At 65.7% G+C, this 57235-nt stretch carries 44 protein-coding genes and 4 pseudogenes (1 of these 48 cut by a window edge); 21 read left to right on the top strand and 27 right to left on the bottom strand.

Features of this window, described 5'->3' with window-relative positions:
- Positions 1–992: pseudogene (locus tag EGT50_RS16505) on the top strand (hypothetical protein); the annotation flags it as partial.
- Between the two features lie 122 nt (positions 993–1114).
- Here the strand turns inward: EGT50_RS16505 and EGT50_RS16500 are convergent.
- From EGT50_RS16500 to EGT50_RS16445, 12 genes are all read right to left on the bottom strand, one after another.
- Positions 1115–1903: an ABC transporter permease gene (locus tag EGT50_RS16500; protein WP_127955735.1), complete on the bottom strand. Its 789-nt coding sequence runs from the start codon at positions 1901–1903 to the stop codon at positions 1115–1117.
- Positions 1900–2820 carry an ABC transporter ATP-binding protein gene (locus tag EGT50_RS16495; protein WP_235870790.1) on the bottom strand — a complete coding sequence of 307 codons (921 nt, stop codon included), beginning with the start codon at positions 2818–2820 and terminating at the stop codon, positions 1900–1902. Before EGT50_RS16495 ends, EGT50_RS16500 begins: the two co-directional genes overlap by 4 nt.
- Before the next feature lie 37 nt (positions 2821–2857).
- Positions 2858–3721, bottom strand: coding sequence for a phytanoyl-CoA dioxygenase family protein (locus EGT50_RS16490; protein WP_127955734.1), 864 nt, complete (start codon positions 3719–3721; stop codon positions 2858–2860).
- A gap of 77 nt (positions 3722–3798) precedes the next feature.
- Entirely contained in the window at positions 3799–4191 is a 393-nt protein-coding gene (locus EGT50_RS16485) for an ectoine synthase (protein WP_127955733.1), read from the bottom strand.
- 5 nt (positions 4192–4196) lie between these two features.
- Positions 4197–5477, bottom strand: a complete 1281-nt coding sequence (ectB, locus tag EGT50_RS16480; RefSeq protein WP_127955732.1) for a diaminobutyrate--2-oxoglutarate transaminase — start codon at positions 5475–5477, stop codon at positions 4197–4199.
- Positions 5474–5980, bottom strand: coding sequence for a diaminobutyrate acetyltransferase (gene ectA, locus EGT50_RS16475; protein WP_235870789.1), 507 nt, complete (start codon positions 5978–5980; stop codon positions 5474–5476). The genes ectB and ectA overlap by 4 nt, the downstream gene beginning before the upstream one ends.
- Positions 5981–6182: 202 nt before the next feature.
- A complete protein-coding gene (locus EGT50_RS16470) occupies positions 6183–7601 on the bottom strand; it encodes a sensor histidine kinase (RefSeq protein ID WP_235870788.1) in 1419 nt (472 codons plus the stop codon).
- A gap of 31 nt (positions 7602–7632) precedes the next feature.
- Entirely contained in the window at positions 7633–8343 is a 711-nt protein-coding gene (locus tag EGT50_RS16465; RefSeq protein ID WP_127955729.1) for a response regulator transcription factor, read from the bottom strand.
- 57 nt (positions 8344–8400) lie between these two features.
- On the bottom strand, positions 8401–10158 hold the full coding sequence (locus EGT50_RS16460) for a BCCT family transporter (RefSeq protein ID WP_127955802.1): 1758 nt from the start codon (positions 10156–10158) through the stop codon (positions 8401–8403).
- A gap of 255 nt (positions 10159–10413) precedes the next feature.
- Positions 10414–12327, bottom strand: a complete 1914-nt coding sequence (locus tag EGT50_RS16455; protein ID WP_127955728.1) for an NHL repeat-containing protein — start codon at positions 12325–12327, stop codon at positions 10414–10416.
- 222 nt (positions 12328–12549) lie between these two features.
- Positions 12550–13611 carry an aspartate-semialdehyde dehydrogenase gene (locus tag EGT50_RS16450; protein ID WP_127955801.1) on the bottom strand — a complete coding sequence of 354 codons (1062 nt, stop codon included), beginning with the start codon at positions 13609–13611 and terminating at the stop codon, positions 12550–12552.
- A 38-nt stretch (positions 13612–13649) separates the two neighbouring features.
- Complete coding sequence (locus tag EGT50_RS16445; RefSeq protein ID WP_127955727.1) at positions 13650–14915, bottom strand: aspartate kinase; 1266 nt, start codon at positions 14913–14915, stop codon at positions 13650–13652.
- A 305-nt stretch (positions 14916–15220) separates the two neighbouring features.
- Here EGT50_RS16445 and EGT50_RS16440 point away from each other — a divergent pair, with 305 nt between their 5' ends.
- Together EGT50_RS16440 and EGT50_RS16435 are read left to right on the top strand one after the other, a co-directional pair.
- Positions 15221–17860, top strand: a complete 2640-nt coding sequence (locus EGT50_RS16440) for a LuxR C-terminal-related transcriptional regulator (protein WP_235870786.1) — start codon at positions 15221–15223, stop codon at positions 17858–17860.
- A gap of 157 nt (positions 17861–18017) precedes the next feature.
- Positions 18018–18251, top strand: a complete 234-nt coding sequence (locus EGT50_RS16435) for a hypothetical protein (RefSeq protein ID WP_127955725.1) — start codon at positions 18018–18020, stop codon at positions 18249–18251.
- A gap of 9 nt (positions 18252–18260) precedes the next feature.
- Here EGT50_RS16435 and EGT50_RS16430 read toward each other — a convergent pair whose 3' ends face one another.
- Positions 18261–18617, bottom strand: a complete 357-nt coding sequence (locus EGT50_RS16430) for a hypothetical protein (RefSeq protein WP_127955724.1) — start codon at positions 18615–18617, stop codon at positions 18261–18263.
- Positions 18618–18861: 244 nt separating this feature from the next.
- On the opposite strand from EGT50_RS16430, the gene leuA reads away from it, so the two are divergent.
- Positions 18862–20670, top strand: coding sequence for a 2-isopropylmalate synthase (leuA, locus tag EGT50_RS16425; RefSeq protein WP_127955723.1), 1809 nt, complete (start codon positions 18862–18864; stop codon positions 20668–20670).
- A gap of 96 nt (positions 20671–20766) precedes the next feature.
- Here the strand turns inward: leuA and EGT50_RS16420 are convergent, their stop codons facing one another.
- Both EGT50_RS16420 and EGT50_RS16415 read right to left on the bottom strand, forming a co-directional pair.
- Positions 20767–21201 (bottom strand): hypothetical protein, encoded by a 435-nt coding sequence (locus EGT50_RS16420; protein ID WP_408014652.1) that lies wholly within the window; start codon positions 21199–21201, stop codon positions 20767–20769.
- A 59-nt stretch (positions 21202–21260) separates the two neighbouring features.
- Positions 21261–23153, bottom strand: a complete 1893-nt coding sequence (locus EGT50_RS16415) for an alkyl/aryl-sulfatase (RefSeq protein ID WP_127955722.1) — start codon at positions 23151–23153, stop codon at positions 21261–21263.
- Between the two features lie 172 nt (positions 23154–23325).
- On the opposite strand from EGT50_RS16415, the gene EGT50_RS16410 reads away from it, so the two are divergent.
- The 4 genes and pseudogenes from EGT50_RS16410 to EGT50_RS16395 all read left to right on the top strand — a co-directional run.
- A complete protein-coding gene (locus tag EGT50_RS16410) occupies positions 23326–23709 on the top strand; it encodes an SHOCT domain-containing protein (RefSeq protein WP_127955721.1) in 384 nt (127 codons plus the stop codon).
- Between the two features lie 164 nt (positions 23710–23873).
- Positions 23874–25112: a Mur ligase family protein gene (locus EGT50_RS16405; RefSeq protein ID WP_127955720.1), complete on the top strand. Its 1239-nt coding sequence runs from the start codon at positions 23874–23876 to the stop codon at positions 25110–25112.
- Complete coding sequence (locus EGT50_RS16400) at positions 25105–25818, top strand: type 1 glutamine amidotransferase (protein ID WP_127955719.1); 714 nt, start codon at positions 25105–25107, stop codon at positions 25816–25818. The genes EGT50_RS16405 and EGT50_RS16400 overlap by 8 nt, the downstream gene beginning before the upstream one ends.
- A 299-nt stretch (positions 25819–26117) precedes the next feature.
- A pseudogene (locus EGT50_RS16395) lies at positions 26118–26621 on the top strand (type 1 glutamine amidotransferase); the annotation flags it as partial.
- A 765-nt stretch (positions 26622–27386) separates the two neighbouring features.
- On the opposite strand, the gene fadD5 reads toward EGT50_RS16395, so the two are convergent.
- On the bottom strand, positions 27387–28985 hold the full coding sequence (gene fadD5, locus EGT50_RS16385; RefSeq protein ID WP_127955718.1) for a fatty-acid--CoA ligase FadD5: 1599 nt from the start codon (positions 28983–28985) through the stop codon (positions 27387–27389).
- Between the two features lie 127 nt (positions 28986–29112).
- Positions 29113–30255, bottom strand: a complete 1143-nt coding sequence (locus tag EGT50_RS16380; protein WP_127955717.1) for an acyl-CoA dehydrogenase family protein — start codon at positions 30253–30255, stop codon at positions 29113–29115.
- Between the two features lie 171 nt (positions 30256–30426).
- Here EGT50_RS16380 and EGT50_RS16375 point away from each other — a divergent pair, with 171 nt between their 5' ends.
- On the top strand, positions 30427–31944 hold the full coding sequence (locus EGT50_RS16375) for an aldehyde dehydrogenase family protein (protein ID WP_127955799.1): 1518 nt from the start codon (positions 30427–30429) through the stop codon (positions 31942–31944).
- Positions 31945–31948: 4 nt separating this feature from the next.
- Complete coding sequence (locus tag EGT50_RS16370; protein WP_127955716.1) at positions 31949–32893, top strand: oxygenase MpaB family protein; 945 nt, start codon at positions 31949–31951, stop codon at positions 32891–32893.
- 63 nt (positions 32894–32956) lie between these two features.
- Here EGT50_RS16370 and EGT50_RS16365 read toward each other — a convergent pair whose 3' ends face one another.
- The gene (locus tag EGT50_RS16365) at positions 32957–34288 is read right to left on the bottom strand and encodes an NAD(P)/FAD-dependent oxidoreductase (RefSeq protein ID WP_127955798.1); all 1332 of its coding nucleotides are present in this window, start codon (positions 34286–34288) and stop codon (positions 32957–32959) included.
- Between the two features lie 144 nt (positions 34289–34432).
- Between EGT50_RS16365 and EGT50_RS16360 the strand changes: the two genes are divergently transcribed.
- Entirely contained in the window at positions 34433–35368 is a 936-nt protein-coding gene (locus EGT50_RS16360) for a LysR family transcriptional regulator (protein ID WP_127955715.1), read from the top strand.
- A 6-nt stretch (positions 35369–35374) separates the two neighbouring features.
- Here EGT50_RS16360 and recR read toward each other — a convergent pair whose 3' ends face one another.
- The 3 genes from recR to EGT50_RS16345 all read right to left on the bottom strand — a co-directional run bounded on the left by recR (position 35375) and on the right by EGT50_RS16345 (position 36801).
- On the bottom strand, positions 35375–35983 hold the full coding sequence (gene recR / locus EGT50_RS16355; protein WP_127948266.1) for a recombination mediator RecR: 609 nt from the start codon (positions 35981–35983) through the stop codon (positions 35375–35377).
- 9 nt (positions 35984–35992) lie between these two features.
- Positions 35993–36292, bottom strand: a complete 300-nt coding sequence (locus EGT50_RS16350) for a YbaB/EbfC family nucleoid-associated protein (protein ID WP_235870785.1) — start codon at positions 36290–36292, stop codon at positions 35993–35995.
- A 74-nt stretch (positions 36293–36366) separates the two neighbouring features.
- Positions 36367–36801, bottom strand: coding sequence for an SRPBCC family protein (locus EGT50_RS16345; RefSeq protein ID WP_127955713.1), 435 nt, complete (start codon positions 36799–36801; stop codon positions 36367–36369).
- Between the two features lie 399 nt (positions 36802–37200).
- Here EGT50_RS16345 and EGT50_RS16340 point away from each other — a divergent pair, with 399 nt between their 5' ends.
- The 6 genes from EGT50_RS16340 (at position 37201) to EGT50_RS16315 (ending at position 44367) form a co-directional block, all read left to right on the top strand.
- Entirely contained in the window at positions 37201–37671 is a 471-nt protein-coding gene (locus tag EGT50_RS16340) for a MarR family winged helix-turn-helix transcriptional regulator (protein WP_127955712.1), read from the top strand.
- A 15-nt stretch (positions 37672–37686) separates the two neighbouring features.
- Complete coding sequence (locus EGT50_RS16335; RefSeq protein WP_127955711.1) at positions 37687–39105, top strand: MFS transporter; 1419 nt, start codon at positions 37687–37689, stop codon at positions 39103–39105.
- 308 nt (positions 39106–39413) lie between these two features.
- Positions 39414–39854: a MarR family winged helix-turn-helix transcriptional regulator gene (locus tag EGT50_RS16330; RefSeq protein WP_127955710.1), complete on the top strand. Its 441-nt coding sequence runs from the start codon at positions 39414–39416 to the stop codon at positions 39852–39854.
- A gap of 10 nt (positions 39855–39864) precedes the next feature.
- Positions 39865–41283, top strand: a complete 1419-nt coding sequence (locus EGT50_RS16325; protein ID WP_127955709.1) for an MFS transporter — start codon at positions 39865–39867, stop codon at positions 41281–41283.
- A gap of 229 nt (positions 41284–41512) precedes the next feature.
- Complete coding sequence (locus EGT50_RS16320; protein ID WP_127955708.1) at positions 41513–43069, top strand: FAD-binding oxidoreductase; 1557 nt, start codon at positions 41513–41515, stop codon at positions 43067–43069.
- A complete protein-coding gene (locus tag EGT50_RS16315) occupies positions 43066–44367 on the top strand; it encodes a class I SAM-dependent methyltransferase (protein WP_127955707.1) in 1302 nt (433 codons plus the stop codon). Before EGT50_RS16320 ends, EGT50_RS16315 begins: the two co-directional genes overlap by 4 nt.
- Positions 44368–44444: 77 nt before the next feature.
- On the opposite strand, the gene EGT50_RS16310 is transcribed toward EGT50_RS16315, so the two are convergent.
- Positions 44445–46586 (bottom strand): 3-hydroxyacyl-CoA dehydrogenase NAD-binding domain-containing protein, encoded by a 2142-nt coding sequence (locus tag EGT50_RS16310; protein ID WP_127955706.1) that lies wholly within the window; start codon positions 46584–46586, stop codon positions 44445–44447.
- Between the two features lie 32 nt (positions 46587–46618).
- Positions 46619–47833: an acetyl-CoA C-acetyltransferase gene (locus tag EGT50_RS16305; RefSeq protein WP_127955705.1), complete on the bottom strand. Its 1215-nt coding sequence runs from the start codon at positions 47831–47833 to the stop codon at positions 46619–46621.
- 271 nt (positions 47834–48104) lie between these two features.
- On the opposite strand from EGT50_RS16305, the gene EGT50_RS16300 reads away from it, so the two are divergent.
- Positions 48105–49784, top strand: coding sequence for an amidase (locus EGT50_RS16300; protein ID WP_408014655.1), 1680 nt, complete (start codon positions 48105–48107; stop codon positions 49782–49784).
- 123 nt (positions 49785–49907) lie between these two features.
- A complete protein-coding gene (locus tag EGT50_RS16295) occupies positions 49908–51059 on the top strand; it encodes a site-2 protease family protein (RefSeq protein ID WP_127955703.1) in 1152 nt (383 codons plus the stop codon).
- 45 nt (positions 51060–51104) lie between these two features.
- Here the strand turns inward: EGT50_RS16295 and EGT50_RS16290 are convergent, their stop codons facing one another.
- Together EGT50_RS16290 and EGT50_RS16285 are read right to left on the bottom strand one after the other, a co-directional pair.
- The gene (locus tag EGT50_RS16290) at positions 51105–51380 is read right to left on the bottom strand and encodes a hypothetical protein (RefSeq protein WP_127955702.1); all 276 of its coding nucleotides are present in this window, start codon (positions 51378–51380) and stop codon (positions 51105–51107) included.
- 69 nt (positions 51381–51449) lie between these two features.
- On the bottom strand, positions 51450–53495 hold the full coding sequence (locus EGT50_RS16285) for a DNA polymerase III subunits gamma/tau (RefSeq protein WP_127955701.1): 2046 nt from the start codon (positions 53493–53495) through the stop codon (positions 51450–51452).
- Between the two features lie 185 nt (positions 53496–53680).
- On the opposite strand from EGT50_RS16285, the gene EGT50_RS16280 reads away from it, so the two are divergent.
- Positions 53681–55015, top strand: a complete 1335-nt coding sequence (locus tag EGT50_RS16280; RefSeq protein WP_127955700.1) for an ammonium transporter — start codon at positions 53681–53683, stop codon at positions 55013–55015.
- Positions 55016–55239: 224 nt separating this feature from the next.
- Positions 55240–56377 (top strand): annotated as a pseudogene (locus EGT50_RS16275) (IS3 family transposase).
- 31 nt (positions 56378–56408) lie between these two features.
- On the opposite strand, the gene EGT50_RS16270 reads toward EGT50_RS16275, so the two are convergent.
- Positions 56409–57047: a class I SAM-dependent methyltransferase gene (locus EGT50_RS16270; RefSeq protein ID WP_127955699.1), complete on the bottom strand. Its 639-nt coding sequence runs from the start codon at positions 57045–57047 to the stop codon at positions 56409–56411.
- A 173-nt stretch (positions 57048–57220) separates the two neighbouring features.
- Positions 57221–57235, bottom strand: a pseudogene (locus EGT50_RS16265) (HhH-GPD-type base excision DNA repair protein); its annotated part runs 138 nt beyond the window's last position; the annotation flags it as partial.

The following is a 57235-nucleotide window of genomic DNA, read 5'->3' as shown; positions in this document are numbered from 1 at the left end:
CCGAGCGCGTGGCCGCCGGAGCCGACGGCACCTTCAGCACGGACCTTGCGGTCGGTGAGTACGCAGTTGTCGGCGAATGTGTTTCGGACGGCAACCCGACCCTGTTCGGCACCGAGCAACTGGTCACCAGCTCCCACACCCTCGGAGCCCCGACCGTCACCACCGCCGTCGAGGGGACCGTCCTGACGGCCACCGTCGCGAACACGAACGTCGACCCGACCGCCACCTGCGGCATCATCGTCCTCGAGAGCGCCAAGCTGCCCGACTTCCAGGCCGACCCGACCAAGATCGACGAGGCGGGATTCCTGACCTGGCGCACCGACGACGCCGAGCGCGTGGCCGCCGGAGCCGACGGCACCTTCAGCACGGACCTTGCGGTCGGTGAGTACGCAGTTGTCGGCGAATGTGTTTCGGACGGCAACCCGACCCTGTTCGGCACCGAGCAACTGGTCACGGTGCTCAACGCATTGGCAGGCCCGACCGTCACGACCGGCGTCGACGCCGGCACGTTGACCATCACCATCGTGAACCAGAACGTCGAACCCTCCAGCACTTGCAGCGTATTCGTCGTCGAAAACGCCAAGATGACCGAACTCCGGGACGACCCGACCAAGATCGACGAGCCGGGATTCCTGACCTGGCGGAGCCCCGACCGAGTGGGCCCGGGAGCCGCGAATGCCTACACCGTGGAGCTCGAAGACGGCCCGTACATCGTCATGGGCGAGTGCATTTCGGATGACAACCCGACCCCGGTGTTCGGCGCGCAGCAACTGGTCACGATCGGCGAAAACGTGCTCGGCAGCCTCGGCGACCTCAATCCCGGCGACCTGATTCCCGACAACCCGGATGACAACCCGAATCCCGACAACCCGGATCCCGGCGGCCCTGATCCCGATGCGGTCGCCGGCAGCGTCCAGGCCCTGGTGGACGCGATCGACGTCGACCTGATCGCCGAGTTGCTGGCCGACTTGCTGGGAGGCATGGGGGGCTAGTAACCGCAGGTCACGTAATCTGAGCAGCTAACTTCCGACGCGGCGCCGGCACCCACACGGGTGTCGGCGCCGCCTTTTGTGCCGCCTTCAGAGCGTCTCGATTCGGTTCGGTCTACGACAGGTCAGTCGACGTCGAGGCGACGGAACGCCATCACGGCTCCGCACGACAACGCAACGGCGATGCCGATGAGGACGACGAACGAGGAGAAGGACACACCGTCGACGAGTTGGTTGTTGCCGACCGCGTAGTAGAACGGGGAGACGAGCCGTGCGGGACGGATCCAGCTCACGACGGGAGCCAGCGAGTTGACCAGGTACGCGGCTGCCGCCACCATCGCCGTGATGCCGAGCGCGGTCCCGCGACTGCCGGTGAGGGCGCCGATCAGCAGGGCTAGCGCTCCGAATCCGATGCCCAGCAACAGCACCGCGATCGTCACACCGATAAGCGCACCCGTGTCGACCTGCAGATCGAATCCGCGCCCCGCGAACACGACGAGGGCGGCCACCAACGAGACCGGCACAGCCACGAGGCACATCGCGACGACCTTCTGGAGCGCGATCCGGTTCCGGGTCAGCGGCAGCGTCACGACCAAGCCGAGGGTGCCCTCCTCGTTCTGGCCGGCAATGCAACCGGCCCCGTAGCCGATGGTGATCAACAGGACGATCAACGGCAGGAAGTTCGCGTACAGATTCGCATTCAACCACCCGGACGACGACGACAACGGACCGGTGACGCCGAAAAGTGCTGCGAGAGTGGCGTTTTCCGACGTGAACTGGTCGAGGCCCGTCTCGTTCCGGAATGCCGGATACAACGCGACGATGACGAAGGTGTAGACGCCTATGCCCAGTGAGTAGCCCACGAGGGAGCGGCGGCGCAGCAGGAGGTCGAGCCTGACGAGGCCAGTCGTCATCGGACACCTCCCGGATCGCCGTGTCCGCGGTAGTAGCTGAGGAACAGTTCGTCGAGGTCTGCGCGGCGAGCCGTGATGTCCACCGCTCCTTCGTCGGCCGCCGTCCGTAGCAGTGGGGCAATCGGTCCCGTGACTGACAGGGTGATTTGCTGACCGTCGCGGGATCGCACCAGGACGCCGTCGAGACGGGCGAAAGCTTCCTGGGGAGCCTTGCGATCGAAACGAAGTGTGATCGAACGCGGCGAACTCTTGCGCAGAGAGTCGACGGTTGCGGTGACCACCACGCGCCCCTCTCGCAGGATGCACACCCGCTCAACGAGTCTTTGGACCTCGTCGAGGTCGTGGGACGAGAGCAGGATCGTCCGCCCGTCGGCGACCGTTTCGCGCACCAGGTCTGCGAACTCGTCCTGCATGAGCGGGTCAAGTCCGCCCGTCGGCTCATCCAGCACCAAGAGATCGGGCCTGTGCATGAACGCCATCACGAGACCGATCTTCTGCCGGTTCCCCTTGGAGAGGGTGTGGGCCGGCCTGTCGAGTTCGGCGCCGAAGCGGTCTACGAGTTCGTCCCGGTACCGACGATCGGTCAACCCCCGGATACGGGCGAAGCGGTCGAGGTGCTGCGCACCAGTGAGCCTGGGGTGCAACGCCAATTCACCAGGCAGGTAGCCGACCCGCCGCAGAATCTGCGACGCCTCACGACGCGGGTCGAGTCCGAAGACCCGCACCCGACCGGACGTCGGACGATACAGGCCGAGCAGAATCCGAATTGTCGTGGATTTGCCTGCACCGTTCGGCCCGAGGAAGCCGAACACCTCACCTGCCTCGATGTCGAAGTCGACATCGATGATTCCCCGCCGAGGGCCGAACCGCCGGGTGAGGTTCTCAACGCTGACGAGCGACGCCGCTGCGGAGGTCACTCTCGGATGATAGTTTCCCGCACCCCAACTCGTCCGGTTAACCGCGCCGCGCGAGGTACGGCGGGCGAGTCGCTCCGGCGGCGAACGGCTGTCCGAGACGGTTCTGCACACTGTTGAACACGACGAAGATGTTCGCGCGAGGGATCGGCGTGATGTTCCCACCGGACGCGTGCATGACATTGCTGTCGAACATCGTCATCGAACCTGCGGGCCCGGTCAGCATGTCGACCCCGAAAGAGTTCCACATTTCGGTGACCACGTCCTCGGACGGGACCCCGATCTGCGGTGTGGTCGTCACAAGGGACCGCCGATGGTAATTCGCCGGAGTCTTTCCCACGCACTGCACGAACAAGCGCTGACTACCAGGCATGATCATCAGCGGTCCGTTGTACGCTTCGTTGCGCGTCAACGCGATTGATGCACTCACGGCCCGGGGGGTCGGCATACCGTCCTCGGCGTGCCAAGTCTCGAAGTCGGAGTGCCAGTAGAACGCGCCGCCCTGGAAGCCAGGCTTGTAGTTCAGGCGGCTCTGGTGGATGTAGACCTCCGAACCGAGGATCTGCCGTGCCAGCTCTTCGGCACCAGACTCCGAGATGGCTTCCCGCACAACGGTGCTGAGGACATCGATGTCGAAAATTGATCGAACGGCGGTACCGCGCTCCTCACGGATGATTCGCTCGTCGCCCTTCAGCCGCGGATCCACTTGGATCCGATCGATCTCGGCGAGGCATGCCTCAACCGTCGCCGAAGAGATAACGCCATCGCGCTGCAAGTAGCCCCGCTCGGCAAAACCCTCGAGTTCGGGCGTCGATGGAAGACCCCACACACACGGGTCTGTCCGGTCCCTGATCTCTGGTTGCCCCTCCACGCGGGTCGCATACTGATCGATCCCGGCTCTCATCAACCGCAACTTTAGCACTCCCGAATGTGTCAAAGATACTGTCCGAAGAGTCCCGCCCTACAGGGCGTCGCGACGATTCACGCGGTCAGGAGCGGATACACACCGTTCTCGTCGTGGACCTCCTGTCCGGTCACCGGAGGATTGAAGACGCACAACATTCGCATCTGTGTCCGCGGCTCCAGACGATGGCGTTCGTGCCCATCCAACAGGTACATCGACCCGGGACCGAGCTCGTACACCTGCCCCGTCTCGAGGTCAGTGAGCGTCCCCTCGCCCTCGACGAGCCACACCGCCTCGACATGGTTCGCGTAGTGGAACTCGTTGACGGTTCCAGCGGTAATAGTGGTCTCGTGGAACGAAAATCCGGCACCGTCGGCGGCGAGCACGATTCGCTTGCTTCGCCAGTTTCCGTTCGGGCTGCTTACGTCGCGATCGGTGTCGGTGATCTCGTCGGTCGTTCGGACGATCATGCGGCTCAGGTCTCCTGTCCAGCGCATACGGTAATGGTTGCATCGACCAGGATCCCCAGGCCGTGCTGGAGTTCATCTTGGGCGATTGTCAGGGGCGGAAGCAATTTCACCACTTCATCCTGTGGACCTGCAGTCTCGACGAGCAATCCGTGCTCGAAGGCGTACTGGGCCACCTTGCCGGCCTGCGACGCGTCGTCGAAGACCAGACCGCGCACGAGGCCCCGGCCGCGAGTTGACAGCCCGCGGAAGCCCCTCGACAGCTCATCGAATGCGCGGTGCAGCAACTCACCCTTGGCCAGCACCGCCTTCTCGAGGTGGTCGTCCGACCAGTACTGCTCGAGCGCGGCCTGAGCCGTGACGAAGGCCGGATTGTGACCGCGGAACGTACCGTTGTGCTCACCGGGAGACCAGACATCCAGTTCCGGCTTGAAGAGCGTGAGCGCCAACGGCAGTCCGTACCCGCTGATCGACTTCGACACCGTGACGATGTCGGGTTCGATCCCTGCGATCTCGAAGGAGAAGAACGGTCCGGTGCGGCCGCAACCCATCTGGACGTCGTCGACGATGAGGAGGATATCGCGCTCTTTGCACAGATCCGCAAGGGCACGAAGCCATTCCGGCCGAGCCACGTTCACGCCACCCTCGCCCTGAACCGTCTCGACGATGACCGCGGCGGGTCGGTTCAGTCCGGATCCAGCGTCGTCCAGCAGACGCGAGAACCACCCGAAGTCCTCGGTGCTGCCGTCGAGATAGTTGTCGAACGGCATGGGCGTCGCGTGGACCAGTGGGATGCCGGCGCCGGCGCGCTTCATCGCGTTGCCGGTGACCGACAACGAGCCGAGCGTCATGCCGTGGAAGGCGTTGGTGAAACTGACGATAGACGAGCGGCCGGTCACCTTACGCGCGAGCTTGAGCGCCGCCTCGACCGCGTTGGTTCCGGTCGGTCCCGGAAACTGCACCTTGTACGGGAGCCCGCGCGGACGCAGGATCGTGTCCTCGAACGTCTCGAGCAGGCGCCGTTTGGCGGTGGTGGACATGTCGAGGCTGTGAGTGATGCCGTCGCCTTCGAGATAAGACAACAGAGCACGCTTGAGAACCGGATTGTTGTGTCCGTAGTTGAGCGCACCGGCGCCGGCGAAGAAGTCCAGGTACTCACGACCACTCTCGTCCACTAGCCAGGACCCGCGAGCCTTGTCGAAGACGGCCGGCCAGTTCCTGCAGTAGCTCCGGACCTCCGACTCGAGGCTTTCGAAGATCGAAGTGTCGGGAAGGGTCGTAATAGTCATGAGAGTCCAATCCGGGGAAAGGGTCCTATGGTGTAGAGCTCTTCGGCAGCGTGCCCGTCCGGGAAGTCCTCGGACTCGAACAGGGGACGCCTGCCGATGTCGGCGCCACGGCTACGGGCCAGCGCCGAGAACATCGCGATCGATCCCGCGTTGTCACGCGTGATGGTCGTCTCGAGCATGTTGATCGAGCGCCCACGCAGCCGGTCGACGAGTCCGCCGAGCATGGCAAGGCCGATGCCGCGGCCGCGGTACTCGGCGTCCACCGCGACCTGCCAGACGAACAAGGTCAGCGGCGCGGTCGGCCGAATGTATCCGGTGACGAATCCGACCGTCCGACCGTCGAGCTCTGCGACGATCGAGGTCTCCCAATGATCTCGGCACCACATGAGGTAGGAGTAGCTGGAGTTGAGATCCAGCTCTCCCGACCGCCCCGCGATCTCCCAGATCCGAGCGCCGTCGGAGATCTCGGGAGCACGGAGCCGTGTTGTCGGGGCAGTCGTCACCTGCGGTCCCCTGCGCCGCAGGTGACGACTGCCCAGCCGATCCGAGCGCCTTCCCTACCGGAAACGACGCACGGCAACGGCGATCGACAACTCATACACACGGCTCCATCCACATTCGGCTATGAATTCCAGCCTGCCGAGACAACTTTGAGATGGTTAGGTCGGTTACTTTGCAGTTGTGTTACAGACCCTGGGTGGTTCGTCACGTTCTCAGGCGGCTCGCTCGGCGGGGCGCAACGGCCTCGCGGCGCCGGGTCGGCGGGTTCTCGTCGGCCGGATCGGGACCCAGCTCCGGCAGGGGCAACTCCACAACGAACCTGGCACCGCCTCCCGGACGCGGGATACAACGGACTCGTCCGTCGTGTGCCTTGACGGTCTCCGCGACCAGCGCCAACCCCAGACCCGTACCCGTTCCTGTCGTCCTCTTCCGGCTCGGATTGCCGGTCACAAACCTCTCGAACACCCGTGTGCGCTCGCTGTCCTGGACTCCGGGTCCGGCGTCGTCCACGACCACCACCGCCATTCCCCCGGCCTCCCGGAGCGAGATCTCCACCAGCCCGCCACCGTGTTTGTCCGCATTGTCCATGAGGTTCCGGAACGCGCGTTCGAGCGCGAGCTTGCGGCCGTCCACGACGCAGTCGGTCTCGACCACCAGCAGATCGGTGGGCCGCTTGGACTCCCTGAGGGTGTGCTCGAGCAGTTCGGCGAGGGACAGTGGCTCGAGTTGGTCCTTGTGCAGCCCGGCTTCCGCTCGTGCCAGCGCCAGCAGGTGGTCGAGCAGCCGCCGGAGGTGCTCGAGTTCCGCGTTGATCAGCACAAGTGCCCGACGGGATCGATCAGGCAGGTCCTGCTCATGGCGGCCGAGGACTGAAACGCTCGTGATCAGTGTCATCAGCGGCGTGCGCAGCTCGTGGCTGACGTCACCGAAGAACCTGCGTTCACGGTCGATCCGCAGTTGCAGCGAGTCGACCATGGCGTTGAAGGCTTGCACGATGGTGGTCAAATCGGTGTCACGGGTCTCCGTCAACCGGGTGTCGAGCTCTCCCGCCGCGATCTGCGCCGCGGTGCCGGCGACCTCGTGCAACGGTTTCAGCACCTTGCGGCTCGCCCAAAGGCCGAGCAGCGCACCCGCCAACGTCGTCAGCACCGCGCACGACACCAAGGCAAGTTTCAGAATCCGGAGTGCCGACTCGAGCTCGCTGAGCGGGGACAGTTCGAACAGCACATCGCCGTCGTCGTTCAACGGCACCCCGATCGCCAAGTACGGCTCGCCGAACAGCGAGACATGGCGTCGCACGGTGCCGTCGTCGAGGGCGACGTCCGCACCACCCAGCTTCGCCAGAACAGGTTCGGCCGCGAGCCCGACCTCCGAGGCGAACCACTGCGATTCACGACGTACCAGAACCGCGGATTCCGCAGGCAAGTCGAGATCGCTCACCACTGCCGCCGGCGGCAGGTCCGTGCCATCGAGGACGTTGCGTACGTACTCGGCACGAATCGACGTCTGCCGTTCGGCCGAACCTTCTCGCTGCGCAACCATGTAGCTACGACTGATCGTGAAGACCGATGCCGCAAGCAGGATCGACACCAGGCTGGCGCCGATCGCGAAGGACAGGATCACCCGGCCACGGAGACCAGGCGCACTCCAGCGCCTAACGCTGGACATCGAGCCGGTACCCCAGCCCGCGCACAGTAACCACCAGCTGCGGGTCGGATGGATCGAGCTCGACCTTCGTCCTCAGCCGTCGTACGTGCACGTCGACAATCCGTTCGTCTCCGAAGAAACCACGGTCCCAGACACTTTCGAGTAGTGCACGACGACTGAGGACGAGTCCCGGCGACTCGGCCAGCTCGCAGAGCAGGCGGAACTCGGTCAACGTCAGGTGTAGTTGCTCGTCGCCGCGGCGGACCGTGCCGCTGCCGGGCGACAGGACGAGCGGCGACTGCGGGTCGGCGTCGAGAACGACATCCGAAGGTCCGGGACGCTCGGTGAGCCCACCTGCACGACGCCGGAGTGCCCGCATCCTCGCGGTGATCTCCTTGATCTCGAACGGCTTCGTCACGTAGTCGTCGGCACCGGCCTCGAGAGCCGCGACGACGTCGTGTGTGTCATCGCGAGCGCTGATGACGATGATCGGCACATCGTGCTCGTACCGGATCTGACGTATGCAGGTGAACCCGTCCATATCGCCGAGCATCAGATCGACGATCATCACATCCGGTGCACCGTGTCGTTCGAGGTGCTCCAGGGCGCTCTCCGCATCCTCAGCCTCTTCGACTTGGTATCCCTCGTCCTCGAGAGCCAGCCTCAGCGAGGCCCGTACGCGGTCGTCGTCCTCGACGATCAGAAGGTTAGCGCCCATGACGCCATTTTCCAGGTCCCCTGCCTCGGTCAGCGCTCCGGGAGCTGCCCCCACCAGTCATTCCCGCAGTGGGTCTCGTGCGTGCGACTCCTGAGAGTACTGCATCGCTCCTGTATCAGGATCTACATCAACCGCGTGGGACGGTAGCTCGTTGACCGCCACCACGAAGTGGCCGTTGCTATCGGCAGCCTCGCCGCGTGTCGCCGGCGGTAGGCCGGCGAACGTCGCCGACACGCCCCCATCGAGCAGGTGGTGAGAAGGCTCGCTCACGTCGCCGGCGCCGTCGGAGGCGGCACGTGTCGACACCCGGAGGTAGCGCGGCGTGGTCGCCAAGTCGTAGCGGAAAGCCTTCAACATCGACACACAAGCAAGCACCATGATGATCGAGAACGGCGCGGCCGTGGCGATCGACGCGGTTTGCAGGGCGGTCAATGACCCTGATCCACCGACGAGTAGCAGTACGGCGGCCACGATGCCCAGGAGCACAGCCCAATAGGTACGGGACACCTTGGGCGTTTCGAGGGTGCCGCCCGAGGACAAGTTGTCGATGACGAGTGATCCGGAGTCGCACGAGGTGACGAAAAAGAACACCACGACCGCGATTGCGAACAGACTCGTCAGCGTCGCCACCGGCAACCCGTCGAGAAGCTGGAACAGGGTCGTATTGGTGTCGACGGACCCGCCGGCACCGACCATGTCGCCGTCGTTGCGCTGGCGCAGGATTCCCGAGTCCCCGAAGATCGTGAACCAGAGCGACCCGATGAACGTGGGAGCAAGCAGCACACCCAACACGAACTCGCGGATGGTCCGGCCGCGCGAGATCCGCGCGATGAACATTCCTACGAACGGCGCCCAGCTCATCCACCAAGCCCAGTAGAAGATCGTCCAGGCCCCCGCCCATCCGTCCTCCGCGAACGGCGAGGTGCGCAGCATGAGTTGGGGCATCGCCTGGACATAGCCACCGAGGTTCTGCACCCACGCCTGCATGAGGAAGACCGTGGGGCCCAGGAGCAGGACGAACAGGGCCAGGCCTGCCGCCAGGCCCATATTGATGTTCGACAGCCAGCGCAGTCCCCTCGTCACGCCGCTGATGACGGAGAAGGTGGCCAGTCCCGTCACGACGGCGATGAGTCCGATGACGAACCAGTTGTTCGGCTCCACCCATCCCAGGTACTCGAATCCCGCCGAGATCTGCTGCACCCCGAATCCGAGCGACGTCGCGATGCCGAACACGGTGCCGACGACGGCGACCACGTCGATCGTGTGGCCGATCGGACCCTCGATCCGCTTACGTCCCAGCAGCGGTTCGAGCAGCCACCGGATCGACAGCGGTCGACGCCTGCGGTAGGTCATGTAGGCCAGACCCAGACCGACGACCACGTAGATTGCCCAGGCATGCAGGCCCCAGTGGAACAGCGTCAGTTGCATGGCCTGATTCGCGGCCGCATCGGTTGATCCCGCGACACCACCTGCCTCGGGCGGGTTCACGTAGTGGGTAAGCGGTTCCGCGACACCGTAGAAGACCAGACCGATACCCATACCGGCACTGAAGAGCATTGCGAACCAGGACGGGAGACCGAACTCCGGAGTCTCGTCGTCACCGCCGAGCTTGATGTTGCCGACCCGGGAGAAGGCGCAGTACAGCGCGAATACAACGAAACCGGTCGCCACCAGGACGTACCACCAGCCGACCCCGTCGGTGATGGCTGTGTTCAGGCGCTTGAACGCGTCACTCGCGGTTCCCGAGTAGACGACTGCGAAGGCAATCATCGCGAGAATCACCAGCGAAGCCGGTACGAACACCGGCTTCTGCATTCCTCGCCAGGCCTCTCGCGCAGATCTCAACGCGCTTCCCTCCGTTTCGATGGACACAGGACAGGCGGGCCGCCGTATGCCTGCGTCCGGGTTTCGCGTCAAACCGTTCGGCGGCTCCGGTGTGACGTCCGATTTCCGCACCGTAGAACAGGTCGGACGCCCGACTCGAGCCGAGACTGACGTTACGCCTAGAGCCGCGACCGGCGTACACCGCCGTCCTTACCGGGATCCGGAGCGATCTTGAACAGCGGTCTTCTAGCGAATCGGGGCGTCCGGAACAACGGGCGGAGCGATCCCCACGTAGGCGACGATCTCGTGCCCACCGGGGTTGGTTTGAACCGGCACCTCGAGCCAGTTGTTGGCCAGCCACACGTTGCCGGACGGATCCACGGCCACCCCCGTGTTGCGCTCGAGTCCGTCGAACGCGTACCCGGTGCCGTCGGGTGATATCGCGTCGCCGGTCGACTTTCCCGGCGGGCACGTTGTCGGGTCGGTGCCGCAGAAGTGCGAAAGTCGCTTACCGCCGAAGTTCGCGACCCACACGTTCCCGTCACCGTCCACGGCGATTCCCCAGGGAATGGTCACTCCACCACCACGGAATGCCGGTCCCGCTGGGGTTCCGTCCGGATCGAGCAGCGTGACCGAACCCGAACCGACGCTGAGCGGCGGCAGGTCCGGGCAGGGTAGTTGCACGATCCCCGAGTTCGCCACCCACACATTCCCGTCCGCATCGGCCGCGACACCCATCGGGTTGTCGAAGCCGCCTATGGGAGAGTTCGGTCGGACCGTTCCATCCCGGCCCAACACCGCCACCTGATTGTTCCCCGTACCGGTGGCGAATACATGCCGCCCGTTGTCCACCAGAGCGAACGGTCGGTCGAGTCCAGTGTCGCGCAGCGTTTGTGCGCTGCTCGGATCTCCCGCCGGGTAGCGGGTGAGGGTGTTCGAACCGCAGTTCGCCAGCCAGATGTTGCCGTCTCGGTCGGCAATCGTTCCCTGCGGCCAGTCGATCTCCCCCTCGGTGAATCCGGTTTCGGGCGACAGGGGAACACCGTCGGGGGTGAACTTCGAAACGCTGTTGTGCGGTGGCTGGAGGTCCTCAGGACAACCCGGCGGCTGTGCAGCGAAACCGAAGTTCCCCACCCACACATCACCCTGCGGATCCAGGGCAATCCCAAACCCGGCCCCACTCAAACCACCACCGCGAAACGGGGACCCCGGCGCAGACTGACCGGACGGCAAGAACTTGAAGAGCATGTCGCTGCCGCATACCGGGACATTGGGGTCCGCGTTGTACTCGTAGTTGCTGTTGACCCAGATGTTCCCGTCCGAGTCGATCGCAAAGTTTCCTGGGCCGGACAACGATCGTCCGTCACCATCGAACCGTAGGGCGAGGGTCCACGCCGCCGGAGGCAGATTCCGCGCCGGCGTGTACGGATGCGGTGCAGACGCGGCGACGGCGAAGAGGTCGACCACATGAAGCGACGGGGTTCGGGCGATTGCGGACATCGCCTCGAAGGTGTCCCCCGGGCGTGGCTCGCCCCGGTTCGTGGCGCCGTCGAGCAGCCGCGTGCAGTCGGCGGCCCGAGCGACACACGCGGCGACCATGTTCGACAGCGAGTTGAACGTGGCGACCGTCGAGGTCTCCGATCCGTTGGGCGAGCTCGTTAGAACCTGCGACAGGGATCCCTTCTCGACGTCCACGAAGTTCCGGACCATCTCGGCAGCGTTGCCGATCCCCGGCGCGGAGCCACTCAGCCCGGCATCCGTGGCGAACTGTGCCATCGAGAAGGCCGACGCCACCGTCGTCTGTTCGTTGACGACGACCTCCGTCGGACGTGGGTCCGCGCCGAGCACCGAGGCCAGAACCATGTCCACCCGAGAGCGGTCACGAGCCTCCAGATAGACGACGTCGTCCGCACTGGCTTCCGACAGAACGATCGAGAAATAGCCCTGCTCGTCGGTGCTGGAGTCGCCGAGTCGTCGCGGTCCCGTGGACCCGTCACCCGCCGCCCATGCAGTCACGTCGTATCCGGCGAGCGGGCCATCGGCGCCGCGCACCGATCCGGACAGCATGTCCGACCTCGCAGGCGCCGCCGGGGGCGTGCCCGCAACGCTTCCCGCCACCAGCAAGCCGACCGCGGAGGACAACAGGATGCGTCGAAACATGAGACAGCCTCCGTGTCACCGAACGGAACGCACGGTTCCAAACGATCTTCTTCGAAGGCTAGGAGTCCAGCGGCCGCACTGGGCTGGAGTCGCCCGTACCGTTGCCCTGTCGAAACCCGGTCGACGTCGCCCGTAAACGACGCGTGCGCGCCTGCGGACCCGAGAGTCCAGACCCGAGAGTCCAGACACCGAGTCCTCAGACGCGCACGCGAAGAGAACGAGCTAGAGGAGCAGCTCGGCGATCTGGATGGTGTTGAGTGCGGCCCCCTTGCGAAGGTTGTCACCCGAAAGGAACAACGCCAGACCGCGTCCGCCGGGAACACCCGGGTCCTGTCGAACCCGGCCGACGAGTGACAAGTCGCCACCAGCGGCCGCAAGCGGCGTCGGCACGTCCACCAACTCCACGCCGGGCGCATCGGCCAGCAGTTCCTTGGCGCGCTCCACCGACAGCGGGCGTTCGAACTCGGCATTGATCGCGAGCGAGTGGCCGGTGACGACCGGGACACGCACGCACGTGCCCGACACCAGAAGGTCCGGCAGGCCGAGGATCTTGCGGCTCTCGTTGCGGAGCTTCTGATCCTCGTCGGTCTCACCGCTACCGTCGTCGACGAGCGCGCCCGCGAGCGGGACGACGTTGAACGCGATCGGCGCGACGTACTTGTCGGGGGCCGGGAAATCGGCCGCCGAACCCGAGTGCACGAGCTTGTCGGCGTCGTCGGCAACTGCGCGGACCTGGCCGACGAGCTCCTCGACGCCCGCGACACCGCTGCCGGACACCGCCTGGTAGCTGCTGACGATCAAACGCTGCAGGACGGACTCGTCGTGCAGAACCTTGAGCACCGGCATCGCAGCCATCGTGGTGCAGTTCGGGTTGGCGATGATGCCCTTAGGCGGGTTCTTCGCCTTCTCCGGGTTGACCTCGCTGACGACGAGGGGTACCTCGGGGTCCTTGCGCCACGCCGACGAGTTGTCGACGACGATTGCGCCCGCAGCCGCGAACCGCGGGGCCTGCGCGCGCGAGAGCGTCGCACCGGCCGAGAACAGCGCGATGTCGATGTCCTTCAGGGATTCATCGGAGACCTCGGCTACGTCTTCTACGACAATCTGCTCCCCGCGGAACGGCAGCTTCTTTCCGGCCGACCGAGCAGACGCGAAGAACCGGACCTTGTCGGCCGGGAAGTTGCGCTCCTCGAGCAGGGTGCGCATGACGATGCCGACCTGGCCGGTCGCACCGACGACGGCGACCGTGACGTTCCTGGTCGCTTCGCTCGTCTCATTGACCATCTTCTTCGTCGCTTCGCTCGTCTCACCAGCCATGACAGTTACCGTCCCGTTCCTGCGTGTACGACGGCATCTTCGTCGCCGCCGAGGTCGAATGCTGCGTGGATTGCGCGCACGGCGTCGTCCAGATCGGTGTCCTTGACCAGCACCGAGATGCGGATCTCCGACGTCGAGATGAGGTCGATGTTCACGCCCGCGTCAGCGAGTGCCTCGCAGAAGGTGGCCGTGACACCCGGGTGGCTCCTCATACCCGCGCCGACGAGCGACACCTTGCCGATGAGGTCGTCGAACAGGATCTGGGTGAAATCGATCTCCGCCTGCAGGCCGGTCAGCTTCTCCACCGCACGCGGGCCGTCCGCCTTGGGCAGCGTGAAGGTGATGTCGGTCTTGCCGGTCTCGACCTTGGAGATGTTCTGCAGGACCATGTCGATGTTGATCTCGGCCTCCGCGATGGCACGGAAGAGCTTGGCGGCGTGGCCCGGCGTATCGGGCAAGCCGACGACGGTGACCTTGGCCTCGGTGCGGTCGTGCGCAACACCGGTGATCAGGGCTTCTTCCATGGGGATGTCCTCCATCGATCCGGACACGATCGTTCCGGGCTTGGTGGTGTATGACGAGCGGACGTGCACAGGCATGTTGTAGCGGCGTGCATACTCCACACAGCGCAGCATGAGCACCTTGGCGCCGCAGGCCGCGAGCTCCAGCATTTCCTCGAACGACACGGTCTCGAGCCGCTGGGCGTCCTTGACGATGCGCGGATCGGCGGTGAAGACACCGTCGACGTCGGTGTAGATCTCGCACACATCGGCGTTCAAGGCCGCGGCCAGCGCAACAGCGGTGGTGTCGGAACCACCTCGGCCGAGGGTGGTGATGTCCTTACTGTCTTGGCTCACGCCCTGGAATCCGGCCACCAGCACGATGGAGCCCTCGTCGAGTGCCGCGCGGACGCGGCCCGGGGTCACGTCGATGATCTTGGCGTTGCCGTGGCTGCCGGTGGTGATGACGCCGGCCTGCGAACCGGTGAAGGAGCGTGCCTCCGCGCCGAACGAGTGGATGGCCATCGCGACGAGCGCGTTCGAGATCCGCTCACCCGAGGTGAGGAGCATGTCCATCTCGCGGGCCGGTGGAACCGGGCACACCTGCTCCGCGAGGTCGAGCAGCTCGTCGGTGGTATCACCCATCGCCGACACCACAACGACGACGTCGTTGCCCGCCTTCTTGGTCTCGACGATCCGCTCAGCGACGCGTCGGATACGCTCGGCGCTCGCGACCGAGGATCCCCCGTACTTCTGGACGACGAGAGCCACGCGTGTGTACCTCCGGGTAGTTGGATTGATGTCAGTCCGGCTGTCGAGCTTACCGACGTGCATAATCGGCATCTCAAGGCGTCCGTCCACACCAGCTCGACGGCTCGGGAAATCGCCCAACAGATAGCGAACGCGTTCCGGACGTGCGAACCGACTACGCGGATTAGACTCTCCCGCTGCAAGCGGTTCGCCCGATACATGCCGGGCGGGAACTCGCTATGTGGGAGGCATCTCGGGTGTCGATCGCGCAGGACGGAAGTTTCGCTGCGAGCGCTAAGATTCCGGTGTTCCGCAGCGATCGCGTCGTGCCCCGAACCCGCCTGTTCGAAACGCTGGATCGCGCTCTGGCCGACTCCGATCGCGCGACATCCGTGGTCCTGGTCTGCGCGCCGGCGGGCGCGGGAAAGACGACGTTTCTCGCGGACTGGGCGCACCGCACGCGCGCACAGCCCGGTCGTCCAGCGATCGCCTGGGCCACCGTCGACGAGCAGGACAACGAACGACCGGCGCTGCAAGCCAAACTCGTCCAGGCTTTTCGGGGCACCGAGCATCCCCGCGTCCGGGAGATCTGCGAGCAGATCGCGAATCCGACACCCGGACAACCATTCCCCCTCGCGAGCAGTCTGGCGGAACTGGACGAACCCGTCTGCCTGGTCCTCGACGATGCACACTTGCTGCACGACCCGGTCGTGCTCTCGGATCTGGAGGTGTTCCTCCGGACCCAACCGGATCTCGTGCAGGTGGTGGTGTGCGGACGTTTCGAGCCCCCGCTCGCGTTCCAGAAGCTGCGCCTCGACGGCCGGACGCTGGACGTGACCTTCGACGACCTCGCCTTCACCCCCGAGGAAGCAAAGGCCTTGTTGGCCGAACACGATGTCGAACTCGATTCCGACAACCTGTCGGTGCTGATGGAGCGCACCGAGGGCTGGGCGGCTGGTCTCCGACTCGCCGGCATGTCCCTCGCGGAGCATCCCGATCCGGCATCGCTCCTCGAGAACTTCACGGGGTGCCGACGAGCGGTCGCGGATTATCTGATGGAGCAGGTCCTCGACGGTCAGAGCGAAGAGATCCGGCAGTTCCTCGTCAAGACGTCCGTGCCGGCCACGTTCTCCGCCGCGCTCGCTGAGGAACTCACCGGCCGTGCCGACGCGCACGCGATAATCGACGTGCTCGAACACCGGAACTTTCTGATCAGCAGGATCGAGACCTCCCCCACCCTCTTCCGGTACCACCCGCTGCTGCGCAGCTACCTGCGCGCCGAGATCAGTCTGCTGGGCCGGGAGGCGGGCGCGGAGCTCGAGCACCTCACTGCGCGCTGGTACGCCCGACTCGGCGACGCGTTGCCGGCCCTCGAGCACGGCATCGCGGCCGACGCCGCGTCCCACGTCGAATCCGTGCTGTCGGACGCGGGTCTGGCGCTCGTCCTCGACGGTCACGCCGAGACCGTCGGGCGTCTCCTCGCGGACGCCCCCCGTTCGATCCGGGACCGACCGATCTCCCGACTTGTCCGCGTGGCCGCGCATCTGCGCGAGGAGAACCCCATCGTCGCGGGATCGATCCTCAGTTCGTTCGACGACCACGGCGCCGACGACGAAAGCGCATTCCGGACAACACTCCTCGCAGACACACTGCGCCTGCAGCTTGCCGTACACACCGGCGACCTCGGGTACGCGCGCGCACGTCCGGTGGCTGCGGACGGCGTTTGGTCGGGCGACCCCCACCTCGACGCCTTCGCTGCCCTCCAGCGCGGGCTCGGCCACCTCCACCTCGGGCGACTCGGACCCGCGGAGTACAACCTGGAACGGGCGCGCACCCACGCGCGTGAAATCGAGTCGCCACGCATCGAGGCACAGACCTCTACGGCACTCGGCATCGTCGCTTTGTGCCGGGGCCTGCTCGACGACGCGCTGTCGCTGGCCGCGAGCGGCCACTCCAAAGCAGCCGCGAGCGGCCGCTCCAAAGCAGCCGCGAGCGGCCATTCCAAGGCCGCGGCGGCCAGCCGATCCAAGGCATCGGATGGCGATCTATCCGTGTCGGTGGACGACCAGCCGGCGGACAACCGATGGGCGCCCCTGCTCGAGGCGTTCTGCCACTACCTGCGCAACGACACCGAGCGGGCCTTCGAACTCGCGGGCGCGGCACACGCCTCCAGCCCTTCGACCGTGGAGGACAACGCCGTGGCCGCCCAACTGTTCGGCCTCGACACCGCCCCGAACCGCCGCGCCGCGGTCTCGGCCCTGCACGCGGCCACCACGTCCGGACGCGCCGCGCCGCGGCCACCCGGGCTGATCGCCGTCGCGCTCCCCTCGATCGAGTTCGCCTACCTTCAGATCGGCGAGACGACCTGGGCCCGCGAGCTGGTTACCTCCGCCTCGACGGTGCTGGGCCAGTGCGGCGACGTCGCACTGCTCGAGTCGGTCCTGCACTTGTACGCCAACCAGCTCGAGCGGGCCCGGGTCGCGTTGCGACCGGTGCTCGAGGGCGACCTGCCGTGTGCCGCGGCGACCAACGTCGTGACTGCTTGGCTCGTTGAAGCCGAACTTGCCCGACGCCGCTTCCACGACGCTCGCGTTCACGACGCCCTCGGGGAGGCGTTGCTGCTCGCGGAGCCTGAGAGGGTGCTCAGGCCCTTCCATTACATGCCGTCGTCCAGCCGGGAACTGTTGTCCGCCAGCCGCGGAAGGTTCGGCTCACGCGGATCCTTCGCCGATCGGGTATGGGCTTCACTCCCGAAAACGGCCGTCGCCACGACCGAGAAGCTCACCCGGCGTGAACTTCAACTTCTCGCGGAGCTCCCCACGTGGCGCACGGCCGAGGAGATCGCGGCCGACCTGTCCGTGTCGGTCAACACCGTCAAGACGCACCTGCGCGGCATCTACCGGAAGCTCGGTGTCACCACCCGCCGCGACGCCGTCACCGCGGCACGTACCCACGGGCTGCTGTGAGCCCCATAATTCACCATCGACGGGTGAGGTTCACCATCGACGGGTGAGGCGCCCGCAGGCCCGCCGCGGCATCCTCGATGGACGGGCGCGAGGACCCGTCAAGTGCACCTCGCGACGGCGCCGCTCGACGAGACACCGAACCACAGAGGGAGGCGTGATGGCCACTTCCGACCCGGGCTGGCCCACCACTGTGCGGTATGCGTTTCTCGTTGGCGGCGAACTGTCCGAGCGGGTGCTCGCGGCCTTCCCGGAACTGCAGGTCTCGGAGACGGCCCACGCCCACACCACCCTGTACGGCCCGGTCCGCGACAACACCGAGTTGCGCGGCATGCTCGCCCGCTTCGACGCCCTAGGCCTCACTCTCGTCGAGATGCGTCGGCTTCCGGACTGAGCGCGGCGGCTACCGGACGACCAGCCTGATCTTGGCGTCGATCCGGTGAATGCGCGGGTCGTCGGCCGGAATGACGAACGTCTCGTGAACATGCGCGGTGACCAGTGTGCGGCCGAACAGCCCGGCGTCGATCAGGTAGTCGACCACCACCTCGTCGCCCTCCACCCGGTAGGTCTCGTCGCGTATGGCGCGGATGACCCGGAACTGGGGACCTCGCGAGAGGCTGCGGCGCAAGTGGTTTCCTGACCGACCCGTCTTGAGGCCCATCTCGTAACGCACCGCGTTCGGCGCGTAGGGTACTGATTCTCCGTCGTGGCTGAGCAGCGCGGCGACATACGTTCGGGCCGCTTCGAGCTGTGCTGTCATGCGCACAGTTGACCACGCAGTACCCACATGGGGGTGAATAACCCACTTAGGGGTGAATTTGCGCCCCACTCCACACGTGCCCTCGGGACACCGGGGTAGAGTGCAACGTATGCAGCGCGCGCTCCTTCTTGGGTGCCGCGGCGGGGTCTGATCCAGACTGGCCTCCCGTCGCGGGTTTTCTCGTGCGCCGGTCGACTCAGTTGTCGGACTCGTGCAGTCCACACTCGAACCTGGAGAGCAATCCATGTCCCCCGCTGACGCCTTCACTGCCGGATCACGCACCACGACGCCGCCATCCAAGCCGTCACCCGCCGACCAGCCGGTCTGGAACACGCAGAAGAACTCGTCGATGCCGACCTTCCGCTACCGGTCGTTCGGCGAAGAGGTCGAGCACGTGTCCCTGCCGGATCGCACCTGGCCCGACAAGGTGATCGACCGCGCCCCGCAGTGGTGCGCGGTGGACCTGCGCGACGGCAACCAGGCGCTGATCGACCCGATGAGCCCGGCCCGCAAGCGCCGCATGTTCGAGCTTCTGGTCCGGATGGGATACAAGGAGATCGAGGTCGGATTCCCGTCCGCGAGCCAGACGGACTTCGATTTCGTCCGCGAGATCATCGAGGAAAACGCCATTCCCGATGACGTCACCATCCAGGTGCTCACCCAGTCACGCCCGGAGCTGATCAAACGCACCTTCGAGGCGTGCGCCGGTGCGAAGAACGCGATCGTGCACTTCTACAACTCGACGTCGATCCTGCAGCGCCGGGTCGTGTTCCGCGCCGACAAGGACACGGTCAAGAAGATCGCCACCGACGCCGCTGCGCTGGTGGTCGAGGAGGCGAAGAATCACCCTGACACCAACTGGCGCTGGGAGTACTCGCCGGAGTCGTACACCGGAACCGAACTGTCGTACGCCAAGGAGGTGTGCGACGCGGTCGTCGCGACCCTGGGTGGCACCCCGGAGAACCCGGTGATCATCAACCTGCCGGCAACGGTCGAGATGGCGACGCCCAACGTGTACGCGGACTCGATCGAGTGGATGCACCGCAACCTGGCCCAGCGCGACAGCATCATCCTGTCGCTGCACCCGCACAACGACCGCGGCACCGGTGTCGCGGCCGCCGAGCTGGGCTACCAGGCCGGTGCCGACCGCATCGAAGGTTGCCTGTTCGGCAACGGTGAGCGCACCGGCAACGTTTGCCTGGTGACGCTGGGCCTGAACATGTTCACCCGCGGAATCGACCCGCAGATCGACTTCTCCAACATCGACGAGATCCGTCGCACGGTCGAGTACTGCAACCAGCTACCGGTCCACGAGCGCCACCCGTACGGAGGCGACCTGGTCTACACGGCGTTCTCCGGCAGCCACCAGGACGCGATCAACAAGGGTCTGGACGCGATGAAGTTCGCGGCGGACGACCAGGACGCCGATGTCGACGACATCACCTGGGAGGTCCCGTACCTGCCGATCGACCCCAAGGACGTGGGCCGCACCTACGAGGCCGTCATCCGGGTGAACTCGCAGTCCGGCAAGGGCGGCGTCGCCTACATCATGAAGGCCGACCACGGCCTGGCGTTGCCGCGGCGCCTGCAGATCGAGTTCTCGCAGGCCGTCCAGAAGATCACCGACGGCGAGGGCGGCGAGGTCTCGCCGAAGGAGATGTGGGACGTCTTCTCCGAGGAGTACCTGGCCCCGATCGTCCCGCTCGAGCGGATGCGTCAGAAGGTGACGGCGGCCGAGGTGGACGGCGGGATCGACGCGATCACAGCGGTCGTCAAGGTGAACGACGTAGAGCAGGAGATCTCCGGCTCCGGCAACGGACCGCTGGCCGCGTTCGTCGATGCACTCGGCACCGTCGGCTTCGACGTCCGCGTCCTGGACTACTCCGAGCACGCGATGTCCGCCGGCGACGACGCGAAGGCCGCGGCGTACGTCGAGTGTGCGGTGACCCTGCCGGACGGCACCAGCAAGGTCGTGTGGGGTGTCGGCATCGCCACCTCCATCACCACTGCGTCGCTGCGCGCCGTCGTGTCGGCCGTCAACCGGGCGCACTGACATCACCTTCGGCCTGAGCGCCCATTCCTTCGCGTCCGGAGCGGGTTTCCGCAGGAGGAAGCAAGGAGTGGGCGATCGGGCAACTCCCCGCGTCGTCTAGGGCTGCCCCGGCAACTCGTCCGGGAAGCGGTAGTCGCAACCGAGGTCGTCAGTGGACTCGGCCCCCCACTCGTCTCGGAACCACGCGACGCAGGCATCTGCGACCAGCCTGGCGTCGCGGGTGAAGAGATAGCCGTCGGTGCAATCCTCGAAGTGGTCGTCGAAGAACCAGCGGTCGAGGGTCAGCCCGTCGGTCGAATAGTCAGCCAGCGCCAACTGTTCGAGGAAGGCGCGTGACCGACGGAGCATCAACACCTCGTCCGCGAGTACAAGGATCTGCGCGCACACGATCTCGTCGAGTTCGTCGCGCGTGCGGTATCCGCTCGGACCCACTTCGAGCATGAAGGCCACCGGTTTGTCGGTCAGCAACTCGACGAGCCAATCGGCCATACCTGCCCACGACACTCCTGACGACCTCGCAGAATCGGCCACCTTCCCTCCCCTCCTCGGTCGGCACCTGCTCGACGAACCCGTAGGCCGGTTGCGCCTCGTCACGGCGTGACGATGGTGAATCCGGGATCCGGGTGGTCGAGATACCCGACGAGCTCCACCAGCTTGAACACATCGCCCTGCGCGTCGACACGCCCGTCGGCGACCGCTTGGGACAGATCGACCGCACCCTGCAGGACACCCAGCAGCAGTGTGCGGGTGAGCGTGAATCGCGCGTCCGGTTCGGATGCGGACCGGGTGCCGTCGAGATCCCAGTGCACGAGCACGCCGTTGCGCAGTTCCATCCGGTGCACCCGAGCGTCGTCGGCGATGTCCCAGTCGATCACCATCCGGGCTTCCCAGGCCCTGGGCCCGTCGACGCGCAAGGAAATCACGTCGAACAGTTGCTCCACCGACAATTCTCGCGCCACATCGGGCGACGCGACGTCGGTGGGGGTGCCGACCGGCCCGTCACGCAGCTCCATCGCTCCCGTGAGGTAGAAGTTGCGCCAGGTGCCGTTCTCGGCACCGTAGCCGAGCTGCTCGAGCGTCTGGGCCTGCAACTCCTTCGCCTCGACGTTGTCGGGGTCGGCGAACACGACGTAATTCACTACCTGGGCAACCCACCGGAAATCACCGTCCGCGAACGACTTCCGTGCCTTCCGTAGCACCTCGTCGGTTCCGCCCATGAACTCGACGTGCCGTTTCGCCGATTCGACGGGCGTGTGCTCCCACAGGTGAGCCGGGTTGCCGTCGAACCACCCCATGTAGCGCTGGTAGATCGCCTTGACATTGTGGCTGACGGAACCGTAGTAGCCGCGTGCGTGCCACGCGTGCTCGAGCGCCGGTGGGAGCGTCATCTCCTCGGCGATCTCGATTCCGGTGCAGCCCTGGTTCATCCGACGCACCGTCTGGTCGTGCAGGTACGCGTAGAGGTCACGCTGCTGTGCGAGGTACTCGGTGAGCCGCTCGGTCCCCCACGTGGGCCAGTGGTGCGAGGCGAACAGCACGTCCGAGTCGGACGCGTACCGGTTGATCGTTTCGGTGAGGTAATGCGCCCATACGTGCGGATCCCGCACGAGTGCCCCGCGCAGCGTGAGCAGGTTGTGCTGGGTGTGACTAGCGTTTTCCGCCATGCACAGAGCACGCCGGTCCGGGAAGTGAAAGTTCATCTCCGACGGCGCCTCGGTGCCGGGTGTCAACTGGAACACGATCGTGACCCCGTCGAGTACCTCCGTGTGCCCAGTGCGCTCGATGGACAGTGTCGGCGAGATGAGCGAGACCGTCCCCGTCGACGTCGTCTGACCGAGACCGGCACCAACCGATCCCCGAGGACCGCGGGGTAACGCCGCCCCGTACATGTACGCGGCCCGCCGCGCCATCGCGGTACCGGCGTAGACATGCTCGGCGACCGCGTGTTCGACGAGGCCGGCGGGAGCGATCACGGGACAGCGTCCGGCCTTGACGGATGCGACGTCGACGATGCCTTTGACACCGCCGAAGTGGTCGGCGTGCGAATGCGTGTAGATCACCGCGGTGACCGGACGGTCGCCACGGTGCGAACGATAGAGTCCCAACGCCGCCGCGGCCGTCTCGGTGGAGATCAGGGGGTCGATCACGATGACGCCGGTGTCGCCCTCGACGAGCGTCATGTTCGAAAGGTCCAGTCCACGAACCTGGTAGATCCCCTCGCACACCTCGAACAGTCCCTGCTTGGCACAGAGTCGGCCCTGCCGCCACAGACTCGGATTCACCGTGGGCGGGCACTCGCCCTCGAGGAACGAATAGGCGTCGTTGTCCCACACGACGGTTCCATCGGCTGCTCGGACGACGCCCGGGGTCAGGGCCGCGACGAACCCCCGCTGCGCGTCCGCATCGTCCCCATCAGGCAGGGTCTCAGCGAATCGCACATTGGCCGTTGCGATCTCCGGTGTGGCGTCTGCCGGAACACTCATCGTCAAGTCCCCTATCGCAAGGTTGTCCACGCTGGTCGTTCCCGTCAATCATGGCCCGTTCACGGAATGTTCGTTGCGACTTGGATTTCAGCGGCCCAGAATGACCAAATTGGGCCACGATTGTGCCAAAGTCAGGTGAACCCGCTACGGAAACACGTGAATGGAGCCACCAATGGACTCTTTCTGGGATTTTCTCTGGGTCATACTCGTCAGCTTCGCGTTCATCGCGTACCTGATCCTGTTGTTCTCGATCATCACCGACCTGTTCCGGGACCACAAGACCTCGGGCTGGGTGAAGGCGATCTGGGTGGTCTTCCTGATCATCCTCCCGTTCATCACTGCGCTGATCTACCTGATCGTCAAGGGCGACGACATGACCAAGCGCTCGGTCCGCGCGGCCCGGGAGGTGCAGGACGCGCAGGACGCCTACATCCGCCAGGTCGCTGGTGGAAAGTCCGGTGCGGAGCAGATCGCCGATGCCAAGGCACTGCTCGACGCGGGCACCATCACGCAGGAGGAGTTCGCGGCACTCAAGGCCAAGGCACTGGGCGACTGAGCCGCACCGCCCGCGGCACTGCCGGGGTCCTCACGGTGCCGCGTTCCCGACGGGAACGCGGCACCGTCGTTTTCCGGACGTGACCGCCGCAACGCGGCAGGGCGTCACACACCGGCCTGTGGAAAACTCATCACGTGGGAACAAGCACTCGGACGACCCCCCGGATGACACTTCGGGGCCGACTCGCGTTGCGTGCGGCCGCCGCGGCAGCGTGGGCCTCGCAGAAGGCAGGACGCGGCAAGGGCTCGATGATCGGCGGCCTGATCGCGCTGAAGATCGATCCGACGCTCTTGCAGCAGCTCGGTCGTGGTCGCCGGACCGTGGTGGTAACCGGTACCAACGGCAAATCCACCACGAACCGAATGACCGCGGCGGCACTCGCGACCCTCGGCGAGGTGGCTACGCAAACCGACGGCGCCAACATGGACGCGGGCATCGTTGCCGCGCTCACCGCCCGCGTCGACGCGCCTCTCGCCGCGCTCGAGGTCGACGAACTGCACGTCCCTCACGTGTGTGACGCCGTGGACCCCGAGACCGTCGTGCTGCTGAACCTGAGCCGCGACCAGCTGGACCGGGTCGGCGAGATCAACATGATCGAGCGCAAGCTACGCGCCGGACTCGAGCGGCACCCGGACGCGATCGTGGTCGCGAACTGCGACGACGTGCTGGTGACCTCCGTCGCGTACGACTGCAAGAACGTGGTGTGGGTCGCCGCCGGCGGCGGTTGGGCGAGTGACTCCGTGAGCTGCCCGCGTACCGGAGAACCGATCGTGTGGGACGGGCCGAACTGGCGCAGCACCGGGTCGGACTTCGCGCGTCCCACGCCCGACTGGCGGCTCGACGACGACAATCTGCACGGCCCGGGCGGGCTCGTGATCCCGATGAAGCTGACGCTGCCGGGCAAGGCCAACCGCGGCAACGCGGCGCAGGCCGTCGCTGCGGCCGTCGCTATGGGTGCGAACGCGGAGGACGCCGTCGCCGCTGCATCGGCCGTCGACGAGGTCGCCGGCCGCTACAGCACCGTCCAGGTGGGACCGCACGCGGTGCACCTTCTGCTCGCGAAGAACCCGGCTGGCTGGCAGGAGGCCCTGTCGATGATCGACCACAGCGTCGACGGCCTCGTGATCGCCGTCAACGGCCAGGTGCCCGACGGCGAGGACCTGTCGTGGTTGTGGGACGTGCGCTTCGAGCACTTCGAGGGCGTCAAGGTGGTCGCCGCGGGTGAACGGGGCACCGACCTCGCCGTCAGGTTGACGTACGCGGGTGTCGAGCACACCCTCGACCACGATCCGATGCGCGCGATCGCGTCGTGCCCACCCGGACGCGTCGAGGTGCTGGCCAACTACACGGCCTTCCGTGACCTCAACACCTCAATCGCCAAGGAGAACAAGCGCGATGTCTGAGTCGACGGTCCGCATCGGCCTCGTCCTGCCCGATGTCATGGGCACCTACGGCGACGGGGGCAACGCACTCGTACTGCGTCAGCGTCTGCGCATGCGCGGCTACGACGCCGAGATCGTCGACATCACCCTGAGCGACCCGGTTCCCGAGGCGCTGGATCTGTACGCGCTCGGTGGGGCGGAGGACTCCGCTCAGCGGTTGGCCACCCGGCACCTGAAGACCTACCCGGGCCTCCAGAGAGCGGCCGAGCGCGGTGCGCCGGTGCTGGCGATCTGCGCGGCGATCCAGGTACTCGGGCATTGGTACGAAACGTCGACCGGTGAGCGCGTCGACGGGGTGTCGATGCTCGATGCCACCACGTCCCCGCAGGAAACGCGTTCGATCGGCGAGGTCATCACCACGCCCCTGCTCGACGGCCTCACCGCACCCCTGTCCGGGTTCGAAAACCACCGGGGCGGTACGACTCTCGGCCCCGGCGCCAGACCGGTCGGGCGTGTGACGCACGGTGTCGGCAACGGTGTGGGCGACGGCCTCGAGGGTGTGACGCAGGGTTCGGTGATCGGTACCTACATGCACGGTCCCGTCCTGGCCCGGAACCCGGAGCTCGCCGACCTGCTGTTGAAGCGAGCGCTCGGTGTCGCAGAACTGCCACCGCTGGATCTGCCCGAGGTGGACCTGCTGCGCCGCGAGCGGCTGCGGGTGCGCTGACCGGGCACGCGTTTTAGAAAGCGCCCCAAACAGGGATATGGCCGGGAATGCTTTTGCATTACCGGCCGCATCTCTACTTCACAAGCTTTCACCCGACTGGTCTACTCACTTGCTCCGCATCCTTGCTTCACGAGTTTTTCACCGTTAGCGACTGCTTTCTCGATCCGCACCATTGATAATACGCGCGCGGGCGGCCCCCGCAATATTTTCGGACGCGAATTCTCCGATTCGTGACCAGTTCATGCCAGGCATGCCCCAGCCCCTACCAGAGCCCATCCACCGGGGCGCCCGAGCCGGTCACCCGGCACCTGAAGACCTACCCGGGACTCCAGAGAGCAGCCGAGCGGGGTGCGCCGGTGCTGGCAATCTGCGCGGCGATCCAGGTACTCGGGCACTGGTACGAGACGTCGAACGGTGAGCGCGTCGACGGGGTGTCGATGCTCGACGCCACCACGTCCCCGCAGGAAACGCGATCGATCGGCGAGGTCATCACCACACCCCTGCTCGACGGCCTCACCGCACCCCTGTCCGGGTTCGAAAACCACCGGGGCGGTACGACTCTCGGCCCCGGCGCCAGACCGGTCGGGCGTGTGACGCACGGTGTCGGCAACGGTGTGGGCGACGGCCTCGAGGGTGTGACGCAGGGTTCGGTGATCGGTACCTACATGCACGGTCCCGTCCTGGCCCGGAACCCGGAGCTCGCCGACCTGCTGTTGAAGCGAGCGCTCGGTGTCGCAGAACTGCCACCGCTGGATCTGCCCGAGGTGGACCTGCTGCGCCGCGAGCGGCTGCGGGTGCGCTGACCGGGCACGCGTTTTAGAAAGCGCCCCAAACAGGGATATGGCCGGGAATGCTTTTGCATTACCGGCCGCATCTCTACTTCACAAGCTTTCACCCGACTGGTCTACTCACTTGCTCCGCATCCTTGCTTCACGAGTTTTTCACCGTTAGCGACTGCTTTCTCGATCCGCATCATTGATAATACGCGCGCGGGCGGCCCCCGCAATATTTTCGGACGCGAATTCTCCGATTCGTGACCAGTTCATGCCGGGCATGCCCCAGCCCCTACCAGAGCCCATCCACCGGAGCGCCCGAGCGGGGGCGGTACGACTCTCGGCCCCGGCGCCAGGCCGGTCGGGCGGGTGACGCACGGCGTCGGCGACGGCCTCGAGGGTGTGACGGCCTCGAGGGTGTGACGGCCTCGAGGGTGTGACGCAGAGTTCGGTGTCGCAGAACTGCCGCCGCTGGATCTGGCGGAGGTGAATCTGCTGCGCCGCGAGCGGCTGCGGGTGCGTTGACCGGGCACGTCTTGAAACTGCCCCAGACAGGGGTGTGGCCGGTATTGCTTTCGCATTACCGGCCGCATCTCTGCATCACAAGCTTTTCACCGTTACCGACTACTCACTTGATCCGCACCATTGATAGTACGCCCGCGCGCGGCCCCCGCAACGTCTCGAAGCCGAATTTTCCGAGTTGTGACCGGTTCATGCCAGACATGCCCCAGTCGTTACTCGAGCTCACTTACCGGGGCGCTCGAGCACTCGATGCCCACGCCCTGCGGGGTGCGGTCAACCCTGCACGACAGCGCTGGCGCCCCCTCGCAGCTCTCCCTTGAGAACCTTGCCACTCGCATTGCGCGGCAGGGAATCCACGCGAATCACGGCCTTGGGGTGCTTGTACCGTGCGAGCGTGTCGTCGAGCAGCGGTTGCAACTCCTCGAGAGGAAGGTCACCACCGGCATCGGGCCGCAGCGCGACCACCGCGACCGGGACCTCCCCCCACCTGGGATCCGGGCGGCCGATCACCGCGGCCTCGAGAATCTTCGGGTGGGAGAAGAGTACGTTCTCGACCTCGGCGCAGTAGATGTTCTCGCCACCCGAGATGATCATGTCCTTCTTGCGATCGACCACATAGACGAACCCTTCGTCGTCCACGCGCACCAGGTCGCCCGAGTGGAACCACCCGCCGTGGAACGCCTCCGCTGTGGCCTCAGGGTTCAGCCAGTACTCGAGCATCGTCGTGGGACCCCTGTAGACGATCTCTCCTACCTCGCCCGGTGCGACGTCGTTCATGTCGTCGTCGACGACACGGGCCAACAAAGTCGGAAGCACACGTCCTACCGAACCGAGCTTGCGAAGAGCGTCCTCCCCGTCGAGCACACAGGTGACCGGAGACATCTCGGTCTGCCCGAACACTGCGACGTTCGACGCGTCCGGGAAGGTCTCGGCCATGGCCCGGAGCACGGTGTCCGATGCCGGCGCCGCACCCCAGGAGATTACGCGTAGCTTCAGCTTTCGCGGCTGTGCCTGCTGCGCCGCACACACCGCCTGCCACTGGACCGGTACCAAGAACACCGTGGTCACCTGCTCCTCCTCGAGCGCGTCGAGCAGCGTGTTCGGATCGAACGCCCCGACCGGGAAGATCACCGTCGTGAGCCCGAGCATGAGGCTCGGTGCCATCGCTCCCAGCGCGGCGATGTGGAACATCGGCGACGCGCACAAGCCGATGTCGTCCAGGCGGTTCAACTGGAAGGCTCGGATGCAGGTGAGCGCCTGCGCCGCCATGTTGCTGTGCGTCAGCACAGCCCCCTTCGGGCGTCCCGTCGTGCCGGACGTGTACATGATCAGCGCGGGTGTGTCGTCGGGCACGTCGATCTCGGGGCGCGTTGCTCCCTGCTCGGCGACGAGGTCTTCGTAGCCGAGGGCATCGCCGTCGGTCGTGCCGCCTACGACGATCGACAGGTCGGGCCCGCCGACCTCCGACCGCACCCCGGCGGCGAGCGGCGCCAGCGTCGTGTCCGCCACCACCGCCCGAGCGCCGCTGTCGCGCACCAGGAATGCAACCTCGGGGACCGTCATCCGGAAGTTCACCGGGACGGCGATCGCACCGAGAGCGTTGGTCGCGAGGATCACCTCGAGATACTCGGGACGGTTGAGCATGAGGATCAGGACACGGTCACCGAAACCGACGCCGCGACGCGAGAGCGCGTCCGCGAACCTCTCGACCCTGGTGTGCAGCGTGGACCACGTGACGGACGCACCTTGGAACCGCAGGGCGATCCGGTCCGGGATCATCTGCGCGTGGCGCGCGATCTGGCTGTTCCAACTGTTGCGACGGGACCGCTGAGCCTCGAGCAGACTGGCAGGGACGGCGGCGGAAGTGACCATCGAGGGTTCCTCTCTCACGCGGGTGCGCGGGTCCTCCCGAACTCACCGAACCCGCGGATCGATGTGAGGCAGGTTACACTTTTTGCGCGGTTTCGGGTCCGGATCTGATCAATGAGCCGTGGCGACCCTAGAGCCCGAACGTCTTACCGATGATGTCGCGCTGAATCTCGTTGGTACCGCCGTAGATCGACGAGACCAGTGTTCTTCGGACGTGTCCCTCCATGTCGAACTCAGTGGCGTACCCGTAGCCGCCCATCATCTGCATGCCCTCGAGCGCCACCTTCTTCGCAGTCTCGGTCGCCTTGAGCTTGACCATCGACGCCTCCCGCGGGAACAGCTTCGACGGGTTCGCGTCGATCAGCCTGGCCGTGCTGTACACGAGCAGTCGAGTGCACTCGATCTCGGTGGCGAGGTCCGCGACCCGGTGCCGCAGCACCTGGAAGGTACCGACCGGACGTCCGAACTGCTTTCGCTGCGTGATGAATTCGAGTGCGTCGTCGAACGCCCGCTGCGCGGTGCCGAGCATCATCGCACCGAGGATGAGCCGTTCGATGTTCAGTCCGGTCATCAGCTGGGTCCAGCCGTTGCCCACCTCGCCGACCACGGCGTCGTCGGGCAGGCGGACGTCGGTGAGGTAGAGGTCGTTGACCTCCTTGCCGCCCATCGTTTCGATAGCGCTGATCTTCAGCCCTGGCGTGCCCGTCGGCAGGTGAAACATCGTCAGGCCCTCGTGCTTTGCGCCGGTGCGGTCGGACCGAGCCACCAGCAGGATGTTCTCGGCGAAGTGGGCGTTGGAGCACCACGTCTTCTGGCCATTGATCAGCCAGCCGTCGGAGACCTTCTCGGCCCGGCAGCTGAGGTTGCCGACGTCGGAGCCGGCCTCGGGCTCCGACATCGAGATGGACTCCGACGCGCCACGGACGATGCCGCCGAGCACGGTCCGCTTCTGTGCCTCGGTGCCGAACTTCTCGTACGCCGCGCCGGTGATGAGCGTCGTTCCGAGTCCACCGATCGGCGCCATGCCGCGGGTGGCCTGCTCGAGCAGGATGCACATATCGACCGCTGTGCCACCCGAGCCGCCGTATTCCTCGGGGACGGTGATCCCGAGCCAGCCGAGCTCGGCCATCTTCAGGTACAGCGCCTGGTTATGGCCGTGCTTGCCGTGGCCGGTGAGGGCGTCGCGTTGCTCACGGGTTCCGCATTCTTTGCGGCAGAATGCGGCGACGGCCCGTGCGAAATCCTGCTGCTCGGGGGTGAAATCGATAGTCATCGATGCAATCCTGCCTGCGAAGAGTCGAGTGAGTTGGTTCCCGGGATCCAGAGGGCGAGCCGAGGCGCGTATCGGCTTGTCCGCACCCGGTGGCCCTAATAATGTGAGCGTTATCACAGTAAGTCACAGCAAGTCTTCTCGCTACTGTCCCCGGAAGTGAGGGAGTTCGACATGACCCGCGAACTACGCGACACGAGCCCGGGCTCATCCCCGGACGCCACCCCGTCGACGTTCGCGAGCCTCGATCCGCGGACCGGGACGGTGCTCGCCGAATACCCCGTGAACACCGCGAGTGACGTCGCCGCCGCGGTCGAGCGGGCGCGCGGCGCGGCGCGATGGTGGAGGGCACAGGGTTTCCGCGGCCGTCGCGACTGGTTGCTCGAGTTCAAGAAAGCGATCGCGTCGGACGCCGATGACCTAGCCCGCGCCGTCTCCATCGAGACCGGCAAGCCGTACGACGATGCCATGCTCGAGGTGATGCTCACCGTCGAGCACCTCGACTGGGCCGCTCGCAACGCCAAGAAGATCCTCAAGCCGCGTCGCGTGTCCCCTGGCCTGGTCAGCGTGAACCAGTCCGCCAGCGTCGGGTACCAACCCCTCGGCGTGGTCGGCGTCATCGGCCCGTGGAACTACCCGGTGTATACGCCGATGGGGTCGATCTCCTACGCCCTCGCGGCGGGCAACGCCATCGTCTTCAAGCCCAGTGAACTGACGCCGGGCGTCGGAAAGTGGCTCGAAACCAAATGGAATTCGCTCGCGCCCGGCCAACCGGTGCTGCAGGTCGTCACCGGTTTCGGAGAGACCGGCACCGCCCTGTGCCGGGCCGGTGTCGACAAGATCGCCTTCACCGGATCGAGCCCCACCGCCCGCAAGGTCATGGCGGTCTGCGCAGAATCCCTCACCCCGATCGTCGCCGAGTGCGGCGGCAAGGACGCGATGCTCGTCGCCGAGGACGCCGACCTCGACAAGGCCGTAGAGTCCGCCGCCTTCGGCGCATTCGGCAACGCCGGCCAAACGTGCACCGGCGTCGAACGCATCTACGTCGCCGAACCGGTGTACCGGCAGTTCCTCGACAAGTTCACCGCCGCGGTCGAGCGGGTGCGCCCGGGCGGGTCCGACGCGGACTCGTACGGGCCGATGACCCTCCCCCGCCAAGTCGACGTCGTCCGCAGCCACATCGCGGACGCGCTCGACAAGGGTGCCCGCGCGGTCGTCGGCGGAATCGACTCCGTCCATGAGCGATTCGTCGACCCCGTCATTCTCACCGACGTGCCGGAGGAGTCGCCGGCGGTGCGGGACGAGACGTTCGGTCCGACGGTCGTAGTCAACCGGGTGCGTGACCTGGAGGAGGGTGTCGAACGGGCCAACTCGAGCGCGTACGGCCTGGGTTCGTCGGTGTTCACCGGCAACCGGTCCCGCGGCCGCGAGATCGCGGAGCGCCTGCGCGCAGGCATGGTGTCGGTCAACTCGGTGCTGGGCTTCGTCGGCGTTCCGTCGCTGCCGTTCGGTGGCATCGGCGAGTCCGGTTTCGGCCGGATCCACGGCGCCGACGGTCTCCGCGAGTTCAGCCGCCCCAAGGCCGTCACCGTCCAGAGGTTCCCGGCCCCACTGAACCTGCTCACCCTCGAGCGATCCGCCCGCGACATGAAGATATCCGCGTGGATGCTCAAGGCCCGGCACGGGCGGTAAGCCTGTGCAACCGACACACTCGCGTCCCGATTCGCGATCCGATTCCCGCCGAGGCAGCACCTTTCGAACCTTCCCTACCCCGGACCGCAATCCGCACGCCGGCCCCGGACGGTTCGGATGGGTGAGGGTGATCGACGGGCTGGACCCGCAGATCCGGCACCAGGACATCCTCCGCATCACCGCTGGCTACGAGTTCCCCTGGGACTACCAGCGATCGCTCGAGTTCGCCCTGTTCCGTACGTACTGTGTGCCCTCGATATCGGCACTGCTCGCCCGCACCGGCGAATTCGAGTACCGCCCCCAGAAGCGGTACGACGACACCGCGCTGTTGATGGGTGAACTAGTCGAGCACGGCTACGACTCCGACCGAGGACGCGAGTCGTTGCGCAATATCAACCGCATGCACGGCCGGTACGCGATCTCGAACGACGACATGCGCTACGTGCTGTCGACCTTCGCGTACGACCCGATCGACTGGATCGACAGATACGGCTGGCGCCGCTTGCACCCCCACGAACGGCTCGCGTCGTACCACTTCTACTGTCAGGTCGGAATCCGGATGGGCATCAAGGACATTCCCGATTCGTACCAAGGTTTCCGGCGTTTCAAGATGGACTACGAACGGGATCACTTCGTCTACAGCGACGACAACCATCGCATCGGCACCTACACCCTGCGCCTGTTCCAATCGTGGTACCCGAGATTGCTCGAACGCCCCGTAGCGGCCGCGGTGTATGCACTGATCGACGATCGGATGTCCGCGGCGTTCGGGTTCCCCAAGGGCTCGCCCCGGGTGCGGGCCGCCGCCGAAACCGGACTTCGGGCCCGATCGGCGGTCGTGCGCATGCTTCCCAAGCGGCGGGTGTCCGCCGGTGCCGGCGACCCGGGGAACCGAACCTACCCCGGATACCCCGTCGGCTACCGCCCCCGAGACCTCGGGGTGCAGTGATCCGAGTATTCAAGTGATCCCAAGCTTCGAAGGAAGCCTGGGATCACTGTGGCTGTTCGTCGGCTACGCGGCCGCGGTCGCCGGTTCGGCTGGTTTGGTCTCGGGGATCCGGGCATCGGGCGTCACGATCGGACCGACCTCCTGCGCGTAGTAGAAGTGCGGACGCCGGTTGCCGAGGAACGAGCCGAACCACGACATCACTGCGACGTAGCGGTTGCGGAAGCCCACCAGGTACACCATGTGGACCGCGAGCCACAGCACCCACGCGAACGTCCCGGTGAGTTCGATGTTCTTCACCTTGGTGACGGCGCGGAAACGGTTGATGATCGCCATCGAGCCCTTGTCGCGGAACTTGAACGGCGTGCCGCGCAGGGTCTTTCCGAGAATCGTGTCGGCAACGTGGCGGCCACCCTGCATCGCGACGGGCGACTGGCCCGGAAGATTGTCCAGCGACGTCATGTCGCCGACCGCGAATATGTCGGCGCGGCCACCGACGGTGAGGTCGCGGTTGACGAGGAGGCGTCCGGCGCGGTCGGTCTCGCAACCAGTGCGCTCGGCCAGCACGGCGGCGAAGTCGTTGGCCTGCACGCCCGCCGACCAGATGATGGTGTTCGCGGTGCGACGCTCGCCGGCCTCGCTACCGTGCGCCACGAGCGTCGCGCCGTCTTCGTCGATGTCGGTGACGAGGGTGTTGAGGACGACTTCGACGCCCGACTTCTCGAGCGATGCCTTGGTGTACTCGCTGAGCTTGCCTCCGTACGCGGGCATTGCGACACCCGCACCCTCGACCAGCGTGACCGTGACGTCGGCGGCGGTGATGCCACGGATCGACTGCTCGAAGTAGCGTGCGGCGAGTTCCTTGATCTGGCCGGCGAGCTCGACGCCGGTCGCGCCGGCGCCGATGACGATGAAGCTGAGAAGGTTCTTCCGCCGCTCGAGGTCGCTGGTGGTGTGCGCCTCCTCGAAGCAGCGCACGATCTGGTCACGTAGGCGCTCGGCGTCGTCGACGGTCTTGAGCGCGAATGTGACCTTGGCGAACTCATCGCGGCCGAAGTACGACTGCCGCGCGCCGGTGGCGGCGACGACCGAGTTGTAGCCGAGCGTGTGACGCTGGCCGGCGGCCTCGTAGACGAGTTCCTTCTCTTCCGGGTTCACGTCGACGACGCGACCCAGCCGAACATCCGCATGCGGATACTTCGCGAGGATTGCACGCACCGACGGAGCGATCTCGCCGGCGGCGATGACACCCGTCGCCACCTGATACAGCAGGGGCTGGAAGAGGTGCTCGGTGGTCTCGGAGATGAGAACGAACGGCTTGCCGGCCTTGGCCAGCTTCTTCGCCGCGGCGAGAGCACCGAATCCGGACCCGACGATGACGACCTCGGTCCGGTCCACAGTTGCTGCGCCCACCTGGCCCACGGCTACCTCCTCGTTGAGATGTTCTAGGGACACCGTAGGAGCGCTAACAAACCTTCCGCCAGCCAGCTTGGACATTCGAAGAACAGTTATCTCGATCGCTCATAAGTAGGATGGCGTCCCGTGGACTTCCGGCAGCTGCGCTACTTCCTCGCCGTCAGCGAGGAGCTGAGTTTCAGCAACGCCGCGAAGCGCTCCTTCATCTCGCAGTCCGCGATCAGCCACCAGGTCAGCAAGCTGGAGCAGGAACTCGGCACCTCGCTGTTCGACCGCTCCACCCGTGCCGTCAAGCTCACTCCGGCCGGATCTCGTCTTGTCCCGATCGCGCAGGAGGTGCTGAGCCTCGAAGTCAAGGCGTTCGCGGTCGCGAAGGAGCCCCGTAACCGCATCCGGATCACCGCCAGCATGAGCTTCGCGCCGCAGAACCTCGCCGCTATCGCTCAAGTCCGCGAGAGGCACCCCCACCTGGACATCGAGTTCGTGATCAAGGACTTCACCGACCGGGTCGAGGCTGTCTCGTCGGGCGACGCCGACATCGCACTGATCCGCGGCGAGGTGGACCGGCCTGACCTCGAGACTCTCGAACTCGGTGTCGAGGACCTGATGATCGCGACGTCCAATCAGCACCCGGTGTCGGCGTTCTCGACGGTCGAACTCAGCGAACTGGCGCCGTATCCCCTGCTCCTGCCGCCCCGGCACAACCAGGTCCTCATCCACAAGGTCGTGGAGAATGCGTTCGTCGACGCAGGCCGGCGCGTCCAGCTGGGCCCGCCCATTGCGCGCGACCACACCGCGATCCTCGATGTCATCACGAATCCGCGCGCGTGGACGGTCCTCTACGCCAGTACCGTCGCCGAGGTCCCACGGACCGGGCTGTGCGTGATGCGCGAAAGGAACAACCGACTGCGAGTGCCCGTCAACGCCATCGTCCGCACCGGGGCTGCCCAGACGCCAGGCATTGCGAGCCTCGTCGAGTCCTTGCGGCAGACGGTTAGCTCGGAAAGCGGTGTGCCCCCGGGAGCGCCGCTGCAGATCAGGGGCACACCGGACGATCGGTAGCCGCAGCTACAGGGTGCGCCTCCCCGACAGTGCACGGCCGAGGGTGAGTTCGTCGGCGAACTCGAGGTCACCGCCCATCGGCAGTCCCGACGCCAACCGCGACACCGTCAGCCCCGGGAAGTCTCGCAGCATCCGCACCAGATACGTCGCGGTCGCCTCTCCCTCCGTGTTGGGGTCGGTTGCGATGATGACCTCGGTGACGTCGACGCCGTCTTCCTGATTTCCGATGCGTGTCAACAGTTCCCGGATCCGTAGCTGGTCCGGGCCGACACCACTGAGCGGATCGAGCGCACCTCCGAGCACGTGATAGCGCCCCTTGAACTCACGGGTGCGCTCGATCGCCTGCACGTCCTTGGGCTCCTCGACGACGCACACGACTGTGCGGTCCCTGCGCGGGTCCGAGCAGATGCGGCACTTCTCCTCCTCGGAGACGGTGCCGCACACGACGCAGAACTGGACGCCGTCGCGCACCTTCTGCAGCGCCGCCTGGAATCGATCGATCTCCGGGGGCTCGACCGAGAGCAGGTGGAAGGCGATGCGCTGGGCACTCTTGGGCCCGATACCGGGCAGCTTGCCCAGCTCGTCGATCAAGTCCTGGACGGGGCCTTCGTACAACGTGCGCCTCTAGAAGGGAAGCCCGGGCAAGCCGCCAGCGAGCGGGCCGAGCTTGCTCGCCGCGGCCTCCTGAGCCTTGTTCGACGCATCCGCAATCGCACCAATCACGAGATCCTGCAGGGTCTCGACGTCGTCCGGGTCCACGACCTTGGGGTCGATCGTGAGCCCGACGATCTCGCCGGTGCCCTTTACGGTCGCGGTCACCAGGCCTCCACCGGCCTGCCCGGTTATCTGTGCCTGAGCCATCTCCGCCTGCGCGGCCATCAACTGCTGCTGCATCTGCTCCGCCTGCGCGAGGAGCTGCTGCATGTCGGGTTGTCCACCTGGTTGCACTTGGCTTGTCCTTTCTGAAGTCGCTTGGTCAGCCTAGTCCGTCGCCGGCGTCAGCCCAGTTCACGAGCCAGGTTCGCGAGCGTCGCCTGTTGAATCTTGCGCAGCCCGATCGGGGCGAAGGTGCGCTCGAAGAAGCCGCCGACACCACCGGCGCCCTGCCACCGCGTCGTGGTCGTGATCGTTGAACCGGTCCCCGACGGCGCGACCTCCCAGGTTGTGACCAGGGACGAGTTCGCGTCGCGCTCGGTAACGGTGTTCCCCGAAACGGTCACCGACGCCTTGACGTCACGCGACCGCTTCTCGGTGGCCTGCAGAGTCCACTGCGCCACCGTCCCGTCCCCCCGTCCCCCCGCGACGACCGCGTAGTCCAGGTACTGCTCCGGCAGGATGCGCGGTCGGACGGTCTCGTAGTCCGATAGAGCAGCAAGCGCCCGCTCCGGAGTCGCGGCGGTGGTGATGGAACTGCTCGCGCTGACTTGTGCCACTGGGTGAGCCTCCTTGCATCGGGGTGTACGCCTCTATCCTGCACGCCCACTTGCGATGATCGCGATCACACACATCCAGCATGGTCGGAATCCGTGGATCGCGGGAGGTCGGGCCTCCCCGAATGATCATCCGCAAAGAGACAGCTAATCGACCCCACCCGCACACCACCAGGTGATGCCGGTACCGGGTACCCGATCGAAATAGACAGGGTTGCTGATAGATTGCCGCCAACTACTTCTGGTGTTCAATGACGACCTGATCGACGCTATTACGTTGTAATACTTGCGAATGCCCCTGGAGCCCATTCGGTACTCGCCCGCCGTTGAGCGCTGTTGAGCCGCCAAAAACACACAGCTACACTGACTAATCAAAGCTGCCCGTGTGTGGTGAGGTGCGACATGGACTCGAAAGTCGATCGGCTCCGCGAGGACATCGTTCTGTTCACCAGGCGAATCCGAAGTCAGAGGGCACACCACCAACTCACGCCCACGAAATTGCAAGCGCTGGCCCACCTGGACCGCGAAGGGCCGATGAGTGCTCGTGCGCTGGCCGGGTTGGAACAGATAGCCCCCCAATCCATCGCCCGGACAGTCTCGGTGCTCGAAGACGCGGGAATGGTCTCGCGCACCGTGGACCCCCAGGATGCTCGTGCGAGCATCGTCGCGATCACCGCACTCGGGTCGCGGACTCTCGAGGTCGACCGGGTGCGGCGAAGCGAATGGCTCTCGGCAGCGCTCGACGCCGAGTGCACCGACGCCGAACGTGAACTGCTGTTCATCGCCGGCCAACTACTGCGACGTCTCGCCGCAACCCCGGAGCGGGTGCCTCAGCGGAAGTCACTGGTGACTGATGAGTCACTGATGACCTGACGAACAGATGAACCAATGAACGCAGCGGTAGCCGATGCCGGCGCGACACAACCCAGTGGATCCGTTCCCTTCCGGGTCAGCGGTTCGGTCGCGTCCGGGAGCATCCTTCAAGCGCTGAACTCGTCGATGATTGCCGTCGCGATCGTCGGCATTGCCGCGCAGTTCGGCGCGTCGCCCGGTATCACTTGGGTGATCTCGGGCCTCTACTTGGCGACGGCGATCTGTGCCCCGCTAGCCGGCAAGCTGGGCGCCCTGCTCGGCGCTCGACGGGTCTATCTCGGGGGACTCGCCATCCTGTCAATCGGTTCGATCGTCGGCATCCTTGCGCCGACCGTCGGCTGGCTGATCTTCGCCCGCGTGCTCATCGGAATCGGAACTGCCACGCAGTACCCGAATGCGATGACGATGATCCGAGACTGTGCGGAGCGATACTCCGTGCAGCCTCGAAGCGCGATCGCCATCCTTGCTGCCTGTAGCCAGGCTGTGTTGGCCCTGGGTCCGACGCTTGGTGGTCTGCTCGTCGGGGCGTTCGGATGGCACGCGATCATGTGGATCAACCTTCCGATCGCCGCATTCAGCGCGTTGGCGGTCACGAAATTCGTGGGGGCCGGTTTCGTCAGAGGCACACCCGTGAGTGGTCGGCAACTACTCCACTCGCTCGACGTGGTGGGGGCGACGCTGACGATTGTGCTGATCGCATCGACGATGCTGTTTCTCCTGTCCGTGACCACAGCCCCGCTCTGGTGGTTGATCCCCGTATGGCTTGCAGCTCTCGCGGCGTTCATCGAGTGGGAAAGGCAGGCGGACGAGCCGTTCGTCGATGTGCGGGCGCTCGCCCGAAACCGTGCGCTCAGTGCGACACTCGCCCGGGTGCTGTTCACCTACACGGGGTTCTACTGCGTCTACTTCGGTGTTCCGCAATGGTTGCAGTACTCCCGCGGGATGACCGCCACGCAGGCGGGCCTGACAATGCTTCCCGTCGCTGCTGTGGGCTTTGGCTCCACGTTCCTCGCATCGCGATTCTGCGATCGTCACGGTGTGCGCAACACGCTCACAGTCGGGACGTGTGCACTTCTCATCGGTGGCCTGCTCCTTGCTTCGGTCGAAAGCATTACGGCCCCAATCCTTGTGCTTCTGGCAGTGGCTGTGGTGCTGGGAATTCCGACCGGATTCAACAACATCGGCAACCAGACTCTGGTCAATTCAGTCACGTCCGTCGAGGAAGTGGGTACCGCGATCGGGACCTACCGCACCGTGCAGTACATCGGAGCGAACCTCGCCGCCGCCGTGCTGGCGATCACCTCCGGTCACGTCATCGGCGACGCCGGCCTACACCGCACGGGCTGGTTCATTGCCCTAGTGGGAACCGTTCTCTTGACAGGTGTCCTGGCCTCGCGGAGCATGGGGGATCGGCAGCTGGCAGACGCCCACTAGTCTCGGCGGACGCCGAGTCTGTACAGGGCGTGTGTGGAGTATCACTGGCGGAGCCTCTGCCAGTCTCCACTGGTGGCGTTCCTTTTGTCCGGACTGTCTGGCTGGGAATCTGGCTGGCACGGTATCGCCGTGCAGTCGGGATGGAGCCGTGCACCCAGTCCGATCAGAATCGGACTAATGGCACATTAGACAGCAAAGCTGATTAATTACCGTCGGCTCTCTGTCATATTGCGCGCTCCCCGGCCTTGGTGGCCAGAAATAAGACAGCTAGACTGCCTAACTGTATGGCTCGGACGGGAGATTGAGATATGGACGAGAAGGTCAATCGACTCCGCGAGGACATCGTTCTGTTCACCAGGCGAATCCGGAGTCAGAAGGCACACCACCAACTCACGCCCACGCAGTTGCAAGCGCTGGCCCACCTGGACCGCGAAGGGCCGATGAGTGCTCGTGCGCTGGCCGGGTTGGAACAGATAGCCCCCCAATCCATCGCCCGGACAGTCTCGGTGCTCGAAGACGCGGGAATGGTCTCGCGCACCGTGGACCCCCAGGATGCTCGTGCGAGCATCGTCGCGATCACCGCACTCGGGTCGCGGACTCTCGAGGTCGACCGGGTGCGGCGAAGCGAATGGCTCTCGGCAACGCTCGACGCCGAGTGCACCGACGCCGAACGTGAACTGCTGTTCATCGCCGGCCAACTACTGCGACGTCTCGCCGCAACCCCGGAGTCGGCTATGCAACTGCGGTGAGGGTGACCTCGTGAGTGTCCTCGTCAAGGATTCCGCTGGTGCGCGGCAGAGTCGGCGCATTCCGATCCGGGTCAGCGGTTCGGTTGCCGCCGGAAGTATTCTGCAACCCCTGAACTCGTCGATGATCGCCATCGCGATCGTCGGCATTGCCGCGCAGTTCGGCTCGTCGTCCGGTATCGCTTGGGTGATTTCGGGCCTGTACATAGCGACAGCCGTCGCGGCCCCGATGGCGGGTAGGCTCGGCACTCTGCTCGGTGCCCGGCGGGTCTACCTCGGGGGACTCGCCATCGTGTCACTCGGCTCGATCGTCGGCATCCTGGCGCCGACCGTCGGCTGGCTGATCTTCGCCCGCGTGCTCATCGGGATCGGAACTGCCACCCAATACCCCAATGCGATGACGATGATTCGGGGGTACGCGGAGCGCCATCGTGCGCAGCCTCGAAGCGCGATCACGACCCTGACCGTGTGCAGTCAAGCAACCGTGTCACTGGGTCCGACACTCGGTGGTCTCCTGGTGGGGGCGTTCGGATGGCACTCGATCATGTGGATCAACCTTCCGGTCGCCGCGCTCAGCGCCATCTTGGTCACAAGATTCGCGAGAGTCGGCCCTGCCCGAGGCACGCCCGTGGGCCACCGTCAGCTGCTGCGCAAGCTCGATGTGGTGGGGGCGCTGCTGCTTCTCGTACTGATCTCGTCGACGATGCTGTTCCTGCTATCGCTCACCAACGACCCCACCTGGTGGCTGATCCCCCTCTGGATGATCGCACTCGCCGCGTTCGTACGGCGGGAACGGCGAGCAGAAGAGCCGTTCATCGACGTCCGGGCACTCACCCGAAACCGTGCGCTCAGTGCGACACTCGCGCGGACGCTGCTCACCTACTCTGCGTTCTACTGCGTCTACTTCGGTGTTCCGCAATGGTTGCAGTACTCCCGCGGGATGAGCGCCACGCAGGCGGGCCTGACAATGCTTCCGGTGGCGGCGGTCGGTGCCCTCACCACTCTGATCGCCTCACGAACGTACGCCCGTCACGGGGCGCGTAGAACACTCGCCGTCGGGACGGGTGCCCTTCTCGTGGGCGGTCTGCTCCTCGCCTCGGTGGAAAGTAGTACAGCCCCAATCCTTGTGCTTCTCATGGTGGCTGTGGTCCTGGGAATTCCCAACGGATTCAACAACATCGGCAATCAGAATCTGGTCAGCTCGGTCACTTCCCTCGAGGAAGTGGGCACCGCAATCGGGATGTATCGAACCGTGCAGTACATCGGAGCGAACTTCGCCGCCGTTGTGCTGGCGACCACCTCCGGTCACGTCATCGGCGACGACGGCCTGCACCGCACCGGCTGGTTCATTGCCGTAGTGGGAACCGTTCTCCTCGTAGGTGTCCTGATCTCGCGGAACATGGGAGATCGGCGCCGGGCGCACGCCCGCTAGTTTCAGCAGAGGCCAGCAGAGTGGCTCCGGGCGTGCGTCCGCTACCACCGCTCGGAGCCTCTGTCCAGTCCCCATAGCGGTTCCTCGCTACCGCGGCTCGGCTGTCACCAGGACCTGTGGGCCGACGGCATTCTACGAGATGGGCGCCGGCCTCGCTTGACCGGCAAATCGCGGGAATCACTCACGGATATCGATGGCCGACCGGTCGGAGTAGCGATAGCGTCAAGGTGTGGCCGATTCTTACACTGGTATCCGCGAAACCGGGCTCGCCGCGCATCGTGCGGGAGTGCGGCGTCTGCTGTCGAGCTACCGAGCCATCCCGCCGGATGCGAACGTGCGACTTGCAAAGAAGACGTCCAACCTATTCAGGGCGCGGACGCGAAGCAACACACCGGGTCTCGACGTCTCCGGACTGAACGGGGTCATCTCGATCGATCCCGAGTCCCGCACCGCCGATGTCGCGGGAATGTGCACGTACGAGGACCTCGTGGCCGCGACGCTTCCCTACGGACTCGCACCGATGGTGGTGCCACAGTTGAAGACCATCACCCTCGGCGGCGCAGTCTCCGGCCTCGGCATCGAGTCCACCTCGTTCCGCAACGGGCTACCGCACGAGTCCGTGCTCGAGATGGACATCCTCACCGGCAACGGGACCGTCGTCACCGCGACCCCCCACGGCGAGCACTCCGATCTCTTCCGAGCATTCCCGAATTCATATGGAACTTTGGGCTATTCGACTCGTCTCCGGATCGAACTCGAGCCGGTGAAGCGATTCGTAGCCCTGCGACACCTGCGGTTCACCGACCTCGGTGAGCTGCAGAATGCGGTGGACCGGATCGTCGAGGACCGGATGTGGGACGGCACCGCTGTCGACTATCTCGATGGCGTCGTCTTCACAGCGAACGAGGCGTACCTGACTCTGGGGGCGCAGACCGACGAACCCGGACCGGTCAGTGACTACACCGACATGGACATCTACTACCGGTCCATCCAGCACGAATCGATCAACCATCCCAAGACGGATCGGCTGACGATTCACGACTATCTGTGGCGGTGGGACACCGACTGGTTCTGGTGCTCGCGCGCCTTCGGGACGCAGAACCCCAAGATCCGACGGTTCTGGCCGAAACGCTACCGTCGCAGCAGCTTCTACTGGAAGCTCGTCGCGTTGGACCGAAAGTACGACATCGCTGACCGCCTCGAGTCCAGGAAGGGATTGCCACCGCGCGAGCGCGTAGTACAGGACATCGAGGTTCCCCTCGAGCGCACAGCGGAGTTCCTGAGCTGGTTCCTCGAGGAGATCCCGATCGAGCCGCTGTGGCTGTGCCCCTTGCGCCTTCGCGATCCCCGTCTGGGGGGAACCGACTCGAAACGATCGCGGACGCGCCGCAAAGCCGCACCGCGGCAGGATGGAATGGCCGCACCGCGGCAGGATGGACTGGCCGCACCGCGGCAGGATGGACTGGCCGCACCGCGGCAGGATGGACTGGCCGCACCGCGGCCGTGGCCGCTGTATCCGCTCGAACCGCACCGCACCTACGTCAACATCGGCTTCTGGTCGTCGGTGCCCATCGAGCCCGGCGGCCTCGCCGGCGCCGCGAACCGGCGAATCGAGGAGAAGGTCGCCGAACTCGACGGCCACAAGTCCCTGTACTCCGACTCGTTCTACGACACGGACGCGTTCGCGCTGCTGTACGGCGGCAACCACTACACCGAGATCAAGGAACGATACGACCCCGATTCACGACTGCTGGACCTCTATTCGAAGGCGGTGCAACGAAAATGACGATTCTCAAAACGAACTCCGACGCGGCTCAAAAGCTCAGTCTCGCGGAGATACTCGAAACCGTTTCCGATGGGGAGATTCCGCTGCGGTTCACCGCATACGACGGCAGCGCGACCGGACCGGAGGACGCACCCTACGGCCTTCGCCTGAACTCGACTCGCGGTACGACTTACCTGGCCACCGCCCCCGGCGACCTCGGCATGGCTCGCGCCTACGTGTCGGGCGACCTCGAGGCCGTAGGGGTGCATCCGGGTGACCCGTACGAGATCCTGGGAGCGATGGCCGACCTGCAATTCCGTCGCCCCTCGGCGAAGCAGATCGCGGCGATCACCCGGTCCATCGGCTGGGACAACCTGCTCCCCATCGCTCCCCCGCCGCAGGAACACCGCCCACGGTGGCGCCGGTTCGCAGAGGGCTTGCGACACTCCAAATCTCGTGATGCAGAGGTGATTCACCACCACTACGACGTCTCGAACACCTTCTACGAGTATGTGCTCGGCCCGTCGATGACCTATACGTGCGCCACGTACGAGTCCGAGGACATGAGCCTCGAGGACGCACAGGAGAACAAGTATCGCCTCGTCTTCGACAAGCTCGGGCTGAAGGAAGGCGACCGGCTGCTCGACATCGGTTGCGGCTGGGGCGGAATGGTCCGCTACGCCGCCCGCCACGGTGTCAAGACCATCGGCGTCACCCTCTCGCGCGAGCAGGCCGAGTGGGCGCGGAAGGCAATCGCCGCGGAGGGGCTGTCCGACCTTGCCGAGGTCCGGTTCTCCGACTACCGCGACGTACCGGAGACCGGGTTCGACGCCATCTCGTCGATCGGCCTCACCGAACACATCGGCGTCCACAATTACCCGTCGTACTTCGGGTTCATGAAGGACAAACTGCGAGCAGGTGGCCGACTGCTGAATCACTGCATCACGCGCCCCGGCAACCGCAGCAACGCCCGAGCCGGCTACTTCATCGACCGGTACATCTTCCCCGACGCTGAACTCACCGGATCGGGCCGCATAATCAGCGAGATGCAGGATGTAGGCCTCGAGGTGCGCCACGAGGAGAACCTGCGCGAGCACTATGCGCTCACCCTGGCTGGGTGGTGCCGGAACCTCGTCGAGAACTGGGACGCATGCGTCGACGAGGTCGGTGAGGGCACCGCGAAAGTGTGGGGTTTGTACATGGCCGGTTCGCGACTCGGCTTCGAACGCAACGTCGTTCAGCTACACCAGGTCCTCGCGGTCAAGCTCGGACCCAACGGTGAGGCGAACGTCCCGTTGCGCCCGTGGTGGAAGGGCTGATCCAGGAAACACCTGCCAGACAGAGAACGGCTCCCGACCGGTGGTTCCGGTCGGGAGCCGCTTTTCTCGGTGCTCCGCTAGCCCTTCATCGTCGCCGGCGGAGTGAAGCGGTCACCGTACTTCGCAGCAAGCTCCTCGGCACGGGCAATGAAGCCCGCCCTACCGCCCGGGTAGCCCGCGACGAACTGGCTGACACCACCGGTCCAGGCCGGGTAACCGATGCCCATGATGGAGCCGATGTTGGCGTCGGCGGTGGACGTGATGACACCCTCGTCGAAGCACTTCTGCGTCTCGATCGCCTCGATGAAGAGCATGCGGTCGATCAGGTCCTGGATCGGCGCCTTGTTCGAGCCGGACTTGAAGTTGTCCCGTAGCCCCTCCCACAGGCCGACACGCTTGCCGTCCTCGTAGTCGTAGAAGCCGGCGCCACCGAGGCGGCCCTTGCGGTCGTTGCCCTCGACGAGGAAGTTGATGACCTCGCCCGCCGGGTCCGCCGGAAGCTCCTTGCCCTCGGCCAACGCTGCAGCCTTCGTCTCGGCGCGGATCTTCTGCATCAGCGTCAGGTTCAGCTCGTCCGACAGCTGCAGCGGTGCCGCCGGGTAGCCGGCCTGCATGCCCGCCTGCTCGACGGTCGCCGGCTCAATTCCCTCGGCGACCATGGCGATCGCCTCGTTGACGAACGTGCCGATGACGCGCGAGGTGAAGAAGCCACGCGAGTCGTTGACGACGATCGGGGTCTTGCGGATCGCCTGCACGAAGTCGAAGACGCGGGCCAGGCTCTCGTCCGAGGTCTTCTCACCGCGGATGATCTCGACCAGCGGCATCTTGTCGACCGGCGAGAAGAAGTGGATGCCGATGAAGTCCTCGGATCGCTTGACGCCCGTGGCGAGGTCGGTGATCGGCAACGTCGAGGTGTTCGAACCGAGCAGGGCGTCCGGCTCGACGATGTCCTCGATCTCCTGGAAGACCTTCTTCTTCAGATCGGCGGACTCGAAGACGGCCTCGACGACGAAGTCGACGCCCGCGAAGTCGGCCGGGTCCGCGCTGGGCGTGATCCGGTCGAGCAGGGCCTTGGACTTCTCCTCGGTGGTCTTGCCGCGCGAGAGCGCCTTGGCCTCGAGCTTCTCGGCGTACCCCTTGCCCTTCTCGGCGGCCTCGAGGGTCACGTCCTTGAGGACCACGGGCAATCCGGCCTTCGCGCACACGTAAGCGATACCCGCACCCATCATGCCGGCGCCGAGCACGCCCACCTTCTTGATCTCCCGCTTGGGAACGTCCTTCGGCCGCGACGCTCCGGACCCGATGGCCTGCATGTCGAAGAAGAACGCCTGGATCATGTTCTTCGCGACTCGACCGGTGACGAGCTTGGTGAAGTAGCGGGACTCGATGAGCAGGGCGTTGTCGACGTCGACCTGGCTGCCCTCGACGGCAGCGGCCATGATCGCGCGCGGTGCCTCCATCGGGGCACCCTTGATCTGCTTGCGCAGGTTCGCCGGGAAGGCCGGCAGATTCGCGGCGAAAGCCGGGGTGGCGGGGGTTCCGCCGGGGATCTTGTAGCCCTTCTTGTCCCACGGCTGGAAGCCGGTCTCGGGGTTGGCCTTGATCCACGCCTTCGCGGCGGGCACCAGCTCCTCGACGGAGGAGACCAGCTCGTCGACCAGCCCGACCTCCTTGGCCTGCTGCGGCCTGCGCTGCTGACCCTGCAGCAGCATCTGCGTCAAAGCGGTCATCAGGCCGAACATGCGGACGGTGCGCACAACGCCGCCGCCGCCGGGAAGCAGGCCGAGGGTGACCTCGGGCAGGCCGATCTTGACGCCCTTGACGTCGGCCGCGATGCGGCGGTGGGTCGCGAGTGCGATTTCGAGGCCGCCACCGAGGGCTGCACCGTTGATGCACGTGACGACGGGCTTGCCGAGCGTCTCGAGCCGACGCAGGTCCGACTTGATGGTGTTGGAGTGTTCGTAGATCTGTTCGGCGTCCTCGGGTCCGACCTCGATCATGTTCTTGAGATCGCCGCCGGCGAAGAACGTCTTCTTGCCCGACGTCAGCACCACCCCGGTGATCGAGTCCTTCTCCGCGTAGAGGCGGTCCACGGTGGCCCGCATCGACGAGAGGTACCGCTCGTTCATGGTGTTCGCGCCCTGGTTCGGGTCGTCGATCGTGAGCACGACGATGCCGTCGGCGTCCTGCTCCCAGGCGATGATGTTCTGATCGCTCACTGTTCTCGTCTCTCCTGTCTGTCCGGTGAGCGTCAGACGCGCTCGATGATGGTGGCAACGCCCATGCCGCCGCCGATGCACAGCGTCACCAGGGCTCGCTTGGCGCCGCGGCGCTCGAGCTCGTCGATCATGGTTCCGGTGATCATCGCGCCGGTGGCGCCGAGTGGGTGACCCATGGCGATGGCGCCGCCGTTGACGTTGAGCTTCTCGTCCGGGATCTTCAGGTCCTTCTGGAACTTGAGGACGACCGAGGCGAACGCCTCGTTGATCTCGACCAGGTCGATGTCGTCGAGGGTCAGTCCGGTCTGCGCGAGCACCTTCTTGGCGGCGGGGGTCGGGCCGGTGAGCATGAGCGTCGAGTCGGCACCGGAGGTGGCGGTCGCGACGACGCGGGCGCGTGGGGTCATGCCCATGGCCTTGCCGGCCTCCTCGCTGCCCACGAGGAGCAGCGCGGCACCGTCGACGATGCCGGAGCTGTTGCCGCCGTGGTGGACGTGGTTGATCTTCTCGACCCAGTGGTACTTCTGCAGCGCGACGGCGTCGAAGCCGCCCATCTCGCCGATCGTTGCAAACGAGGGCTGCAGGCCGGACAGGCCCTCGGCCGTGGTCCCCGGCCGCATGTGCTCGTCGTGGTCGAGGACGGTGATGCCATTGATGTCCTTGACCGGGACGACGGACTTGGCGAAGTAGCCACCACTCCACGCCTTCGCAGCCAGGTCCTGGGAGCGGACGGCGTAGGCGTCGACGTCGTCACGGGAGAAGCCCTCGATCGTGGCGATGAGATCCGCCGAGATACCCTGCGGGACAGTGTAGTTGTCGTAGTTGGTGGCGGGGTCGTTGACCCACGCGCCACCGTCGCTGCCCATCGGCACGCGCGACATCGACTCGACGCCACCGGCGATGACCATCTCGTCCCAGCCGGACCGCACCTTCTGCGCGGCCATGTTCACGGCCTCGAGACCCGAGGCGCAGAAACGGTTGATCTGCACACCGCCGACGGTGTCGGGCATTCCGGCATCGGTGGCCGCGATGCGCGCGATGTCCATGCCCTGATCGCCGAGAGGCGAGACGACACCGAGAATCAGGTCAGAGATGCGGTCCTCGTCGAGCCCCGGGAATCGGTTGCGCAGTTCCTGGATCAGGCCGGTGACCAGCGAGATCGGCTTGACCGAGTGCAGTGAACCGGTCTTTTTTCCCCGGCCGCGTGGGGTTCGGATGGCTTCATAAATGAATGCCTCTGTGGTCACGGTGTTCCTTCCTGTTCACGTCTGCCGTGCACACTTCGGGTGCCGTCACGGCAACTCGTGCAACGCACAGATTTCGACAAATCCACCTTAGGAAGCGTTCCGGTGGCCGGAAAGGACCGAACCGATCCGGGTCTGTGACCGAGGCGATCACGTGCACCGGAACGTGTCCTTTCTGCGAACTTTGCCGTAGCCCGCTACCCTTCCGGGGGCAGCCGGGACTTCTGGAAGGGATTCGAGCATGGGTGGACCGAGGGGCCTGTCGCGGTCCGGAATGTCACGGCGCGGGTTCCTGAGCGCGGCCGCGCTCGGAGCTGCCGGTGCGGCGACGCTCGGCGCGAACGGGGCCGCCGGTGCCCGTAGTCGCGTGCGCAGCCAAGCGCCCGCGAACGGACTCCCCAGCCCCGACTCGATCACGGTCACCGATCCGGCCTTCCTCGACGCGGTGCAGGCAGCGAGCCTGCTGCAATCCGGCGCGCTGCATCCGCGCGAGCTGCTGGACGCCTGCCTGTCCCGCAGCACCGAGTTCGACGGCGAGATCGGCGGATGGATCCGGATCTACCCGGAGATGGCGTACGAGGCCGCAGACGCTGCGGCGGAGCGACTGTCCCAGCAGAGCGTGAGCACCAACGGCCCCGCCCCCCTGGTGTGCGGCCTCCCGCTGGCCCTCAAGGACCTGTTCGCCGTGTCGGGCCTGCCCCTGACCGCATCCAGCCGCGTTCTCGAGGGCAACATCGCGGCCGGGGATTCGACGGCGTGGCGCCGGCTCAAGGACGCCGGCATGGTCCTGCTCGGGCACGCCCACACCGACGAGTTCGCGATCGGCGTGGCCACCGAACAGGTCGGCAATCCGTGGAACACCGAGTTCTCCCCCGGCGGTTCCTCGGGCGGCAGCGCCGCGGTGCTTGCCGCGCGCTTCGTCCCGCTCGCGACCGGCACCGACACCGGCGGATCGCTGCGACTGCCGGCCAGCGCATGCGGAATCACGTCGATCAAGCCGACCTTCGGACGCTGCAGCGTCCGCGGGGTCATCCCGCTGACCTGGACCCGCGATCACGCCGGTCCCATGGGGCGCAGCGTCGCCGATGCGGCACTGATGCTCGGCTTCATGGCCGGTGCGGACCCGGAGGATCCGTGCACCGCGGTGGGCCCGGCGGTCCCCGACGGGGGCTATCCCCTGTCCGCGAAGGGCGGCCCCACACCGCTGTCCGGCAAGCGCTTCGGCGTGGTGCGATCGGATGTGGACGCACTGCCCGACGCGACACGTGTGCTCTTCGACGACTTTCTAGACCTCGTCCGGCGGCTGGGCGGCACCACCGTCGACGTCAAACTGCCGACAATGCCAGCAGACATAACGACCGGCGATTCCGCGGAGATGGGCAGTTACCACCGCCAGTTCCAGGACCGCATGGGCTTGTACCGGCTCTCCCGCGCCCCAGCCGCTGCCCTGGCGATCGGCTCCCTGGCGGTGCCGTCGATCGACTACATGACCGCGGCACGGAATCGGCTGGTCTACCAGCACGAATACAATCGGATGTTCGCCGACAACGACCTCGATGCGATCCTCGTTCCGGGTGCAAAGGCCGACGGTGTCAAGCGCCTCGAGATCGCGGGCGTCTCGGTCTTCACCGGCGTAATGGGAAACGTCGGTTGGGCCAACTACACGGGGGCGCCGGCGATCTCCACCCCCGCGGGACGGTCGGCGGCGACAGGCATGCCGTTCGGCGTCCAGGTCGGTGGCCGCCCCTGGGACGAGAGCACACTCATCGAGATCGTGCTGGAACTTCAGGCGGCCCGACCCGACTGGCAGGAGGCCCCGACCGTGGCGCCGGCCCCGCGCGAGATCCCGCGCGTTCAGGTCACCACTCCCGGTGCGGGCCCCGATCCCACCAACACCACCAACGTCGGGTTCGGCTTCCACTTCCTGCCGACCACCTCGACTGCCGCGATCTGACCGTCACCCGCTCGGCCCGGGCTCTTCGAGCCTCGGCAGCCAGATGACCAACGGCCCTCGCATCCAGCTCGCGACGGCGATGGAATACTGGTGACACTCCGTGCGAGCCGCGTGAGGTGACCGATGCTGAAGTGGTCGATTCCGGTCGGCCGGGTGTTCGGGATCCGGCTGTATCTGCACTGGTCGCTGCTCGCGACGCTCGCCCTGATCACGGCACTGCTGGCCGGATCAATTCTGCCCGCCGCCTATCCCGGACGGTCGATCGCGGAGTACTGGTCGGTCGGCGCACTGGCGGCCGTGGTGTTCGTGCTGTCGTTGGCAGCGCACGAGCTGGCACACTCCGTGGTCGCCGTCCACGACGGCGTGCCCGTCCGCCGGATCACGCTGTGGCTGCTCGGCGGAATGTCCGAGCTGCAGAGCGAGCCGAACGACCCGCGCACCGAATTGCGGATCACCCTTGCCGGTCCACTCACCAGCCTCGCGATCGGCATCGCAGCGCTGCTTCTCGTCGTGCTCCTCCGCGATGTAGCCGACCCAGTCGTCACTGGGTCACTCGCCTGGCTCGGGATCGCGAATGTCGTTCTGGCCGTGTTCAATATGTTGCCGGGCGCTCCCCTCGACGGCGGCCGGGTGCTGCACGCCGTGCTGTGGTGGCGCAGCGGAGACCGTCTGGCGGCCGCGGCCGGCGCCGCGCGCAGTGGCCGCGTCCTCGGGCTGATCCTGATCACGCTCGGCGGAATCCAGGTCCTGTTCACGCAGAACATCGGCGGGCTTTGGCTGATTCTGCTCGGCTGGTTCCTGCGCAACGCCGCCAACGTCGAGTTGATGAACGCATCGATGCGGCATCAGCTGGGTGACCTCGAAGTCGGCCAAATCATGACCCGGACACCGACCGTCGTCCACGCAGACGACGACGTCCGCACGTTCGTCGCCGACATCCTGCCACGGCTGCGTCACCGCACCTTCCCCGTGGTCGACCGCTCGGACCGGCCCGTGGGTGTGCTCTCGCTCCAAGATCTCACCCACGCCGCCGATCGCGCGGGCGTGATCGGCGGCCTCGCGCGTCCACTAGCTGACGAGGCTCGCATCCGTCCAGACGCCCGCGTCGAGACCGTGATCTCCACCGCCGTGCTGCGTCCGGGAATGGACCTGCTCGCGGTCGTCGACGCGAGTGGCCGCCTGGTCGGTATCGTCACGGCTACCGACCTGCGGCGCGTGTGCGAGCGGACATCGCTGGGACTTCCGCTCGAGCGACCACCGACCGACCCCGAGTGAGCCCGCTCGGTCTGGGATGTCCGTGTGGCGTCGCCCCCGGCGCGATCAACGCGTCCCGGCATCCGCTCCCGACGCCGCGGTCTCGTCGACGACGGCGTGCACAGACCAGTGCCCGGTAACCCATTCGGCCGTGGTCGGCCGACGAAACCCGGCACTGAGGAGCACCGAATCGATTGCCTTGAAGTCGAAATCGTCGCAACTCGGCATAAGCCCCCACCGAGGTGGCTTCCGTTCGCGGTGCACAACCCTCCCCGTCGCGTCACGGATCGTGAGGACCGTACACATCGGGTCGATGTTCACACAGGCATCGAACTGCGCCATACCTCCATGCTGCAGCGTGGAGGAGCAAAGGGGAAGGGTCGAGGGTCCTTCCTGTGTACGCGCGCGTAGTCAGCCGTCGATCTGGCGCGCGCCCAGGACCTCGGTGAGCAGTTCACCGGCCGCGTCGTCGGGGTCGACCCGACTTGTCTCCTCCACCGGGACGGCGGCCTCCGCCATCATCTCCTCCTCGTCTTCCGGCGTGGTCGGAGGCGGAGAAGCGGCGTAGCCGTCATCGACGGCCGACGGGGGCGGCGGTCCCGGATCGTCCGGGTAGTCGGGCGCCTCGGGCGGAATGTCGTCTGGGTCCGGTGCGGGTGGCCCCGACGGCGGCGGGACCGCGCGCGCCTGACTGGGCCGGGAGAAGCGCGGAGCGGCAGGCGCTTTCGCTTGTAGTTGCGCGGCGCTCACCGGTGCGTCCGACGCCGGGGTGGCGGCGTCCGCGGCGGCGCCATGTTCGCAGGTGACCTCCCAGTCACCACCGAATACGTCGTGCAGGGCCGCCCGGATGACGTCGCCGTTGCGGGGTTCGACCAGTCGCTTCGCCAGCGGAGCCGAGTCGTGGCCCAGCACCAAACGCGAGCCGTCCACCGTCTGCACGGTCGCACCGGACAGCATCACCTCGACCGTGCGACTACGCTCGCGCACCTTCGCTCGTACCTCGGACCAAACGGCGCGGATCGCGGCCGCGTCGGGACGGTCCGACGAAACCTGTTGCATTTGAGCAGGTTCCGGATCGGACTGACGGACGGGCTCGGGTTGCGGAACGGGAGGGGGCGCCGGAGCCGGGGTGGAGGTCGGCTCGGGCTCGGGCGTGGCCCGCGTCGCCTCCCGAGCGGGGGCGTCGACATCCGCCGTGCGGCGCTGGGACGGACGCTGATAAACCAGCCCCGTCGACGGCGGCTCTACGGCCCCGGGGCGAGGAGCGGCAGGGGGTGCAGTCGGCGCAGAGGGGGGCGGGGGCGCCGCGATTCCCCGCTCGATCCGCTCGAGCCGCTGCAACACAGCCGATTCCGCGTCCGTCGCCGATGGCAGCAGCATCCGGGCGCACATCACCTCGAGCAGCAGACGGGGGGCGGTGGCACCGCGCATCTCGCCGAGACCCGCGTGCGCCAACTCGGCATAGCGGGCCAGGGTCGCGGACCCGATCTTCTCGGCCTCCTCACGCATCCGTTCGAGCACGTCGCCAGGGGCGTCGACCAGGCCGCGTTCGGCGGCGTCCGGGACGGCGCGCATCAGGATCAGATCACGCAGGCGCTCGAGCAGGTCGACGGCGAAGCGGCGCGGGTCGTGACCGGCGTCCATCACCTTGTCGATGGTGCCGAACAGGCTGGCTCCGTCGTTCGCGGCCAGGGCGTCGACGGCCTCGTCGATGAGTGCGACGTCGGTGACCCCGAGCAACGCAAGCGCCCGCGCATACGTCACGCCCTCGTCGCCGGCGCCCGCGAGGAGCTGGTCGAGCAGGCTCAACGAATCACGCGGCGAGCCGCCTCCGGCGCGGATGACCAGCGGATACACCGCATCCTCGACGGGGACCTGCTCCTGCGCGCAGATCCTCTCGAGCAGCCCGCGCATTGTCGACGGCGCCAGGAGCCGGAACGGGTAATGATGCGTACGGGACCGGATAGTGGGGAGCACCTTCTCCGGCTCGGTGGTCGCGAAGACGAAGATGAGGTGCTCCGGCGGCTCCTCGACGATCTTGAGCAGCGCGTTGAATCCCGCTGTGGTGACCATGTGTGCCTCGTCGACTATGAACACCCGGTACCGCGACTCGGCGGGCGCATAGAACGCGCGGTCACGCAGCTCGCGGGTGTCCTCGACGCCGCCGTGGCTGGCGGCGTCGAGCTCGATCACGTCGAGATTGCCGGCACCGCCGGGACCGAGCGCGACACACGACGCGCACACCCCGCACGGATTGGACGTGGGCCCCTGCACGCAGTTGAGCGACCGCGCGAGGATGCGGGCCGACGACGTCTTGCCGCACCCCCGAGGCCCCGAGAACAGGTAGGCGTGGGTGATGCGTCCGGCGTCGAGCGCGGTGCTCAGGGGCTCGGTGACGTGCTCCTGACCCACCACCTCCGCAAAAGAAGCCGGTCGATATTTCCGGTACAGGGCCACGGCGAAAGACTACCGGCGATCACCGACAGTTCGCGGCAGGCGTCGCGCTCCACGCGTCCCCTCCAACCCGAGTGCGGAGAGATTTCCGAAACACGGACGAAACATGGTTGCCGCGAGCCGGAAACTGCGGCAGGCGAAGGTCGATGCTCGCGTGCGGTGACACCCGCCGGTGAGGAGAAGTTCACATGCTCGAGACAATCGATCCCGCGACTACCGCGTGGCTACTGGTCTGCACGGCCATGGTCCTGCTGATGACGCCCGGCCTCGCCCTGTTCTACGGCGGCATGGTCCGCTCCAAGGGCGTGCTCAACATGATCATGATGAGTTTCATCGCGATCGCCCTGGTCACGGTGGCGTGGCTGTTCGTCGGATACAGCCTCGCGTTCGGCGACGACGTCGGCGGCGGACTCATCGGTGGACTCGAGCACTTCGGCTTGGCCGGGATCACCCCCGACACTGCGACATCCGGGGTGCCCGAGTTCTTGTTCGCGACGTTCCAGCTGACGTTCGCCATCCTCACCGCCGCGCTGGTCAGCGGTGCAATCGCCGACCGTGCCAAGTTCTCGTCGTGGATGATCTTCGTCCCGCTGTGGACGCTGCTGGTCTACGCTCCCGTCGCTCACTGGGTGTGGGGCCCGGACGGCTGGATCTCCAAGCTCGGCGCGCTTGACTTCGCGGGCGGCCTGGTCGTCGAGATCGTTTCCGGCGCGTCGGCGCTGGCATTGGCCCTCGTGCTCGGCCCCCGTATCGGGTTCCGCAGCGACCCGATGCGTCCGCACAACCTCCCGCTGGTCCTGCTCGGTGTCGGCCTCCTGTGGTTCGGCTGGTTCGGCTTCAACGCGGGCTCGGCCCTGGCCGCGGACGGCCTCGCCGCCGCAGTGTTCCTCAACACCCTTGTCGCCGGCTGCGCTGGTCTGCTCGGCTGGCTGTTCGTGGAAAAGACGCGGGACGGCCACCCCACCACGTTCGGTGCCGCCTCGGGTGTCGTCGCCGGTCTGGTTGCCATCACCCCGTCGTGCGGGTACGTCAGCATGGTCGGTGCCGCCGTAATCGGCATCCTCGCCGGTGCCGTGTGCTCGTTTGCGGTGGGCTGGAAGTTCCGCTTCGGCTACGACGACTCCCTCGACGTCGTCGGTGTGCACCTGGTCGGCGGCATCGTCGGCACGTTGCTGATCGGTCTGCTCGCCGCTCAGGTGATGACCGGCGGTGTGGAGGGGCTGCTGTACGGCGGCGGGTTCACCCTCCTCGGCAAGCAGATTCTCGTGATCGTCGTCGTCGGCCTCTACGCCTTCGGTGTGTCGTTCGGCATCGGCAAGCTCATCGACCGTGCGATCGGATTCCGCGTCACCGCCGAACAGGAGACCTCCGGCATCGACCTGGCGATGCACGCCGAGACGGCCTACGAGCACGCCGTCCTCGCACACGGTCCGCAGCAGGGACTGCAGCACGGCCTGTTCTCGCGTGAGCACGAGCATGAGCAGCCGCGTCAGCGCCCCGAATCGGAGAAGGACGGGGTCTGACGATCCCTCCGGGGCGGATTACCTTCCCTTGGCCGCCTTCGCGGCGGCCTTGGCAGCCTGCTTGAACTCGCGAACCCCGAGGGCGCCCACCGGTCGACGACATCAGCGATCGACCGGCGGGCGCCCTCGTCGCCGTAGGTGCCCGTGAGGTGAGCCCTTCGCAATGGTCCACACGCTGTGCGGCACAGCTGCCCGAGGGGCGGGCGGGAAGAATCAGCGACGACATGGCATCCAACAAGCGGCGGCGGCATACGCCGGATCAGATCATCCGCAAGCTCGCCGAGGGCAACTAACTCCTCGGGCGGGCCAGGAACTCGACGAGGTGTGCCGACACCTGCAGATCGCCGAGTCGACGTGGCATCGCTGGCGCGCCCAGTACGGCGGCATGAAAGCTAACGACGCGAAACGGCTCAAAGAACTCGAGGCAGAGAACGCCCGCCTCAAGAAGCTGGTGGCCAACCAGGCACTCGACATTGACATGCTCCGGGAGATTGCGGCGGGAAACTGTTGACCCCGAACCGCAAACGCAGTGCCGTCATGATGCTGCGTGAGCGGTTCGGGGCATCTGAGCGCCGCGCTTGTACGGTCGTGGGCATCCACCGGTCCACAATGCGACTCAAACCGCGACCTCTCTGCACTGAGGAAACCGAGTTGCGTGCCTGGCTGCGCAGGTTTTCCACTGAGCGGCCTCGTTGGGGGTGGCGGCGGGCAGCCAAGGTCGCCCGCCGAGCCGGCCGGAAGGTCAACAACAAGCGTATCCGCCGACTGTGGCGTGAGGAGGGCCTGCGGGTGCCGCAGCGCCGTAAGAGGAAGCTTCTGAACGGCTTTGGTGTCGCCGCTGCCGCGATGTCACCGATTCGTCCGAACGCGATCTGGGCGATGGACTTCCAGTTCGACACAACGGCGGATGGCCGCACCATCAAGATGTTGAACGTAGTCGACGAGTTCACCCGCGAAGCCCTGGCCATCACTGTGGATCGCTGCATCGACGCCGACGGAGTCGTGGCAGTCGTGGACCGCCTCGCCCGCGAGCGAGGCGCACCGAGCTACGGGCGCTTCGACCACGGTCCCGAATTCGTGGCTCAGGCTGTCAACGATTGGTGCCGGTTCACCGGTGCCGACTCGCTATTCATCGAACCCGGCGCACCCTGGCAAAACGCGTGGATCGAGTCATTCAACGGCCGTCTACGCGACGAACTGCTCAACGCGTGGCATTTCGACTCGCTGCGCGAAGCTCGCGTGATCATCGAAGACTGGCGCCTTGACTACAACACCAACAGACCCCATTCCGCCCATGACGAACTCACCCCAGCCGAAGTCGCCCAACGATGGGCTACCCCCCGTCGACACCACGCTGGATAGCAACCGGATCATCGAAGCTGGATGGAGAGGATCACCCCCGCTTTGCTACCATAAAATAGCTAGATGCTCCTTTGTATATATTCTCAGCGTCGATAATCTGAAAATTGCGACTTTTAAGCAGATCGTCCAGCTCAGAGCTTTTCAGCCTTCTCACAGGGATGGGAATTATTCCAATTTTGCTCAATATTCGGAAAAGTAGTATCTGGATACCAACTAGAAGTGACATCTTATCCCGCAGACAGGGTGTCACCGAAATGACGAGCCCTTGGGGCTTCAGTAACGCATGCATTCTTTCCACAACCTTGTGAGGATTAGGAACTGTATGCAACACATTGAAAGCCAGAATCGCATCGAACGTTCCTTCTTCGTATCTCTTGTCAAAGATATCAGCCTGTACGAAAGTTACGTTCGCGACGCCACTGGCAGCAGCTTTCTCATCTGCTAGTTCAATCATTTTAGATGAGATGTCAAGGGAATGAATCTCCTTAACCTCACTTGCAAGCTCACAAGATGTGGTGCCTGTTCCGCATCCATAATCTAGAATAATATCGGCGCCCTTGAGGTGCTTCTTAGCATTTTCTCTGCTTTTGGTATGGATGTACTCAAATCGTTCCTCGGTTTTATCGTATTTGCTTGCAGATTTATCCCAGAATGCTTCCGGTTCATTCACTTCCCAAGTCCCCTCTCGCTACTTTGCTACTACTCATCAACAACGATAGCCTCGGTCCACTGACAAGGCGGCTCCGAACATTCGAATGCGTTCCAACGCCGCTGGATACAGCGGCCTGGCAGGACGTCGCCACAGGCCGCCTCGAGTTCCCGCCCAGAAGTTCGCGGGCTGACCTACTTCCCCTTGAC

The sequence above is a fragment of the Rhodococcus xishaensis genome (assembly GCF_004011825.1).
Taxonomy (GTDB): domain Bacteria; phylum Actinomycetota; class Actinomycetes; order Mycobacteriales; family Mycobacteriaceae; genus Prescottella; species Prescottella xishaensis.
This window is presented reverse-complemented; position numbering and strand designations above follow the sequence as displayed.

What these genes read in the sequence shown, in the direction of transcription:
- EGT50_RS16500 (WP_127955735.1), bottom strand. Translation starts at nt 1,903, where the DNA reads ATGACGACTGGCCTCGTCAGGCTCGACCTCCTGCTGCGCCGCCGCTCC.
- EGT50_RS16490 (WP_127955734.1), bottom strand. Translation starts at nt 3,721, where the DNA reads ATGAGAGCCGGGATCGATCAGTATGCGACCCGCGTGGAGGGGCAACCA.
- EGT50_RS16485 (WP_127955733.1), bottom strand. Translation starts at nt 4,191, where the DNA reads ATGATCGTCCGAACGACCGACGAGATCACCGACACCGATCGCGACGTA.
- ectB (WP_127955732.1), bottom strand. Translation starts at nt 5,477, where the DNA reads ATGACTATTACGACCCTTCCCGACACTTCGATCTTCGAAAGCCTCGAG.
- EGT50_RS16465 (WP_127955729.1), bottom strand. Translation starts at nt 8,343, where the DNA reads ATGGGCGCTAACCTTCTGATCGTCGAGGACGACGACCGCGTACGGGCC.
- EGT50_RS16460 (WP_127955802.1), bottom strand. Translation starts at nt 10,158, where the DNA reads ATGCAGAAGCCGGTGTTCGTACCGGCTTCGCTGGTGATTCTCGCGATG.
- EGT50_RS16455 (WP_127955728.1), bottom strand. Translation starts at nt 12,327, where the DNA reads ATGTTTCGACGCATCCTGTTGTCCTCCGCGGTCGGCTTGCTGGTGGCG.
- EGT50_RS16450 (WP_127955801.1), bottom strand. Translation starts at nt 13,611, where the DNA reads ATGGTCAATGAGACGAGCGAAGCGACCAGGAACGTCACGGTCGCCGTC.
- EGT50_RS16435 (WP_127955725.1), top strand. Translation starts at nt 18,018, where the DNA reads ATGGCCACTTCCGACCCGGGCTGGCCCACCACTGTGCGGTATGCGTTT.
- EGT50_RS16430 (WP_127955724.1), bottom strand. Translation starts at nt 18,617, where the DNA reads ATGACAGCACAGCTCGAAGCGGCCCGAACGTATGTCGCCGCGCTGCTC.
- leuA (WP_127955723.1), top strand. Translation starts at nt 18,862, where the DNA reads ATGTCCCCCGCTGACGCCTTCACTGCCGGATCACGCACCACGACGCCG.
- EGT50_RS16415 (WP_127955722.1), bottom strand. Translation starts at nt 23,153, where the DNA reads ATGAGTGTTCCGGCAGACGCCACACCGGAGATCGCAACGGCCAATGTG.
- EGT50_RS16410 (WP_127955721.1), top strand. Translation starts at nt 23,326, where the DNA reads ATGGACTCTTTCTGGGATTTTCTCTGGGTCATACTCGTCAGCTTCGCG.
- EGT50_RS16405 (WP_127955720.1), top strand. Translation starts at nt 23,874, where the DNA reads ATGACACTTCGGGGCCGACTCGCGTTGCGTGCGGCCGCCGCGGCAGCG.
- EGT50_RS16400 (WP_127955719.1), top strand. Translation starts at nt 25,105, where the DNA reads ATGTCTGAGTCGACGGTCCGCATCGGCCTCGTCCTGCCCGATGTCATG.
- fadD5 (WP_127955718.1), bottom strand. Translation starts at nt 28,985, where the DNA reads ATGGTCACTTCCGCCGCCGTCCCTGCCAGTCTGCTCGAGGCTCAGCGG.
- EGT50_RS16380 (WP_127955717.1), bottom strand. Translation starts at nt 30,255, where the DNA reads ATGACTATCGATTTCACCCCCGAGCAGCAGGATTTCGCACGGGCCGTC.
- EGT50_RS16375 (WP_127955799.1), top strand. Translation starts at nt 30,427, where the DNA reads ATGACCCGCGAACTACGCGACACGAGCCCGGGCTCATCCCCGGACGCC.
- EGT50_RS16350 (WP_235870785.1), bottom strand. Translation starts at nt 36,292, where the DNA reads ATGCAGCAGCTCCTCGCGCAGGCGGAGCAGATGCAGCAGCAGTTGATG.
- EGT50_RS16340 (WP_127955712.1), top strand. Translation starts at nt 37,201, where the DNA reads ATGGACTCGAAAGTCGATCGGCTCCGCGAGGACATCGTTCTGTTCACC.
- EGT50_RS16335 (WP_127955711.1), top strand. Translation starts at nt 37,687, where the DNA reads ATGAACGCAGCGGTAGCCGATGCCGGCGCGACACAACCCAGTGGATCC.
- EGT50_RS16330 (WP_127955710.1), top strand. Translation starts at nt 39,414, where the DNA reads ATGGACGAGAAGGTCAATCGACTCCGCGAGGACATCGTTCTGTTCACC.
- EGT50_RS16315 (WP_127955707.1), top strand. Translation starts at nt 43,066, where the DNA reads ATGACGATTCTCAAAACGAACTCCGACGCGGCTCAAAAGCTCAGTCTC.
- EGT50_RS16300 (WP_408014655.1), top strand. Translation starts at nt 48,105, where the DNA reads ATGTCACGGCGCGGGTTCCTGAGCGCGGCCGCGCTCGGAGCTGCCGGT.
- EGT50_RS16295 (WP_127955703.1), top strand. Translation starts at nt 49,908, where the DNA reads ATGCTGAAGTGGTCGATTCCGGTCGGCCGGGTGTTCGGGATCCGGCTG.
- EGT50_RS16290 (WP_127955702.1), bottom strand. Translation starts at nt 51,380, where the DNA reads ATGGCGCAGTTCGATGCCTGTGTGAACATCGACCCGATGTGTACGGTC.
- EGT50_RS16280 (WP_127955700.1), top strand. Translation starts at nt 53,681, where the DNA reads ATGCTCGAGACAATCGATCCCGCGACTACCGCGTGGCTACTGGTCTGC.